A 57,671-nucleotide genomic window follows, 5' to 3' on the forward strand; every position below is an offset into this window, starting at 1 on the left:
CATTACCATCAACAGCCTAGAAAAAATGCCAGGATGCAATATGCTTGTAAAATGGACTGGCAGCAGTTTTAAGGGGAAAGTGGAAACTGGCAAACAGTGTATAGTTATTCATGATGGCAAAAAGACATATCTCGATAGTGAGTTCGAAATTGACGCAGAAAAATTTGTCAGCCTTGATAGAGGAAGGTATCTAGAAACAGATTTACATGCCTGGGGATCGATTGCTGGGGAATTTAAATTTGTACGTTGGAATAGTTTTGCTAATGAACTTGAAATCAGGTAAATCAATCAACATAGGCCCAAACATGGACACGATAAAAGCCACTTTTGCTCACAATTTAGAATTTTGGCTATTCATTAGTCATGATTAAGAAGGTCTTGCCTGTACATAACATACTCGAGAGCCCAACATCATGGGGTCATTTATGTAGCTGCAATGTGTATTTTGTATTAGTAGGAAAATTAATTAATTTACAAATATTATTGAATTAATCTGCTCAAAAAATGTAGGGCAACACCGCGGTTAATATACTTAAATCTATTTAAGTAGGGGCTCATCCAAGACAAATTATTGTAAATATCCTCTATTCTATCTACTCGATTAGAGCCAAAATAGCAATATGAGTCGCTAGTTTGGTGTAAGCTTTCTCGCAAACTACACTTGGTCTAATCAACCATAAATTTTCATTATTTTGCTCTTATATAAATTTACTATTTTTATCAGATTTCCATAAGACTTGTATTGCATCCCATTGATAAAGAATGCTAAATAAACTTGCTGAGGTGTTTTTAGAGAGTGGTTTTTCTTATAATTAAATAAAATTTAATTTGCCTTTTTTAGAAAAAATACTCCCTTACTTGCTTTAATATATTAGTCTCAAGTACTCTCTCCGAGACGCTTTTAAGTTTACCTTTGCTTTCTATTGTGCTAAGTTTTGATAGCGTTAAATAGGACATCAAGCTAAACCAATTCAGTAACACACCAAACCCAATCAAAAAAAACAGATGGTATTTGATTTATCTTTATGGTCAAAATATATTCCGATCTAGAGTAAATTCTAAAGTTTCCTTTAATTTATGCATCCAGTAATGAGTTTAAATAATTCATATCGAATGATAATTATAAGAGATAAATGTTGAGTAGCATTTGAAGTGGTTATAAACTCCCTATCATCTTTATAATTTTGCAATAGTTCTAATGTTCAAATATATTCTGGTACTGTAATAAATCTAGCTGAGTTATTGTTGGTAGGCACCGAAAACACTTTTGGGCAATCTCCCACCTTTCCTCTCTTTGCAGAATCACCTGTAATTTCTGTTGTATATTTACTAGATAACGGACATCACTTGCTGCATAATTTAATTGTACTTCTGTTAAGTTAGCTGAGTCTCCCCAATCAGAACTTTGGGCAGTTTTATCCATTTCTATACCTTCCAATTCTCTTACCAAATCTTTCAAACTATGGCGTGGGGAATAGGTTCTAGCCAACTTGCTAGCAATCTTAGTACAAAAAACAGGATTCACATTAATCCCTAAATGGTAATTTAAGACTGCCAAGTCAAAACGGGCAAAATGGAATACTTTTGAAATTTTTTCTGCCTCCATAAGCACTTTTAGATTGGGTGCACTCTTTTGACCATTATTTATCAGGACAACTGTAACTTTACCTTCAGAGTTACATAATTGTACTAAACACAGACGATCACGTTGTGGCAAAAGCCCCATAGTTTCTGTATCTACAGCAATTATGGTTGACTGGAGATATTCAGCCACAGTATCATCACTTAGGTCGCAATCGCAAACATGAAAATCTGGCAATATCATTCTTTATTATTTAGGATGGGACATAGTGCCTAGGGTAGGGAATAATAGTCCTTAGTAGACACTAATATAATAATATGCAAAAACTAAATTTACTTAGTACGCAGAAAAATTTGTGTAATATAAACTTGTCTACGATCATTAATAGCAACGCCAACACCAGTCAAATGAAAACTACCTTGAATATTCTCTAAATGTTTATGACTATTGAGCCAAGCCTCCACAGCCTGAGCTGCGGGGTCACTGTAGCCTTGGTTGTAAGCAACATTTTCTGATGCACTGTTGTAAGGTATGGGAATTACACTCACCCTTTGCTTAAATCCCTGATGGCTAAGAGGCACTTTTTTCAAAGCCATATTTTGACTATGATATCTTGCCTGCCGAGAGATTGTCCCATTCAAAGCAAGTTTTTTTAAACCTCGCCTAACACGATAGTGGTTAATTTTCTCAAAAACTGACTTCTCTATAAGACTGGCATGAAAACTGGTCAGTTTTGTCAATAAATTTGAGGTATTTAAGTTTGTTTGACCACCAGTAGTTTTTTTTGTAGAAGTATGACCTGGCACAGGAATAGTTGTTAACCCACTACCAAGGACAAGCAGACTCAAAGCAATGCCAAAAGCAGTTCGTCGGAACATTGAAATTTAAATAACGTACAATGTAATTGGACGTACACCCTAGTTTTAGGTTTCTTGGTACACAAGTATACTAATCGTAATAATATGGAAATATTGGCAGATTATTTCAACTATGTCTAGAGTAGTTTTACTGGTTCAATATGTGGAATTAAACATTAAAAATAAGTTTTACCTGAAAATAAACCACAATGACAACTAAGTAATTTACATGCTGCTCTGCCGATTTGCTCATAATTTCTGCGAGAATACACAACAGGTAAAACCTAATCTACCAACCTTGAATAATTAAAGATTTATAATGGCCATATCTGAAGAAGCACCAATAATTATTGCTGAAGATGTTCACAAATGGTACGGCGGATTCCATGTGCTCCGTGGTGTTAGTTTGACTGTTAATCGTGGTGAGGTATTAGTACTAATGGGGCCTTCTGGCTCTGGCAAGTCAACCTTTATTCGCACCTTCAATGCCCTAGAAACATATCAGCAAGGCATGATTGAAGTTGATGGTATTACCCTCAGCCACGATTTACGTAATATAGAGGCAATTCGTAAAGATGTGGGAATGGTTTTTCAGCAATTTAATTTATTCCCCCACTTAACTGTTCTGCAAAATATTACTTTGGCCCCCGTTTGGTCAGGTAAATTCTCTAAAACTAAAGCTCAAACGGTGGCCATGCAATTATTAGAAAGGGTGGGTATTCTTGAACAGGCTAATAAATATCCCGGACAACTATCTGGGGGACAACAACAACGAGTCGCCATAGCTCGTGCTTTAGCAATGCAACCTAAAATTATGTTGTTTGATGAACCAACCTCGGCCTTAGATCCAGAAATGGTAAGAGAAGTACTGGATGTAATGTTGACTTTGGCTAAAGATGGTATGACTATGGTGGTTGTTACACATGAGGTTGGATTTGCCCGGGAAGTAGCCGATCTCGTAGTTTTAATGGATGATGGTTTGTTAGTTGAAGCTGCAAAACCAAACGTTTTTTTCAACCATCCCCAGGAAGAGCGAACCCATCAGTTTCTGTCACAAATCCTCTAAATAAACCTGGTGGTTATAAAAAGACTGAAAAATTGTGTAATTTTAAGGGAAATAATTATTAAGACTATAGTCTTTATTATGAACTTGTAATTGCCAGTTTGTCACAGTATTCCTTGCATCTTATCTTGTCACTTTCAATTACTTGAAATTAGATAGTTTAAAAATAAGGGAGAATAAAAAGTGAGAAAGCGACGAAATAATAGTATCAAAGATTAAGTGATTCTTAAGCTCGGAATCAGTAATGTGATTAATAACCTGATTGTAAGGAAAACTCTTTTTATTGGAAGCTTTCTGTACTTTTTATAAGCAACAATTAGGTTCTACTTCACGTTAATATTTTTTTAACGATTACGCACTAATCAGTTACCCAATAAGCGGAACAAGTTATATTTCAAAACTTTTACCCAAAATTTGGGTGACCAGTACTTTTGTTTAATATGGAGTGTGCTCAAACTCATTGATGGATACTATAGATTACAGATGGATACTATAGATTACAGGAAATTTAAGGATATGCTTCAAATTAGGAAGATAACATGACCAGAAAACTAGTGAATAATTACATTTAATAGCATAGAAAAATTTGTTAGAGGCCTTGATTAAATTGAGCAATTTATTATTTATGGAGTTGAATATTCCATTAAAAATTCTCAATCTCTAGAGAGACAGCAATAGAATTTTTCCAACAGTATATGCTCACAAAAATTTATTAGGGTTAGGTTAAAGCAGGAGGACAATAGTCTATAATCAAGAATAAATTAGAAGAAGTTCACGACAAAAACTTTCCAATGATTAATATGTAAAAGTAAGGGTATCTAATCTAATGATATTCCCATTAAAATCGATTGGGAGTTTATTGCAACAAGAAGACAGTACAACAATATGCTTACACCTTACTGAGATATCCAAAAGTGATAAGTTATTCTAGAGGCAGAAAACTAAAAATTAAGATTTGAGTCAGTAGTATTTTGCTTGTGATAGTGATTTTTCTGAAGTGAGTGGGGTTTAAGATACTTGAATTAAGGGAAAGGACTTTGAAAGTGATTGTAATGACTGCTGGTGTTGGGTCGTGGGACTCTTAATTGAATGATGGTCTTAAATAAGTTTTATAAACAAATAAGGCTGTGTCATTTAAACTTAAACACCAAGTCATTTCTCAACAAATAGATGCTATACATTCGACTTCTCACTGGTTTGTTATGCTATATATAGCAAGAGCATGAGGCAAAGTACGATTTGTATGAATTAATGACTGACCCTCAAGAATTAGGCCTGTACTACCCCCACCATCAAGCATCATCGAACTTTTCACACCAAAATGTTTTAGTGTGGTGGACGCATCGATTTGACGGGTGTAATTGCCAGAGTAAAATACTATGGTTTCCGTTAGACCATCATTATCCTGGTCCATAACTCCAACAAAGGTACGAGGTAAATATTCCCGGGCTGATTTATTGGCAGTAATATCAAGTCCACCCACTACATTCTGAGATATCCTAAAAGTCTGTACCATATAAGTTTGAATAAAACTCACAGCAGTTTTATTATTCCAGGAAAGTGTGCGTATTTGCCCAATATATTCTTTACTAACACCATAGCCATATATTGGTCGTCTACCTGGTATTTTCAACCCAAAGGCAACACCTGTAGGGTTGTTCTTGGTGGAGAAATATGTGCCATTAGTAATAACCTTTAACTGTTGTGCATTATCATCAATTTTCTTTTCATCCTGCCAAAACTCTGTCAATGATTTCTTGTAGATTTTATTATGATTGCTTTTTGACAAGTTTCCAGTTAAATGTTTTACTTTGGCCTTATTTGTATTTACAACAGTTACAAATTCCAATTTATTATCTAAAGTTTTCCTTTTATATACTTTTAAACCAGATGATTTATATATAACGGTAAAATCGGGAGTCATTCTGATCGCTGTGGTGGAATTATCTTGATAATTTCCGCTCTCTCCAACAACAGCATAAAGTAATAAGAAATACTTGACAATAATTGTACTTATTCTGTATAGATGTGAAACCATAAAACTGAATGTTAGGATTTAAATGAACTACCTCAAAATAATTAGAGATTGAAATCTAAGCATCAAACAGAAGATTGGGGGCATTTAAGCTTTACTCATTTTTGGTTTAAGTAACTCAATACTAAAATAAAAAAGCATTATACCTACAAAGTTACCCATAGTAGCAAATCAAGATAATTTTCTATCAGATTGGTATAACATAAGTACAGAATTATTTTAAATTAATTCAATCAATATAGTGATTATTTCCTAGTAAGTTTATGACAATATTTAACTATTCTAAAGCCCAGATTTAGATTCTGGATATAAATGATTTCTAGTAAACCCTGGGATGGATAATAGACAACCCAAAAAAGCTTTTCCACTTCAAGGTTTACTGAATGTTTAATTTGCTAGTGATTTTATTTAATATTGACCTTACCCAAGCCCATTACTATTATATCTGGACTACATTTCTAATTTGGCTAATAAGATGGTATTACCAGAGAATATAGATTTAGACATCACAATATAGAATATTCCCTAAATAGCTGATTATTAGCTACTATATAGTTTTTTCCCTGAATTATTAGTCATCTCAACAAATTGCTTCATTACCAATAGGTTAATTTTTTACTGTTTAGTTATAGAAGCAGATTCTTCTTCAACACATGCGATATTCCCTGTGGAAAATTACTCTTTTAAATAAAAATTTAACCATCATCATAACAGTAGTATCTTAAACGTTTTGATAGTATTTAAATATTAATTTAAACCTGGATTTTTATAAAGTAGCTATATAATAAATCCCCTGCTTTATTTGTAATTTAGGATAAGATAAATAAATTTTGTATGTAATATCAAACTTGTTTAATAGAGTTTTTACATACTAAGTTAATTAGTTACTATAAAATATTCTTTGAGAACAAGCAGATTTTTATGATATGTGTGATTCTTGGTCATGCAAAAAAAATACTGGTTGTGAATTCACTTAGTTCTCTTATTGTAAGCTCCTTTGTCTTAAAGCTTCATATAACATCAAGGATCCAGCGACCCCTACATTTAAAGATTCCACTCGTGGATACAAAGGAATATTTACTTGGAAATCTGCTATTGCTGACAAATCAGGGGATAGCCCGGCACCTTCATTACCTAAAAGAATTAAACTTGGCTGTTGCCAATCCACGTCCCAGTAAATTAGGTTGGCATTGGGTAAACTTGCTATTACTTGTATTCCTGCCTGTTGTGCCTGTTTTACAGTTTTTCTTAAATCAGCAATTACTGTCATAGGCAAATGGAACCACTGCCCAGCAGAGGCCCGTAATACTTTGGGATTATCTAAATCTACGCTATCCTTACTTACCCATAATCCTGCAGCACCCGCAGCCACAGACGTACGAATTATAGTCCCTAAATTACCGGGGTCTTGAATTGCCTCTAAAGCTATAATAATCCCATTAAGGGGAATATTAATCGAATCACTTCTCCTCACAGCTGTGGCAATAATTCCATTAGGCCTTATTGTAGTTGCAATCAGGTTTAATACTTCTTGACTAACAATATCAGCGTAATTACATCGACTGCAAACATCATTCCATAAAACCTGATTATTTTTCTGCCATTGTATAGTACAACAAACATTAACCAGGGGATATCCTACGTCACAAGCTTCTTTAATTAAATGGGTCCCCTCAATTAAAAATAATCCCTGTTTATCTCTTTCTTTAGTGGAGTGTAATTTACGAATTTTTTTGACAAGATTATTTTGAGTACTAGTCAACATAAAAACATATCTTCCTTGAAGATTGAGGACGAGACCTTAAAATTAGCCCTGCCACTTTTAAACTCCATACACTGGTACGTACGTAGGGCGTAATAGTATCTAGAATGTAATATAAATTCATAAAAAAAGAAGCAAAACAATTAACTTGAATTAGTCCTTAAGTATTAATAATGCGGAGTCCGGGACTTGAACCCGGACATCCATAAGGAAACTAGAACCTGAATCTAGCGCGTCTACCAATTCCGCCAACCCCGCGTATTGCACTATATATTGCCGTATACTATTGTGTTACATGGATTGATTTGTATACTCATAACTATATTTATCAGTTTAATATTATCACTTATTTATTTGGTGGTGTCAAAAATCTGGCAATTAGAACTCCTTTATTACCTAAAGTTTGCCAATATTTTTAACTAGAAAAGCATCTGGCTATGTAGAATGGATTATGTAATACTATGGGAAAATTAAATCTTTAATGTAAAATCGGAATCAACTTTCAATTAAATAATATTACTTACTTTTCATGGAGGGTAGGCTTATTAATCTTCCCAGTGGCTTACCAGGTGCCAAAGTTTCAGCACTTACAGATTCCTCGGTGCTGCAAATATCAGGTGGGCATAGTTTGCATGGTCATGTGGAAATCAGTGGAGCAAAAAATTCGGCACTAGTGATTATGGCTGGGGCCTTATTATGTTCAGAAGATTGCCGTATTCGTAATGTTCCTCTCTTGGCTGATGTGGAAAAGATGGGGCAAGTATTATCGGCTTTGGGTATTAGTTTAAAGCGTCATGGTGATGTTTTAGATATCAATGCAAGTGAAATCAAAACCTCAAAAGCACCATATGAATTAGTTACTCAGTTACGAGCTAGTTTCTTTGCAATCGGTGCAATTTTGGCAAGATTAGGTGTTGCGCAAATGCCCTTACCTGGTGGTTGTGCTATTGGTGCTCGTCCAGTAGATCTACATGTCCGAGGACTTCAAGCTATGGGAGCTGAAGTACAAATAGAGCATGGTATTTGTAATGCCTATATTCCCAAGAGCAGGCGAAGGCTTAAAGGGGCTAAAATTTATTTAGATTCCCCTAGTGTAGGAGCTACAGAAACTTTGATGATGGCGGCAACTCTAGCTGAAGGTGAAACCATTATCGGAAATGCTGCTCGTGAGCCAGAAGTGTTTGACCTAGCTAATTTCTGTATCTCTATGGGAGCAAAAATCAAAGGTGCTGGCACTAGTACAATTATTATTGATGGTGTTACTAAGCTGTATTCTACCGAGCATACAATTATTCCTGACCGCATTGAAGCCGGAACATTTCTAATTGCTGGAGCTATCACTCATTCTGAATTATTACTTTCTCCCGTAGTTACGGAACATTTATTACCAGTAATTGCTAAGCTTAGAGAGATGGGTGTACATTTAATAGAAGAGCCACCCAACTGTTTGCGAGTCTTACCAGCAAAAGCCTTGCGGGCCACGGATATTGAGACTCTACCCCATCCGGGTTTTCCTACAGATATGCAAGCACCTTTTATGTCTCTGCTCACCCTAGCAGAGGGTGATAGCTTAATTAATGAATCTGTATTTGAAAACCGTTTACGCCATGCTTCAGAGTTGAACCGGCTAGGGGCAGATATTCGTGTGAAAGGTAATACTGCTTTTGTTCGGGGAGTACCAATGTTATCCGGAGCACCAGTATTATGTACAGATTTGCGGGCAGCAGCAGCCTTGGTTTTAGCAGGGTTGGCAGCTCAAGGAAAAACAGTAATTCACGGACTACATCATCTTGATCGCGGTTACGACCAATTAGATGTAAAGCTACAAAACCTCGGAGCTAAAATACGGCGGTTGACATCAACAGGAAGAGATCAGGAATTTATGAGTAACGTTAATACTACCCCAGCAAAGATTACCAGGAAATAATCAGTAAGTAATAACTATGGAGATGGGCAGGTTCACACTGAAGTTTCTCAAGTATTTATTTTACTAACCTAGTATAGATTTGGTTTTATGACCATCTCCTACTAATATAACTGAATGTTCCTCATAACCTCAAAATATGTCATCATCCAAAATATCTCTAATTGGTCTAAAGGCAGATGCTTTTCGTCATCCCCTGGACTTGAAAGCAACGCAAGCTCTTAAAAAAATCCCCGGGACAGATCTTATAATACGTAATTTCCTCGGTCCAGTTGTAGAACAGGTATTTCATGTGGAAAATATTTCTTCTAGTGTTCTTCTAGGAGAGAAGCAGTTGCCACAGATATATGAATTATTAGTATCTGCTTGTAAAATATTGGATATTCAAATACCCAGGTTGTATATCCGTTCTTCCCCAACTCCCAATGCCTATACCTTTGCTATGCGAGGGAAACAACCATTTATAGTAGTACATACTGCTTTAATCGATATGCTCACGTTGGAAGAAATTCAAGCAGTAATTGCCCATGAACTTGGACACCTCAAGTGTGACCATAGTGTTTACCTGACTCCTGTGAACTTATTGATGCTGGCTGTAACTTCAATACCAAATATTGGAGAAGTAATAGCTCAAGTAATTCAGAACCAACTTCTAGAATGGTTACGTTGTGCAGAATTTACTTGTGATCGTGCGGCATTATTGGTGTCCCAAGATCCAAGAGTGGTTATGTCCGCACTAATGAAGTTAGCTGGTGGTTCCCCGTATATTGCTCCACAACTAAATGTAGATGCTTTTATTGCACAAGCCTGTGATTATGAAGAACTTAGTAATAATAAATTAGGAGAAATGATTAAAACATTAATTAATGCACAATTAACCCATCCAGTTCCTGTAATAAGAGCAAAAGAAATAGAACTCTGGGCAAATAGTCAAGAATATCAGAGATTATTACAAAATCATAAAATGTGTTATCATAACAAGTAAATATTCATGGGCGGGTGGCGAAATTGGTAGACGCACCACACTCAAAATGTGGCGACCTTACGGTCATAGGAGTTCGATTCTCCTCCTGCCCATTGACAGGTCTGTAATTGTATGATGTTAATACATATGAAACATAATTACGTATATGTTAACTATATTATTAAGATATGAAATACAGCCCATGAGTTTAGGGCTTGGAAAATATGGTTAGAGGTTAGGGAGTTTTCATACTCTATGATGAAAATAAACAGAACTGAGTAAATAAAGCCTTATTATAGGAGAATCCTGTTGATAGTTAAGACAGTTATTTCCAGGACCTAACAGCTGTCTAATTATCTTTCATAACAATGCAGAAGAAAACACAGAATAAGTAACTGTATTATTATTAAATTAACAGGTTAATTTTAGTTTGAGTCGTTTGCAAGTTTCTAGCAAAGATATAGCTAGTCAAGGACAATAATCTCATCGCAGATGTGGAATGTAATTCGTAGTTTAAATTGAAGGAATACAACCCATTTTGGCTTTCAAACGAATTTTATATCACTATCAATTCAAAATATAATAGGTCTGTAGTAGGTTTTGGATTTTCACTGGAGCCCTAAATTCATTTATAATAAACTGCATCCACGATACCTTAGTTTTTTCTCAAAGAAATTATCTCTTCTACAGGCCAACCCATATATACTAACTAATTCAAACCCAAATGTTAATTCTCTTGTCCTGGGGAAAATTCAGTAATTTTGTTTTTTTGTTGGGATTGTAATATCAATACATCATTAAGTCTCTCTGTTGGAATATCATTGCACTTACAACTATGTCTTTAGATTCATGCATTTATACTATCAGGATAAACTTTTTAACTGATATAATCTCTTACCTACAGAATATATTTAGTTAAATAGGAAAAATACCATGATTCTCTCAGGTTGCCAATATATTATAATTTTTCACTAGGCTATACACTAAAGTTATTTCCACTATTTTTTAATGGCACGCACGGGTTATACTCTTCCAGTTTTTGCAGTTGCTGCAGCAAAAGCAGCCTTGATTCACCTACAAAAAATTATACAAAGCCCATCCTTTGTCACTTTGGATTTACTGAATGAAAATGCAGATATACCAATTGAACAAGTAGCAATTATAAATAGTGTTACAGCTTTGGCAATTACTATCAGCGATCCAGGAGACAATCTAGACTTAACCAGGAATACTCCTATATGGTCTTGGGTAAAACTTTCACCACGACAAGTTCAAAATCAAGCTCTGATCGTTGAAGGTGGTCAAGGTATTGGAAAAACTGCTGCAGGGGAACCAGCTATTTATCGCTATGCTCATTGCTTATTTTCAACTAACTTATCACCACTGATTCCTGAAAATAAAACTGCTACTGTACGGATTATTCTTCCTGAAGGTATTCAATTAGCACAACGGACATCTAACGAAGCCTTTGGTATTTTAGAAGGCCTATCCTTATTGGGAACAAGTGGGATTTCCCAACCATTAAGCGCTGAACATCACTTACTTGAGCTACGTAAAACATTGCAAGAAAAGGCACAAATTTATCCGCATTTGGTCTTTTGCCTTGGTAGTAATGGTTATTCTGTAGCCCAACAACTAAAAATTCCAGAAGATTTAATTGTACAAACAGGAAACTGGTTAGGCACTTTGTTGGTAGAGGCAGCCTTAAATAAGGCAAAGTCTATTTTACTGTTGGGATATCAAGGAAAATTAATAAAATTAGCAGGTGGAATTTTTAATACATCAAGTCATCTAGCAGATGGAAAGTTAGAAATTATCGCTGCTGCGGTTGCAGAGGTAGGAGGTAATATGAATGCATTATCTGCAGTTTTACAAAGTAAAACTGCAGATAATGCTTACAGAATCCTAGTTGAACTAGGATTAGCAAGTTCAGTATTTAGCTATCTATCACTAAAAATTAGTGATAGATCCAAAAAATATGTAAAAAAATATACAAATATGGACTTAACTATTAGAGTTATTTTGGTTGATAGGAAAAGAGGAATTATTACTCAAAGTATTACTAATGAAGAGATTATAGAATATTTTTCGTACTCTAATATAGAATAGATTTATATCATGCAGAAAATTTAATGAGAAGTTTATCTTTGATTATTTAGCCTAAGATCAGCTTATCAAAGGATATTTATAGAAGTTTATCAGAGTCAATGAATTAACATTTTCCTTAGTTGAATATAGTCGCAATGGCATATAGAAAATTATTAATATTAGGTGGCACTAATGAGGCTAATCAGTTAGTGAGACAAGTTGTTAACTTACCAAATTTAAAAGTAATCTTATCTTTAGCTGGTTGTACTCATAATTATGGAAGTATACCTATTACCCTGATAAAAGGTGGTTTTGGTGGTACTGATGGGTTAATCAAATATTTACATAATGAGGCTATTGATTTTCTAATTGATGCAACTCATCCATTCAGTATACAGATATCTTCAAATGTAGCTAATGCTGCCCAGAAGTTGGGATTATCCAGATTAATGTTAGTTAGACCTCAATGGGAAAATATTACCAATAATTGGATTGAAGTAGATAGTTTTGAAATTGCAGCTATTAATTTAGTAAAAGAACGATCAAAGCGAGTTTTTTTGGCTATTGGTAAGCAGCAATTAGAAGTATTTTCTTGTCTACCACATATATGGTTTTTAATGCGAGTAGTTGAGGGAGTTGCAAAAGACACAGTTATACCAATGGGTAAATTACTTGTATCGAAAGGTCCCTTTGACATGTTATCAGAAAAACAACTCTTAATCGACTATCAAATCGACACAATAGTGAGTAAAAATAGTGGTGGTAATGCCACTTATAGCAAGATTTTATCCGCTGCAAAATTAGGAATTAAAGTTATAATGATACGGCGTCCTCAAATGCCAAAAGGGGAAAAGGTTACAGATGTAGGGGGTGCAATGGCATGGTTATCCAACAAATTATGAGCTGACAATTGAATATATAATACAGTTTAAATACTTAGATATAGCCTTTGGGAGTTTAAATATAAACAGAGAGCATGCACAACAGATTTAATGATTGCCATAGTAAGATAAACTTACAAATAATGTTAGATATACTATTGGAATATTAAGCTTGTTAATAATGACTTTTTCGCTACTTGTAATTTAGTGCTATACATAAGAGATCCTTGATTCAGATAAGTCTGTATAGTTGCTATGAGTACATTGACAGTAAATTTCGTCTACATGTTAAAATCTGCCTGTATATTAAAAATACATATGATTGAGTTTCTGTATTTTGACTACTAAATCTAAATATACGCTAAATTATTATTATATAATACATCTTCCTCGGGCTGAGCAAACACTTCTGTCACTGAAAGTTTATACATAGAAATCCAAGGGTGATACCAGCTTCTCCACAGCTTTATCAGGCTATAAACGAGTATAATAATCTAATTTGAGTTAAGAATTCGGCACCCAATTCCAAAACACTATGTAGTTTTGGAGTTATTTGGAAAATAGAATAGTATTGGAAATATCCTACCTATCAAACTGGAAAGACTCTACCCAATATCCCAACTATTAAAGCTGAGGGCTTAATAGTTGGGATATTATAGATACCAGAATCATCTGCACTTTTGTATAGATTCATTAATTCGGCTTAACTACTACCCATTGGGTTATAGGGGCTATGGCTTTCCATCCCCAAAAATTACCTATGGGTTCTGCCTTTTGAACAGCTATTCTAGTTAAATTACCGCCCAATTGTTTATACCAATCAAATATTTTCATTTCCCCTTCTACTGTTACTACATTGGTGACTAGCTTCCCACCAGGAGGTAAGGCTTGCCAACAAGTTTCTAGTAACCCCTTATTGGTTATACCACCACCAATAAATATCACATTTGGAGTCAGTAAATTTTGTAGTGCTAGGGGTGCTTTGCCAAATATAATTCTTAATTGGGGAGTTCCTAAAGAAGAAGCATTGTCTGCTATATATTTTAATCTAGATGCATCTTGTTCAATTGCAATGGTTCGACAATGATCGTGGGTTCGCATCCACTCAATACCAACAGAGCCACATCCCGCACCCACATCCCATAATAATTGTCCGGGTAATGGTGCTAATGCAGCCAAGGTAATAGATCGAATTTCTTTTTTAGTGATTTGTCCATCATGGTGGTAAGCGTTATCAGGTAGACTAGACACTCGGGACAAAGCTGTAATTCCTTTGTCAGCAACACATTCCACTGCAATGGTGTTTAAATCTGCAATTTCCGTGTGATTCCAGGAATTCGCCATACTTGTAATTATTCTTTCTTGGTTCCCACCCATGCGTTCAAGAATGATTAACTTACTTTTACCATACCCTGATGATTGCAGAATCGCGGCAACTTGAGAGGGGGTATTTTTATCAGCACTGAGGATAAGTAATTTTGCATGATTGTAAACATAAGCAGATAATAATTCTACTGGACGACCACACAAACTAAGGGTTTCGACTTCCTGGAATGACCAACCCACTCTGGCACAAGCCAAACTAAGAGTACCAAGTGTAGGTATAATAGTCATCTCCTCCAAAGGGATTTTCCGTCTCAGAGTAACTCCAACACCATAAAACATGGGATCACCACTGGCTAACACACAAACTGACTGTCCCCGCATGCTCATAATAGTTGCTATGGTTTCTCCAATTGGAGAAGCCCAAACAAGTTTTGGACGAACATCAGTTTTTGGAAGCATCTCCAAGTGACGTTCTCCACCTACTAATACTTTTGCTTGGTTCACCAAAGCAATAGCAATAGGAGTTAAACTAGAGAACCCATCCTCACCAATTCCGACTACCGAAAGCCATTTGCCCATCAAGATACCTATTTTTCAACTCTTTATCTCCTGTGCATATGCACACTTAAACCCATATTAGTGGTTAGTTGAATGGACCTCAATCTTATCCTATTTTAAATTTACTAAAACCTACTCAACTATCAAATGAAGGGATAAAAATCAAATAATGGGATCTCTTTGCTAATAGATATAGTAAAGCCTCTTACCTAGGGATAAAAACTAAAACAAACCGTTTCTCAAACCCTATATAAATCATTCCATTTTAGGGAAATACTTGGAACCTACAAAATATTTCTAATTACTATGTTTGCTTTCCAATTTGATAAAAGAATTCTTACTAATCAATTAGGCTGATGTAGTTTTTTTTATATTTACTTGATAATCTTTTTCAAAAGATTATCAAGTAAATATACCATTATTTGAGCTATCGTAGAAAAACCAAAATAGTACAACACAATCCTTTACAGACAAGGATGATTTTCCCCATTTTTTGTCAGTGAGTTTGCTACATAGAAAAACTTCAACGATAGAGACCATTTCTTCTCTTGAGCATGTGTTTCAAAATGCCAAGAAAATTGTCAAGTATCATTTTTATCAATAAATCTAATTTCTGGAAGTTTTGATAATTTTCTAAAAGCCATATGTTACTTGTTTAATGTCTTTAGTTACGAATAACTGCCAGTCTGGTATAATTCCAACGAGGATTACACTAAACGTAAAATACGGTTACAATTCCCAAGCCAGAATGAATTATATTCATGACAGTAGTGACATATACAGGCGCTCTTTTGAAATTATTAAATCGGAGATGAATTTAGATCATTTACGACCGGATCTAGTGGTGTTGGTCATGCGTCTAATTCATGCTTGCGGTATGACAGATATTGTTGCTGATATTTCTGCTCATGAAAACTTGGTTGCAGTGGGTAGGGAAGTACTAGCAGCAGGGAAACCCATTTTATGTGACACTCAAATGGTTGCAGCAGGAATATCAAGAACAAAATTACATGCCAAGAATCCGATTATCTGCACCCTCAATGAACCAGAAGTAAAAGATATTGCTAAACAAATAGGTAATACTCGCACAGCAGCAGCTCTAAGCTTATGGATACCCTACATAGAAGGAGCTGTGGTTGCTATTGGTAATGCCCCTACAGCACTGTTTCGTCTACTAGAAATGCTGGATCAAGGAATGCCGAAACCATCTATAATCCTTGGTTTCCCTGTGGGTTTTGTGGGTGCAGCCAACTCTAAAGCTGCTCTTGCAGCCAGCACCCACAATATTCCATTTATTACATTACATGGTCGTCGGGGAGGAAGCGCAATTACAGTAGCAGCTATCAACGCACTTGCAAAGGGAGAAGACATATAAATGTCATATAGAACAGGTCATCTATATGGTTTAGGCATTGGTCCTGGAGATCCGGAACTACTTACCCTTAAGGCGCTGCGTATACTAAAATCTGTTCCGGTTATCGCCTACCCGATTTCAGCAGAAAAACGATCCCTAGCTTATTCAATTGTAGAACAATACTTAAGGGGCAATCAAATTGAAGTACCCATACTATTACCTTTTAAGTTGACAGAATCTTCTCAACCTTATTATGACAAAGCCGCAAATAAACTTGTGGCTTACTTATCTCAAGGCAAAAGTGTGGCCATTCTGTGTGAGGGAAATCCATTTTTTTTCGGGACTTTCATCTATTTATATATTAGGCTGGCAGATAAATTTCCCACAACTGTAGTGCCGGGAGTTTCTTCTATAATGGCGAGTGCATCAGCATTGGGTATACCTTTGTCTTGTAGCAATGACATATTTTTGGTGTTATCAGCAATTCTACCACCGGAAGTTCTGGCATCCAGATTAGCATTAGCAGATGCAGCAGTGATTATCAAAATAGGTAGACACTTTTGTAAGGTATGTAATGTATTGCAGCAATTGAGATTAATGGAAAAGGCAAAATTCATTGAATATGCCACAATGTCCAGTCAAAAGATAATACCCATAAAAGAAGTAAACCCTGATAATGTTCCCTACTTCTCAATGATTTTAATACCTAGCCATACTGTTTTTAGTTGAATGATAATAATATAGTTATATTTGCTAAGGATTGATTTCGAGCCATATGATTATTCATAGTTTGGAAGCATGTTGTCGTTGTTTGAGGAGATATTTAAAATATTTAACCGTTGAGCAAAATTATTATCCAACTAGATGTCACTATATGTTATAGCATTTCATTTAGTATCATCTAATATGTTTATCAGTATTTTCAACTTCTTGTTTAGATTTTATTCTACATCCTTTCCAAAACAGGAATACCTAGCAAAGACAATCCTAACTTTAACACCCGTGCAGTAACATCACACAACGCCAACCGAGAATTGCGTATGGTTGCTTCTGATTTCAATACTGGACAATTCTCATAGAATTTATTGAATTTATCGCTTAGTTGATACAAATAATCACATAAACGATGGGGTAATAATTCTGTTTCCACTACATTAATAACCTCACCTAGCTGTAATAAATGCTTTGCCAGAGCTAATTCTAAGTCCTCCTTCAATATGATTTTAGTATCTCCCAACTGAGTGAAATTAATCTTGCCAGAACGGGCAATTCCTCGGATTCGTACATATGCATAAAGCATATAAGGAGCAGTATTTCCCTTTAGGGAAAGCATATTGTCAAAACTAAACTTATAACTGCTAGTTCGGTTTTGGCTTAAATCTGCATACTTCACTGCACTTATACCTACTACTAGGGAGACATTAATTACAAATTCCGCACTTTCTTCCCTCTGTTCTTCTTTTAGTCTGGCATCCAAGTCTTCCCGAGCATGATTTACAGCCTCATCAATTAAATCCCGCAACCTCACTGTATCACCAGAACGGGTTTTAAGCTTTTTGCCGTCTTTTCCTAATACCAAACCAAAGGGAACATGAACTAACTCTACATCATCAGGAACCCATCCTGCTCTACGTGCTACCTGAAATACCCCGGCAAAATGATTTGCCTGTCCTGAGTCTGTAACATAAATAATACGTTTAGCTTTATCTAATTGAATGCGGTAACGCACAGCAGCTAGATCAGTAGTTGCATAGTTATAACCACCATCAGATTTCTGAATAATTAATGGCAAAGGTTCCCCCTGCCGATTAGTAAAACCTTCTAAAAAGACAACATTTGCTCCTTGGTTTAATTCTAATAACTGAGACGCTTCCAAATCTAATACTACCGCTGGCAGAAATGAATTATAGAAGGATTCTCCTCTTTCTTGAAGTTGAATATCTAGTAAATTATAAATAACTTTAAACTCCTGACGAGACTGCTCGCAAAGTAATTTCCAAGCATGATTTGTATTTTTTTCTCCTGCTTGTAACTTTAATACTTCATGGCGTGCTGATTTCTGGAAGTCTTCGTCAGTATCAAAACGCTGTTTGGCTTTTTTATAAAAAGATACTAAATCGCCTATATCTAATGCATTTTCAGTAGTGAGGGCTTCTGGATATTTTTCCCTTAAATAGGTAATTAACATACCAAATTGTGTACCCCAATCACCTACATGGTTTAGCCTTAAGACATTATGACCACGAAATTCTAAAACCCTAGCAATACAATCGCCAATTATAGTTGAACGCAAATGTCCGACATGCATTTCCTTAGCTATATTGGGACTAGAAAAATCTACTATTTCCAATTGAGGTTTATTTGTTAGGGGAACCCCCAAACGAGAATCAGCTTGCATAATATTAATTTGCTGTTCTACATATGCTGTTTTCAAGCGCAAATTAATAAAACCAGAACCAGCTATTTCTGGTGATTCACAGATATCAGATACATTTAGGCTTTCTATAATAGCAGTAGCAATCGCCCTTGGTTGTTGCCCAATTTTTTTTGCCAGTGATAAGGAAATATTGGACTGATAATCGCCAAATTTTGGGTTACTAGCAGCAACCAAAATTGGATCAATGCCATCATAGTCTTGACCAAAAGCCGCAGCTAAAGCCTGTTGAAATTTATCCTGTAATATTGATTGTGTGGGGTTCATATATAAAATTAGCAACTGCTAGATAGAGAGAGAAATCATTATGTCTGTTGTTCCAGTCATAATCTGTAAAATTAACCTTACTACAGGATTGGAAATGATATAAAGTAACTGCAATATGACTTCATCAGCTCGTACTTTCTAGAAATTAGGACAAGACAAATTAGGTATTTAAGGCAGCAAATATAAAACCTCAAATTGCATGGCAGAAAATAAAAATCAAAACAATAGTAAATCTATTCCCTCCGGCTTCATCATCCGTATTGTCAAACTTATCTGGACAACCATATGGCAAATTATGATGTCTAACCTTGCACCCCGAAGCGAATCGGGAAAATACATTCGTCCCACAACACAGTTTCATAATTTTATTGGTACAGAGCCAGACAATCCATATACACCAGCACCTGGGCGTTACGATCTTTACGTTGGATTTGCATGTCCTTGGGCACACCGGACTTTAGTTGTAAGGTCACTTAAGGGTTTACAAGATGTAATCTCTATTATTATTTGTTCTCCCCTAGGGGATAAAGGAATATGGGTAATGAATCAAGAATCAGAAGGTTGTCGGACCCTCCCAGAACTTTATAGTTTATCAAAACCTGGATATAGAGGGCGTTGCACGGTCCCAGTTTTGTGGGATAGGCAAACCCATACGATTGTTAATAATGAAAGTGCAGAAATAATTGTTATTTTAAATTCCCAATTCAATAAATTTGCTGCCAATCCCAAATTAGATTTGTACCCGGAAGAACTCAGATATGAAATAAATATATGGAATAAGACAATATACAGTGCAGTGAATAATGGGGTATATAATTGTGGTTTTGCTCAAACTCAGTCGTCTTACGATAAAGCTTGTCAGGATTTATTTGCAGTATTAGATAAAATTGATGCAGTTTTAGAGAATAATCAATATCTCTGCGGAGAAAAATTAACTTTGGCAGATGTGCGTTTGTTTACTACCTTGTTTCGTTTTGATATGGTTTATTATGGCTTATTCAAATGTAACCGTCGCCGTATTCAAGATTACAAAAATTTGAGTGTTTACCTGCGGGATTTATACCAATTACCTGGAGTAGCCAATACCTGTGATTTAGAAAGTATCAAGCGGGACTATTACGGCAATTTATTTCCACTCAACCCTGGTGGAATTATTCCCTCTGGACCAGATATTAAGTATTATTGGAAATCTCATGAATGGGGTATGGAGTGAATAGACAATATTGTGTGTTCACGCAAATTGGAAAATTGCCCACATGAAAGTAATTCTCTAATTAGATCAATGCAGCTATTCTAGATAAAACAGGAATGCTGTACCATTAAGAATTATTTCCTGCTCCCATTTAGCTTTGTCAATATGTCAGAACCCAAGCTAGTCTCACCCTTCAGTAAAGACATATCTCACTTCCACGACAATCAAAATAAGATTTGTATTCGGGGAGCGAGGCAGCATAATCTTAAGAATATTGATTTAGAATTACCTCGTGATAACTTGATTGTATTTACTGGAGTGTCTGGTTCCGGTAAGTCTTCTCTTGCATTTGACACGATTTTTGCAGAAGGGCAACGGCGCTATGTAGAATCATTGAGTGCCTATGCAAGACAGTTTTTAGGACAAATGGATAAACCAGATGTAGAGGCCATTGAGGGTTTAAGTCCTGCAATTTCTATTGATCAGAAGTCCACTTCCCATAACCCCCGTTCCACAGTAGGTACAGTAACGGAAGTTTATGACTATTTGCGTTTATTATTTGGACGTGCAGGGGAACCACATTGTCCCATATGTGATCACCCTATTACACCTCAAACTATTGATCAAATGTGTGATCGTATTTTGGACTTACCGGATAATACCCGGTTTCAAATTCTTGCACCAGTAGTAAGAGGAAAGAAGGGAACTCATAAAAAATTATTGTCTAGTTTATCTTCTCAAGGTTTTGTCAGAGTACGTATTGATGGAGAAATACGGGAATTATCTGATTCCATTAAACTGGATAAAAATGTTAAACACTCTATTGAAGTAGTAATTGACCGGTTGGTTAAAAAAGATGGGATTCAGGAGCGGTTGGTAGATTCTCTTACCACCTGTTTAAAGCAATCAGGTGGTATTGCTTTGATTGATTTTGTCACTGGTAATAAGGATAAAGAGGCACACCCAGAGTTGGTATTTTCGGAGAATTTTGCCTGTCCTGAACATGGGGCAGTAATGGAAGAATTATCACCACGATTATTTTCTTTCAATTCTCCCTATGGTGCCTGCCAAAATTGTCATGGTATTGGTTTGTTACGTAGATTTTCTCCGGAATTAGTCATACCAGATCCAGACTTACCTGTATATGCTTCAATTGCTCCTTGGTCAGAAAAAGAAAACACCTACTACTTAGAGTTATTTTATGCCTTGGGTCAAACTTATAAATTTGAGTTACAGACGCAGTGGAAGCATTTAACTCCTGAGCAGAAACAAGTTATTTTATATGGCGAAAATGATACTCCAAAAGAGGGAAAACAATTATTCAAAGGGGTATTACCAATACTACAAAAGCAATACGATTCTGGTTCGGAGTTGATTAGGCAAAAACTGGAACAATATCTAATCGATCAACCTTGCCCAGCATGTCATGGCAAACGTTTAAAACCAGAAGCTTTAGCAGTAAGGGTAGGAAAACATAGAATTTCAGATTTGACAGGGGTACCCATTCGGGATTGTCAAAAAATGATTAATAATTTGGAACTTAGTCCCCGGCAAATGCAGATTGCCGATTTGATATTAAGAGAAATTGGTGCCCGTTTGCAATTTCTCCTAGATGTTGGTTTAGACTACCTGACTTTAGGCCGTCCAGCAATGACCCTTTCTGGGGGAGAAGCCCAGCGCATTCGTTTAGCTACCCAAATTGGTTCTGGTTTAACAGGGGTATTGTATGTGTTAGATGAGCCCAGCATCGGTTTGCATCAACGAGATAATGGAAAATTATTGCAAACTCTCACTAGGTTGAAAAACTTAGGTAATACCTTAATTGTGGTAGAGCATGATGAAGAAACTATCCGTGCTGCTGATTATATAGTAGATATTGGCCCACGTGCAGGAGTATATGGGGGAAATGTTGTGGCTGCAGGAAATATACAGACATTACTAAGAGCAGAAAATTCCCTGACAGGTGCTTATCTTTCTGGACGTAGGATGATAACTACTCCTACTCATAGGAGAGAAGGAAATGGCATTAATTTAATTATTGAAAATGCTCATCGTAACAACCTAAAAAATATTAATGTCAGTATTCCCTTAGGTAAATTTGTTACCGTTACTGGAGTATCTGGCTCAGGTAAGTCTACATTAATTAATGAGCTACTCTACCCAGCTTTACAACACCACTTACTGAAAAGAATTCCCTCACCTAAAGAAGTTGATCGCATTCAAGGATTAGGCGCAGTGGACAAAGCAATCGTAATAGATCAATCTCCTATTGGTAGAACTCCACGTTCTAATCCTGCAACTTACACAGGAGTATTTGAGGCGATAAGGGAAGTTTTTGCCCAAACCATAGAAGCAAAAGCGCGAGGTTATAAGCAAGGGCAGTTTTCCTTTAATGTTAAAGGTGGACGTTGTGAAGCCTGTAGTGGTCAGGGGGTGAATATAATTGAGATGAATTTCCTGCCCAATATTTATATTCAGTGCGAGGTCTGTAAGGGTGCTAGATATAACCGGGAAACTTTACAAGTTAAATATAAGGGTAAATCTATTGCTGATGTACTACATATGACAGTGGAAGAGGCTTTAGAATTTTGCAAAAATATCCCTAAAGCGGTGAAAAAACTACAAACTCTAGTTGATGTCGGTTTAGGTTATGTTGAGTTAGGACAACCAGCAACCCTTCTATCCGGTGGTGAGGCACAGCGGGTAAAACTAGCCACGGAATTATCCCGTCGTGCGACAGGAAAGACCCTATATTTAATTGATGAACCTACCACCGGATTATCATTTTACGATACACATAAACTATTAGATATTTTGCAGAAACTAGTTGATAAGGGTAACTCTATTTTGGTAATTGAACACAATTTAGATGTTATTCGTTGTGCTGACTGGATAATTGATTTGGGGCCTGAAGGTGGAGACAGAGGAGGTAAAGTAGTAGCTGTGGGTACACCAGAAGAGGTGGCTGCACATCCTCAATCTTATACAGGTAAGTACTTAAAACAAATATTACAGCAATATTCAGCAGGTAAAAGAGGTTAGATATTTTTCTAATCTGCCCACACAAAATAGGGAATAGTATCTCAGTGAATGAAATAATAAAAGAACTTTATTTCCTCTTGTCAATTAGTAAGTAAATAGCCCATTACAAAATTTGTAAAAATTACGAGTAACTTACTTAGTGTAAAGCCACTACAAATAATTAGGCAAGATACCAAATATTAACTTTTAGGCTTTAGGGATTAGAGAAGAAAAACCTGTAAAGTAATTAGACCATAAAAGCATATGAAAGCTTCCTATGTAGTCGATTACAGCAGAGAAATAGTACATTCTAGCCTCTTAAACTTATGTCTTATCATCTGTGTATACTAGAATTATCATATTAGCTATGATTTTTTTTACTCTTAGCTCAAAGAACTTGCGTATAATTGCACTTCAACCCTGAATAGATTCCAGTTTTGTGTGATGTGATTAACATCATTTTTAAACTAATTGAAATTTGTACTAGTAAAAATTCACAAGTATTACTTTTTCCTTTTAATTAACTGGATTGATTTATATGCAGGATGACTGAGTCTAATAAGTTAAATCGACATTAGCATTATTATTTACTAATGCTAATGTTTCCAGGCTAATTCACACACCACCTATTTTTTATAATGGCGATTATTGCTTGGAAGATAAATTTTCATAGTTTATATATTCACCCCACTAAGGCTTTAAGTATTACTCCCGGTAGTGTTTTCGTTAACAATCTACATTTTTCTTCCCACAGTCTGAGTAAGTAATAAGTAAACTGACAGTCCACAATTTCTGTTGTCACCGCAAACGTACTACATACTATGTTTTAATTTTTATCAATTCGTAAGTCAATTCATTTTGCCTACAAGACTTATGTATTTTCGGTATTAATATATTTCAAATTTATCTATTTTGATACAGCTCATCTAGTTTTTTCGGGTACATTTATTATTGTAACAGCCACTATTTTAGTGTTTTACCTTATTCTATTTCTTATTAGTTCTTACCCTTACTATGTTTATTGTATCTCCTAATAATTACCCTGATAATATCTTACCTATACATATATTCACTTTCATTAAGTTTATCTATTTCTTCCATGGCATTTTAAATACTTAACCTTTTAATTTATAGATAGTCTCCTTTTACCCAATAATCACCTGTGCTGGTCAATTTATCATTAACTGTTTGAATTTCCCACTGTCGAGCTTTAGATTCAACTGTTACTCCATACATATTAATGTTAATCTCCAATAGAGGTCTTCACTCTTGTCAATATCCGAACATGTAAGTTTTAATATTTAATCTAAATGTCAGTTAAAAGTACATGTATTTTAATAAAAAATATGCCAAACTGGCAACATTGAATGATTCTATTTGTTATTTATGTATTACCGGGGAAATTTTCTGTATGTATATATTTCAACTAATGGACTTCTGGTAATATCAGAAGCAGATGTATTGTTAGGATTATTTGGTAGCCCCATTTTTGCAAGATAATAATCAAATTTCAAAGAATTTTTATAAAAATCAGGGGTTAATTGGGGTATACAGGGAAGCGTAAAAGTAATTTAATTTTTTATATCACCATCAACATATGATCGGTCAGTTACTAGCAGGACACTACAAAGTCCTTAAAGTTTTGGGTGAGGGAGGTTTTGGACAAACCTACATTGTAGAAGATATTCATCTTCCTGGTAAGCCTAAGTGTGTACTAAAACATCTCAAACCTACTAGTACCGACCTGCAGGTTTTAGAAGCAGCAAGAAATTTATTCTGTAAAGAGGCAGAAACCTTACAAAAGTTGGGTAGTCATGATCAAATCCCTAGGTTGTTGGCTTATTTCGAAGAAAATCACGAATTTTATTTGGTACAAGAGTTTATTCATGGTCATTCTCTAAGTAAAGAATTACCCCCAGGGAAAAAATGGACTGAAACCCAAGTTGTCCAGATGTTAATTGAAGTATTAAAAGTTTTGCAATTTGTTCATTCCCAAGGAGTAATTCATCGAGATATCAAACCGGATAATTTAATTAGAAATACCTTAGATCATAGATTGACGTTGATTGATTTTGGCTCAATCAAACAAATACATAGTCAGACCACAATGTTAACTAGGGGGGCTAGTCAAAAAATTATACTTCCCTCTTCCAAAAATCATAACGTAACAATAACAGTTGGAACTCCTGGTTATATGCCATCTGAACATATCTGCAGGTTTCCCCGTCCTAGTAGTGATATTTATGCTGTGGGAATGATGGCGATTCAGTCCTTAACAGGTGTTCAACCTCATAAGCTCCAGGATGATCCACACACAGGGGAAATTTTATGGCAACATTTAGTTTTTATCAGTTCGGAGTTTGCCGATATTCTTACCAAGATGACGCGCTACCATTTTAAAGATCGCTATCAAACTACCGCGGAAGTACTAGAAGCACTAGAAAAACTAGTACAAACTTCTAAAATGGGCCTACCAATTCTTCAATCAACCTTAGAAACAAATTCCCTGCACGAGTTAACTTTAGAGTGGGAACAGGATGAGGAAATCAAAATACGAAAGATATTAGAACACCAACATAGTAAGAACCCCGGGAGAATTCGTATTGGTAGAGACCCAGAACAATGTGATATAGTGCTCTTAGATGCAACCATATCTGGATTGCATGTTGAGATTTTCTTTCATCCTCAAAAACAAAGATTTTACTTACGAAATCTCCGGCAGCAAAATCCCCCTATAGTGGATGGGCAATTGCTCTTAGCAGGGGAAATGCCCCTGACACGCGGTAGTTATCTGAGGTTAGGGCAACAAGTATTTACTATTACTAATATTACTTGTAAGGATTACCCTGCTGGATATACACCTATGGAGTACATGAGTAGCCATGAGACTAAATTCCAGGAACCAATACTAAAGACAATGAGGTGGCAGCAACCAGCAAGACAGTCAAAGCAAATAACACCGGCATCTGCGCTTCAGAAAGAAACTATGCCTAAACTTCAGGAAGAAACTATACCTAAACTTCAGGAAGAAACTATACCTAAATCAGTTCCATTTATACCAACTACCATTACTCCTACATTCTCACTGAATAGCAGGTTATGCTTAACTATTGGAGTTGGAATAGTTGGCTTTTTCACTACAATCACAGGCTTACTTTTATTTAAACCTGAAAATCGAGTTGCAGCTAATCTAGAACAAAATAATTATATTTCCCAAACATCCTTATACTGTCGTGAAGTAGCACCTACACGTGGCCGGGATTCTGCTGAATTACATGTTCAACCCCAAAGAAACTCTCATGCTTTTCAACACTTAAATAAGGGAGAAGTTGTTGTCTTTATAAAAATAGAAGGCGATTTTGTTAAGGTTAGATTGAATAATGGAACTCAAGGCTGGGTTGTATGGAATCAAATCAAACCTTGTAGTATTTCCAGTAGATTTGGTAGGGAATAGGAAGTTACAGAAATTCGTTTATCACAATGGGACATACTAAATTATTGAGCCAGTAATTAACCAATCGCTAAATAGTATAAGCAATATACCAATTGAATAGGAAAATCAATGATTTATTAGCAACAAGTAAATTTTATTTTATAAAATTTACTTGTTGCTAATAGATGATCTTAACTAAATACCATTAAATGAGGAATATGATTTTGTATTTTTTTGTAACTAAATGATTTAAAACAAAATCAAATTATTTAAATAATTAAAGTAAATTTGCATCAAAGATACTGAGATAAAATAAAGAATAAATAACACTATTTTATTAGGATATAAATCAAGACTTAAATTGAATTGCTATAAGCTCATTGACTTATAAAGCTTATTTCAAAGTTTCATTAAATAAATCAATTTACTACAGTAGTAAATATTAAGATAATTATCAATATCTCGATCTAATTGTGAAAAATTATACTGAACCAAGCAAGAGAATTTACTTTATAAAAATACTTCTCAGTCAATAAAATTTATTATATTAATAGTAAGGTTTGATTTTTACTCTTAGGTGACTCACAAATTTTAAAATTTCTGTGATCTTGGATAATTCTATTGTAATGTTTTCGAATTCCAGAAAAACTTAGATATGTTTATATCCTGTTTCACTCTATATGAAATGAGTTTATATCCTATCTCATGAAAACTTATTATTTAGGTCTTATACACTAATTAAAAGACATATTGGGATAGAAAAACTTGCTTTTTAGTACAAACTAAAAGATAGTGAATACCAGGGTTTTAATAAAAGTATTTCAAAATATTTATTGGCTAAATTAGAGAATTGATACGCAGATATCTATTTTTTTTAAAGCAGCTCAGTCTTTTCCATTGATACCTAATTGTTGATTAATTTTCTATTCTCTGTAATTCCCTAAGATTTTAAATTACTTGGCTATGGCAAAAGTATGATTAATAATATTGATAGAGATAATAAAAGCAATATTTGCTAATATATTTTTTATAATTGGCTTTAATTTATAGAATTATAATAACCATGTTATGTAACATACAATAGTAATCATATATTACATAAGTAATTTATACTCAAATAGTTATTGAGTATAAATTTATTAATGAATTTATCTAATTTACTAATTATAATTGTCTGATTTATAGACTGTTATTATAACTCTAAAACTAAAATATTAATACTCAAAGTTATGTTGTAATTTCTATTGTTAGCATCAAATGAACAAGAAACTTTATGGTAGTAGTAAAAATGTAAATTGCTAGCTATTTTTTACTATTTTTAGTAGATACATATCGTATATTTTTTTGCTAGTTGAGCTAATATGAAATTTTGAATTAATTAATTCTATTTTTTGTAGAGCATAAAAATTGGAGATAAAACTTAAGCTATAAAATATAATCAACTGTATTTTGGACAACTTTATAAGAGTGATATCAGACATACTTTAATTATTGACAGTGGCAAAGTTTCTAGCTATACTCCGACGCAGGTTATTTGAATAATATAAGACTAATATAGTGATATGTTTAGCAAACATAGGGGATAATTTATAGTATGGTGAACCAATCTAAATTAAATCGTGGATTAACTCAGGGATTTAGGATATTCTTGGGAATTGCGATTGCAGTTTATATTTTACGAGGTATATCAATCTTGACTTTTATTCCTGGTGGAGTGATTAGTTTATTATTTTTTATGGCAGGTTTTTTCGGTTTTCTTCGCTATATCCAAAGAAGATGGTGGCGGTTGTAATATTCAAGGAATATACAGGAATATAAAGACAAAAGTAAATAGATAATCTTTTTGAAAATATGGAATGTTCAGGATTATTAATAAATATTTTCTTGGATCTTTTCTCCGCTTTGAGTCGTTTAGTGTTAAAAAGCAAATATTCAAGATTAGAGTAAAACTATTTAATAAATTCTTTTGGAAGATGAACACTACATGCTTTTAGTAAGCCTATATTAGTTCTTGTAGGTTATTGAATTAATTAAAAAATATTTATCTATTAGTTTATAGCAATACAGAATTTTACTTGTAAAGCAAAATTGAATATTTTAGTCAACACATTGTCATTCATGTCATCATTGGCTACTGTATTGACCTCAACTGATAGGGATATTTATAATAATTGTAGATGTAGTGATATTAATTAATTTGGAGAAATATTCTTTGCAATACAAATATTTTGGTTAATATCTTAAATTATTTTTACTCGTAATATATTGATTTAATAATGTTTAATAGTTAAGCTTTAATCAGCATTGCTTTCTTATTATCTACTTTCTCTAATCTCAGCTTAGTCCAATTAAAAATAAATAATTATAAACTATTAACAGTTTATGTTGACATTTAAAATTTCATTCTGCTAGGATTAAAAATTAACTCGCATCATCGTTGTAAACTCTATCTTTTTAAGATAATTTGTCAATTTGTATTTAGGTTAACCATATAATATTGTCTGATAAATAACATTTGAAGCTAAAGTAATAAGTTTAACGTTCTCAAGTACTACTAAAATAATATGGGTTTCTTTAATTTCTAGCTTGTGAGCTGTGAAAATCACTGAAAAGCTTGTAGCATATTGCAAACTTCTAGTTTGTGTTTTACTTGCATATTCAGAAAATACTATCGATGGGGTAAATACACCTGGATTTTGATAGATCTAAGTGTAACTGCAAGGTGAAATGTACCAGTCAAGTTTACCTTATTGAAGGATAGTTACAGACTTTGAACAAAAATAAAAGAGTTTATTTTCTGATACTGTTTCATGAGCTATATATATTTTTATATACTAGTTAATAGTATATAAATCACCCGTTGGTGATAGAAAACTTCTATAGAGAATATTTAATTTAAAATCAAAAATTGTTTTAATATAAGCTTATCACTTATAGACATTTACCCTCAAGTAAGACAACCTTAACGTTATAAGGTTCAAATTATTCTAACTTTGATTGCATAGTGTCTTAGTATCCTGAATTTGTTACAAGTCTTTTCAATTTCCATATTCCCCAAATAATTAGTTGGCACCGGCAAGATCTAAATATAGGAGAAATGCAGAGAAATTATAACTAAGGGGTAAGATTAGAAATACTTTTAACCACTTACTATTAATTTTCAGCTTATAATCAACCACTGTAATATATTCATGCAAATTTAGTTTTAGTAAGATGAGCTGCCAAACCAATTGAAAATAATTTACACTACTTTCATGCCTTTATATTGATTTTTCAACAATGAAGCGCACTAATGACTTGAATGAATCTCGGTTCCTAGTAATTTCTTAAACATTACTAGGAGTAAGGATAATTCTAAACCTAACAAAGTTGGTAACACCATTCATAAAGGAAAATTACACCCATGGGCAGTGAAATTTTTAATGTGGGAATATTAGCCTTCAGTTTGATCTTTGCTGGTTGGACTGTGGGTACATTATTACTCAAAATTCAAGGCAAATAAGGCAAATAGAGAAACCAATAAATAGCCCATTCCTACTGAGTGGGCTTTTAATTTAGTTAAAATACAAGAACATGACTGGCTTATTTATGAACTGAGTGTTTACAGGTACTATTATAATAGTAAGATTTTTCATAAAAGTTTACTAGTTGTTACATAATCCCATGACAATATTAATCGTCGGTGCTACTGGCACCTTGGGAAGACAAGTAGCTCGTCATGCTATTGATGAGGGATATAAAGTACGCTGTTTAGTTAGAAATTCAAAAAAAGCAGCTTTTCTGAAAGAATGGGGAGCTGAACTGGTATGGGGAGATTTATGTCGAAAAGAAACACTGCCTTTTGCTTTGGAAGGTGTAACTGCCGTCGTGGATTCTTCCACAGCCCGTCCAACAGATTCTTTAAGTGTTAAACAGGTTGACTGGGAGGGTAAAGTTGCCCTGATAAATGCAGCTAAGGCTGCTCATGTAGACCATTTTATTTTTTTGTCCATATTAAATGCTGATAAATATCCAGAAGTACCTTTAATGGAGATAAAGCACTGTACAGAGCTTTTTTTAGCCGAGTCAAGCTTAAATTACACTATCCTACGTTTAGCTGGCTTCATGCAGGGTTTGATTAGCCAATATGGAATTCCAATTTTAGAAGAACAGCCAGTATGGGTAACTGGGGAATCTTCCCCCATCGCTTATATGAATACTCAAGACATTGCAAAGTTGGTTATTAGGGCTTTATCAGTGGAGGAAACCAAGAATAAAATATTCCCTATAGTGGGGACTTATGCTTGGAGTGCAGAAGAAATAATTGGTGTTTGCAAAAAATTATCAGGAAAAGAGGTAAAAATTACCAGAATGCCTATTGGCCTACTTCGGGCTGTACGCAATAGTTTACGCTTTTTCCAATGGAGTTGGAATGTAGCAGATAGGTTGGCATTTGCGGAGGTGATTGCTAATGGAAAGCCCCTTGATGCCTCCATGGAGGATGTGTATAAAGTATTTGGTTTAGATGCAAAAGAAACCACAACCTTGGAAGGCTATTTGCAAGATTATTTTAACCGAATTATGAAAAAGCTGAAGGAATTAGATTACAACAAAGCCAAAACAGGAATAAGAAAACCGAAAAAGTCTCCCTTTAAGAATGTCAATAATTAATAATTCGGTATTTTAACTTTAAGTTAATCTCCTTTTTCCCCCTTGGCGCAAATCCTATAAACAAGTATGAAAAATATTTGTTAATACTATCAACTCTCAACTATTTCCAAATGATTACTACAAAAATCACTAAATTTAAATTTGGACTAGATTGTCTGAAATTTATCAGGATAAAATAATGTGGAGCATTGCCTAGATAATTTGGATATTTGAGTGTGCCAAAAGCAGGCATTATTTACAACAACGCAAAACCAGTAGCGAGTCGCATCGCTATGGAACTTCAAGGGAAATTCCATACTGTTGGTTGGGATGTATTTCTCTCAACTGGTATAAATGGTATTCTGGGCTGTTCCAGTCCGGAAACTCCTGTATGCTATACTCCAATCCAAGGTTTAGCACCACCCGGTTTTGATACTGACATGCAATTCGCTGTTGTATTAGGGGGAGATGGAACTGTTTTGGCTGCATCCCGTCAAGTTGCCCCTTGTGGCATCCCCATTTTGACTGTAAATACTGGTCATATGGGGTTTTTAACTGAATTGTATGTGAGTCAGTTGCCCCATGCAATTGAACATTTACTGACTGGGGATTATGAAGTTGAAGAAAGAACAATGGTAAATGTACAAGTCCTTCGAGAAAATGAAGTTCTTTGGGAGGCTCTTTGCTTAAATGAAATGGTTTTGCACCGGGAACCATTAGCTTCCATGTGTCATTTTGAAATAGCTGTGGGCAATCATGCTCCAATTGATATTGCTGCGGATGGTGTAATTATTTGTACACCTACTGGATCAACCGCTTATTCTTTAAGTGCAGGGGGACCGGTGTTATTGCCTGGTGTACCTGCATTGCAGTTAATACCTATTTGCCCCCATTCCCTGGCTTCTAGGACATTAGTATTCCCCAATGAGGAACCTGTGAATATTGTTCCTGTAAATACATCGAGGTTAGTAATGACAGTTGATGGTAGTGGAGGTTGCTATGTAATACCTAAAGATAGGGTATATTTAGAGCGGTCGCAATATATAACCCGTTTTATCCGTCTCCAGTCACCAGAGTTTTTCCATATTTTACGAGAAAAGTTAGGTTGGGGTGTACCACACATAGCTAAACCAACATCTATGGAATCACCTTAGTTTTAGGTGACTATTAGAAGTATTTTCTCTGTATTCTACTTCAATTATAAATCTAATACCGGATATCATAGGTTTCATATCCGGGTTTTGTATGTGTGGGAACCTTGCTAGCCTAGCATTTAGGCTCAGCCAACATTTTGTCATCAACAGTCAAAAATTGATATGACCCTTGCTCAGATTCCCTATGTTCTAGTGATTGAAAGTGATGAAAACTTGGCACACAAATTAGCTTATGACTTGAAAAAAGTTGGTTATAATCCAGTAGAAGCTCATAGTGCCATAATTGGCCTGCAATATAGCCAAGAGTATGAACCAGCTTTAATCATTGTTGATCGTTTGCTTACAGGAGGTTCAGGAATCTCTCTATGTAAGAAGATCCGTCATCATGGTAATACATCTCCTATACTAATTTTAATGTCAAGGGATGAGGTAGAAGACAGAGTAGCTTGTTTAGAAGCTGGAGCTGATGATTATTGTCTTAAACCATATTGTTCTGAAGATTTTTTGCAATTAGTGAAATTATATTTACAACCTAGTACTAATACTTCTGAACAATTGTGCTTTGGGAATTTGTTACTAAATACTAGTACCCGACGCGCTAGTGTCAACAAGCGGACTATAGATTTGACGATGAAGGAGTTTGAGTTACTTAAGTATTTTATGGAACATCCCCATGAAGTTTTGACAAGAGGGCAAATCCTAGAACATGTTTGGGGTTACGATTTTATGGGGGAATCTAATGTTATTGAAGTTTATATTCGCTATTTACGCCTAAAAATAGAAAATGGGGGAGGAAGACGTTTAATTCAAACTGTACGTCGTGTAGGATATGTTTTGAGGGATTCTTAGTGTGTTTATGATTATAATCACCTAATTAATCAAAACTTATGGTAAAAAAACGGGGATATTATCTTGCCTTGTGTTGTTTTTAGTTATCACTACTCAGAATACTACAATAACAGGTTTTCTATTTAGCAGGGACAAAAAACATATTGGTAGGTAAAATACCACAAGTAGAAATAAAAAACTACCAGTAAATTCTGAAGACTTACCAGCAGATCATGATGTAAAGTCCATATAGTATATATAGTGATTAACACAAATCTTGTATTAATCATCGAACAATATTATTTAACTATAGTGACTCCTGTAGTATGTATCTTGGATAACATGGTTATTGTCAGTGATGCTTGTTTTCCATCATAAACTTCTTGTCATGGCTCCCATTTTTTACTCTGCTCCAAATTGTGGCAGCTTGAAACTGGTTTGACTGTCGATTCTTAACAATTTTTATAGTTTTCTTAATTACTCCGAGTATATGTGTAGGGCTTTACTTCCTCTCTTCAATTTTTCATTGTGGAAATATTTTTTATCCCCATATTTTAGAGTTTGCGTATAACTATAGTAACGCTTAAATTTCAAGTCTGAAAAAGATAACCATGTTTAAATCCTTAAACTTCCTACTTTATGGAGGATAATTGAATCAATATAGAAAACTGTGTCTGAGGGACAGGGGGAAAAGCTATCCTTCGCTTAAACTTATTTGTGAAAATCACTCTACTTGATATTTCCTTATGGACGCTAAGGCACTTTGGCAAAGATACCAGCAATGGTTATATTTCCACGAAGGATTAGGTTTGTATTTGGATGTAAGCCGGATGCGCTTTGATGATGCCTTTGTGGAGGCATGCAGTCTGAAGTTTAAGCATGCTTTTACCCAGATGACAGAATTAGAGAACGGGGCACTGGCTAATCCGGATGAAAATCGTATGGTGGGCCACTACTGGCTACGAAACCCTGATTTAGCACCAACTCCAGAACTTACCCAAGAAATTGCCAATTGCATCGAGAAAATTGAAGCATTTGCCGAACAAGTCCACACCGGTGAAATACATCCACCCAAAGCACCTCTTTTTACCAATATTCTCTCTATTGGAATTGGTGGTTCAGCCCTCGGTCCACAATTTGTGTCTGAAGCCTTAGTTCCCAATAAGCCACCCTTAGCAATTCACTTTATTGATAATACTGATCCCACAGGTATAGATCGTACCCTTAGTTCTTTAGACGAAGACCTACATAGGACTTTAGTACTAGTGATTTCTAAATCAGGGGGAACTCCCGAACCCCGCAATGGAATGATGGAAGTTAAAAGGGTATTTGCTGAAAAAGATTTGGATTTTGCAAACAATGCTGTTGCCATTACGATGGCTGGTAGTAAATTAGACGATATTGCTACTAGAGAAAATTGGTTGGCCAAGTTCCCCATGTATGATTGGGTAGGTGGACGTACTTCAGAATTATCAACTGTTGGTTTAGTTCCTGCAGCTCTTCAGGGTATTGACATCCGTGCGATGCTCCGAGGGGCAAAGGATATGGATGAGGCAAACCGTATTCCGGAATTACATAATAATCCAGCAGCTTTACTGGCTTTATCTTGGTACTATGCAAGTAATGGCAAAGGCGAAAAGGACATGGTTATTCTGCCCTATAAGGATAGCTTGCTTCTATTCAGTCGGTATTTGCAACAGCTTGTTATGGAATCCTTAGGCAAAGAAAAAGATCTAGATGGAAATACCGTTTGTCAAGGTATTGCTGTTTATGGTAACAAGGGTTCCACGGACCAACATGCCTATGTTCAGCAATTACGGGAAGGTGTACCTAACTTCTTTGCTACTATAGTTGAAGTGTTAGAAGACCGTTGTGGAAAGTCTATGGAAGTTGAACCAGGAATTACTTCTGGAGATTATCTATCTGGCTTTCTTCAAGGAACTAGACAGGCTTTGTACGAAAACAATCGTGACTCGATTACACTGACGATTGCACAGGTAAGTCCTCGTACAGTAGGGGCCTTAATTGCCCTATACGAACGTGCAGTGGGCTTATATGCAAACTTAGTAAATATTAATGCTTATCATCAGCCAGGCGTAGAAGCAGGGAAAAAAGCAGCCGCGGCTATCCTAGAGTTGCAATCAAGTATAATGAAAGTACTGGAGAAGGAGAAGGTACCTATCTCGCTAGAACTATTAGCCCAAAAAGTTGGCATGCCAGAAAAAATTGAGTCCATGTATATGATTGTTCGCCATCTTCATGCTAATCAACGTGGAGTTGTACTAGAAGGAAATCTTGGTAAACCCTCTAGTTTGAAGGTTGCTATAAATTTTTAATCAGGCGCAGATTAGCAAACATTACACCTACACCTACTACCAAGAGAATATAATAGTCCCCAATTGGATTTAATACAGTCAGCTTATTACCCCAGTTAAAACATTCCCTCTCCTTAATGAGGAGAAGGGAAATGGGGAATAAAGCAATACTAGTAATAACCTCTCTGACAGTTCCTAAATGTATTTTTTGTTTTACCTTTTAAGATTTTTGAGAAATATTATTAATAGGATAGTACCGAAAACTGCAGGCATATTACTGCAAGTATTATTAAGATTAATTAGAAAAATCATAAAATTTTTTAGGTCTTTGATATTCTACCTGTTGTTAATTTCTTCCTATATCTCTAATTATTTTTCAAAACTCCACCAAGATATTTATATATACTTTATTTGGAAAGCCTGAAGTAGAAAAACTGCCCTATAAACAAGTGGTAGACTGTCATATCAATGAAAAGAATGAAAAGGTCGATTTATATCCTCAGTGCAATGTTTACTTACAAACTAATTCTCAGCCTTTAATTAAATCCCCTTTTGAAAAGGCACTAACTTCCCTTTCCGTCTATCCAATAGGTTTATGCCTAATCACTACGTTTTATCCCACCTATAACAGGTCTTACTTCTGAAGGAGCAAAAGGATTAGTTCCTCCATTCCAATTGAAGTCACTAACCCGAAAATTAACTGCACCTAGTCCTAGGACAGGATTATAACGAATAGTAACCCCATAAGTCCGCCGACTATATTCCAGGATGTAGTCAGTAGTGCTGCTTTCTCCAGTATTCAAGTTAATAGCAGTTTCAAAGCCAATACGTAAAGGGCCATATATCTGTTGAGTAACACCTAAACCTAATACTTTTTTATCAATATCGCGATCGAATAAAAATGGTGATACTCCACTATTTATACCTTGAGAAAAACTGATATTAAAACCTGTATAGTCAGAGAATAGTTTAGAGGAATAGCCAAACTGGCCTTGCAAGCCAATAGTTCCATTTATAGTGCTTTGCTTGTGACCATTACTGTATAAATTAGCAGTGGCAGTCACCCCTGTATATAATCTTATAAAGGGAACTACTGGATTCCGTGTATATTGTAATCCCTCTTTTGCCGTTGGTGGTAGTCCTTTCCCTTGCCATAATAATAGTCCTCCACTAAGAGCTGCACTACCTTGAAAATTTATCAGGGAAACTAGATTATTATTCCTGATTGTATTTAACAACTCTTGGCGATCAGTATCAGCTGTAACATATTGGGCTCCAGTTTGATAGCTTAAATTAAGACCTTTGCCTAAATGTATTACTGGGGACATTACTGTACTACCAATGCTACTTTGGATTGTTTGAAATCCCAAATTACTGTTAAAAATCCGTTCACGATAGTTGAATCCCATAGACAACTTATGGGGCTTTTGAAGGTTCCCAAACTTTCGCTGAAGACGGATATTAGCTCTTAATTTCTCCTGAATTTCTCCTGAATCAAAACTTGTAAGGGAACCATAACCTTCCAATATTGATCTTTGATCAAACTGAATATTTAGTTTACTTTTTAGCCCAAAGACAGAAGCAATACTGCTTGTTTTTTTTATAGCTTCTTGGGTGAAAAATTGTGGGGTTATATTCCACTGAGATGTTTCTTTATTCAGGATCTCAAATCGACGTTCTAAAAATAAGCCTCCCCTTTCATCTTCATCAAAACCGAAAGAAACTAAAATTGGTGTTACATTTCTTTCCCGATAGTCAATAGTTTGGGAGCTCTTAGGGATAGGCAAGCTCAAACCTTGATCGAAGACTAATTTTTGTCCCTGGGTCTTAATCTTGTTTTTCAAAGGAGACTTACGTGTGAGGGTAATTTTTTTTGCCCGCAATTCCAACTCTGGAGGTGAGAAAGGATCATTGGTTAGTTTTACATCTCTGGCATTCCAACCATGGGGATAGAAATCAATCCATGCAGCCTCAAATCGTATTTTATTAACTGTTCCCCCTTGTTTATATTTGGGCAAGTTACTAACATTATTTACACCGCCAATATTGAAATTAATAGCTCCAGGACTACTGGCTTTTAGGGGTTGTCTAACACGAATGCGATCACTAATTGGTTCGACAATTCTCCCTGTTGTTACATCAGTAGCCAAAAAGGAAAAATCCTTACCAACTGTGGGTATAAATATTTCCCCCCTACCATTTTGCAGTTTTCCTCGGTCTTGAATAAATTTATAGGTAAACTTATCTGCCCTAAGTAACTGATTACCCCTTGCCAAAGACACATTCCCTTCTCCCGTGGCGATGAAATCACCCAAGTTTACTTGTAGGTGATCAGCAGCCAGTATTGATCCATTAAATCGGACAATTACCTTACCTTTGGCAGTGATTATACGTCTTGGCTCATCATACTCCTGACGATCAGAAGTCACTTCTATAAACAGTCTGGTGGGCAGAGACAAATTCCCTGATTTTCCTTTTTGTGGATTATTTAGTGAATTATATGTAGTTTTCCGGGTATGTGAAGTTTTTGATTGATTTGCTCGAGATATTGGCTGTCGGGATTTAAAATTTATAGTGCCTAGTCGTCCTTCAGCCATAGAGTTAAAGTTAATTCTTATAGGATTTTTGGTTGTAAGTGAATTTTTGAGATTGACAGTTATTGGTGGTGATTCCATAATTCTCGTATCTTCTAATGGCAGCATTTTCTTACTTTTGCTGAAACAGCCACAAGTAGTTACGAGGCTATAATCTACACATAAATGATTCCTTAAATTTTCTGCTTTTCCTAGCCTTATTGAAGAAGGAATCCCAGGTGTAAATATTTTCCGGGTGCTACTAGAAGTCGATAAACTTTTGTAGTTAGTAACCCCATTTATAGGAATATTGTCAGAAACCTGAAGAGACAAGGGACAATTATTTTTATTTCTATTTTTTGTATCAGTTGAAGAGTATTGGTTGTGATGGCCAATAATTTTATACCGATTAAGAGCTAGGTTTTGGCTGCCATTTGAAGTCCCCAGAACAAGGGGTACTAAGTATGGCAGAAACGCGTTGAGCATATTTCAGTACAATTAGTCAAGAGCATATAGCCAGACGAGCAGTCGGAAGGTAGAATAAATGAGATTTTGTTTTGCCTTCCGACAAGTTATTTCCCTAAGACGGTGATAGCTAATCCGTAGTTTTTCACTGTGTATCTATTTCTTCATTCCCAAGGCACTTATACCAGTAAATACTAGCCTGGTGGTAGCTGAGGGCTGAAAATATTATTGCCAATTACTCCAGGTCCTGGCGCCCAGGGTTGCGTGATGGATCACTAGACAAAAAACCAAAAATGAAAATACTGATAAAGAAGGCAACGACGATATAAACTACTACCTTTAAAGTCAACATGGGAATACTCCAGTTGTATGTATAATAATGACTTCCATCTTTACAATACAAGAAAAAGAGAACTTGTCTGACTTTACTTAATATTGTTAATTTTTTGATACCCTATGTTAGCAGTTTAGTATTGACCTTTAGCATTAGCTATCATTAATGACTTAGAAATATTCCTGGTTAGAAATAATTTAGCTATTTACCCCTTAAAAATTATAAATGAGTAAATGCTTGATAAGCATAAGGCTAGAAAAGTTAAATATTCCTATCCCAAATATTTTCAAGGATGGCAGTTTCAATGAAAAATAATTATCACTAAAATAATTTTCTAAAAGTCAAGGTTTTCTTTTCCCTGCCCAATATCAGGCAACTATAAGCCAGAAAACTACCTCATATCTAACTAATTACAGGATAATACTTCCTGATTTTTCCTACTCTTAATAACTTTTGCAGGAACTCCCACAGCAATGGAAAAAGCAGGGACACTTTTTGTTACTACTGCTCCCGCACCAATAATACTTCCTCTACCAATTGTTACACCATCTAATACAGTAACTCCATGACCTAACCAGCAATCATCTTCAATTACAATTCCCTTACGAGTAACACCTTGGTCTTTGATAGCTATAGACAAATTATCAAATTTGTGATTGTTAGCAATGATGCCTGTATGGGCAGCGATTAAACAACGTTCACCAATTTTTATGTCTCCAGGACCACCAATACAAACATTAGGACCGATGAAGGTTTCCTGGCCAATATGTATATTGGTATTATCCAGAAAACCAATTTCTACATTACGTTCAATCGCGACCTTATTTCCCAAACACAGGCGATTATTTCTGTGCCCACGTGCATCTAAACGTGCCCCCTTGAAAATATATACACCATTACCGATTTCTATGGAGTGAGTACCAAATAAATCAACATTATGCTCAATAAATACTTTATGGGGAAATCGAGGAAAAAGTAAGCGGTATGTTAATTTTCTAACCTTTGGTCCACAAAGAATGGATGGCATCCATCCAAATAAATTAGTTAACAAAAATTCTGGTAATCGCTCTAGCTTTTTCAAAAATAGTTGCTGATTCATGCAGAAATGCTTCTCACTTAAAAATGAGCCTGATCTGATTCCTTTTGTTATGTGATATGTTATTATGCCCTGCTGATAACTTTGAGTTTATATGTAAACTATTTCATAACAAAAATATGAAATAGTTCTGCTAATTTGGAAGTAGATCTTTTACAATCAAAAGCATAAATTTATAGCCTACTAGTTAATAGGCTCTATTCAATTCAATTAATTTGTTCTATCAAATAAGAAATCTATAGTAACATCAAACAATTATCCAACTCCTAAAATGATACTAGCCTAAGATAGTTTAACAATAAATAAAAGTGCATTATGAGTAAGATAACCTTCCAGAAAATTATGGTATTAGACGTTTCTTATCTAATATTTCAATTGTTCAAACTTGTATGCTCAAGAGTATGTGCATTTGTAAAAACAAACTGTCACTATATTTACTAGATAAACAACTAAGTTAGAATTAATTTATTCTGGGCCCAGAATAATTGTCGATGCAACGGAATAAAAAAATCCATAATGGAAGAAAAGCATTGATTATAATCAAACGCACCAGGTGACCTGCTGTTATAATATCCACGTTATGATTTAATCCTAAGGCAACTAAGATTATCTCTGCTGATCCCCCTGGTGCGGTTACTAGCAGACAGGTTAGCCAATCCCAGGATGTCAGGTACATTGCCAATAAACTAGAGACAATCCCTGCGCTTAGAGTCAAAATAACGCAGATGAAGGCATAAGTGATGTTCTTTCTACCAAATTGAAAATTATGTCCCCAGTATTCGCCAATATTAATTCCTAGTAGCAATTGGCTAATCAACTGGATGAAGCTAGGTGGAGTGAATTCAATATAATCTACAAACGGTAATGAATTAAGAGTAGTATTAAATAAGATTGCAACTAGTAAAGGTCCAAAGAAATCACTTGCTGGTATTTTAAATAAACGTGCTACATATGCACAAATTACCGCTACTATCAGCAGTAATCCTAACAGCCCTAAGTTATCAGCCTGTATACTATAATAGTTAATATTTTGTGGAATTGGCAAGTCAAGAAAACTGCTACTATAGACTCGGGCAAGCAAGGGAATTAAGATTATTACAGATGTAACTCGAACTGTTTGTGTAAAGGTAACCAGACCTACATTCCTATTATAATCTGCAGCTATTGCAGCCATTAATCCCACTCCACCAGGTACAGTGGCAAGTATTGCTGTCAGGATATTGATTTTGCTCAGACGAGAATAGATGTAACCAATTGCAGTACTGCATAGTAGCAAGAATACAGTTAAAAATACAAAAATAGGTATGCTGGTGTATATATTTTTTGACAGGTCACCATGAATACTCGCAAAACCAGTTGTAATACCCACTAAAACCAAGCCAATTTTCCTAGAAAGGTGATTTGGCTGTGGATTATGAAACAATAGGTGGCTAAACTGTAATACCACATTACCAGACACAGCACCACCGATAAACCAAGCCATACGTCCTATATAGAAGTGATATAGAATAACACCTAAGGGAATTGCTATTATGAGCTCTAAAGAAAGAAGGAAAACAAGTTTGCTAAAAGCAGAGTATTGACAAAGCCTATTCCTTATTAGTAAATAACCAATGATGCTGGAAAGCATTTATGCAAACTTATGAATTTTATTTAACAATGCGTATAATCTATTACATAACTATCCTAAACAGATTGTGAATAGCCTGAGCATACTTCATTCAGCGAAAAAATGCTTAGGCAAAATTCACTGGTTTAAAGTACAATAATTATATTGTGAAATTTTAAACTAGTAGTTAGGACTTTTTATGATTTTCTGCATCCTCATTTAATTTCTGAGTCCAAATCACAAATCTTCAATTTAATTAAAGCCGGGATATTTTTCAGGAATGTTTGACTCTAAACATAACCTCTTTGAAGATTTTAAGCGATTAATTAGGAATATCAAAGAATAATATCATCAATCATATTACTGAAATACTGCTCCATTTAAGTCTCAAATCAACATCTATCATAATACCCTTCAAAATAATTAGGGTAGTCAAATCCTGAATTTTTCAGCGTATTTTTCAGAATTGGCACTATAAAATAATTGTCCTATTTATTCCAAGGTCATTTACCATGATGACAGTCTCCGTATCAATTTATGATTTTTTGTATTTTCCCATTCCTTGATTCCCTGCATAGAATATTACACCACACATACATATATAAACTCTCTATATCTTACTTCTTCGTTAATTACCCATAATGGAAAAAGTAATTTTATTACATTGCAAAAAACAAGTTTTTGATTTTGGAGTCTTTCTCTAAAATCGCTAGGAACCCAACAATAAAAAAATGTTTTTATTGGACAAAATATACATTTAGTGTTTAGATAGGTAAAGGGTGTTTATAAACTAAAAAAATAATACATTCCTATTTATTTTACCTGGGGGTGTGGCGGAATGGTAGACGCTACGGACTTAATTTATTTGAGCCTTAGAGGAGAAATCCTGTAAGTGTAAGCTCTCAAACTCAGGGAAACCTAAATCTGGCGTCAGACAGGGCAATCCTGAGCCAAGTCTTGTTGACTACTTGTAGAACTTTGCCTTCTAATTGCGATAATTCAGATGGTAAATAACAGAAGAGTTAACAAGAAAGGTGCAGAGACTCGACGGGAGCCGCCCTAACGTAAAGCCGAGGGTGAAGAGAGAGTCCAATTCTCAAAACCTAATGTCTATAAAAGACATAATTAGGTAGCAGTGAAAGCTGTAAGGGAATGAAAATCCGTTGACCTTAAACGGTCGTGAGGGTTCAAGTCCCTCTACCCCCATTCGTTACTGTACTTGTTTAATGTATGGTCAGTATGTAATCCCAATTTAAGTTTGTTTATGTTTAGAAGCTCATTATGTTTAACCTCAGTGACAGCTTCTTAGCTCCACTGCTACACTAATATTTTAGTTAGTGCAAAAGCTATAGTCGCAGTACCCAAGGGTACAGTTAGGTTATCGATGCCTAAGAACGAGAGGCTTTCTAGTGCAGTAGCTATTAATGCTACTACCACAGATATCATCCAAATCTGCCATAAATTACCCTGTACTGTAATTAATATCAGTGAAGCAACTATCCAACTAGTAAGACACATAGCGAGAGAACCCTCCCAACTTTTTTCTCTCCCTAGTGTTTTGTACTTATGTTTACCGAAACGTTGGCCAACTAAGGCTGCCAACCCATCCCCCCATGTCATCACCATGACTCCTAAAACTGCGTATTGGGGCTCATGTAAATGCCAAAAATAAGTAATTAGGATGCCAATACTAGCAGCATAAAAAAAAGTACCTAAACTTTTTCTTCCTACACTGTTAATCCCTGGAATAATGGGTAACTTATAAGATAACAAAGTCACAATGCAGGCACAAATTGATGCTGTTATACCCACACCAGAAGGGATATTTAACCACCAGGCAATTAGAATAACATGACCTGTACCAATATGAACTATTTTGCGAATAACTTCTGAGTTAGCAGAAGTGAAATAGCTTACACACCATGCGACTAAGATGACAAGTAACATCCATAACCCAATGCTACAAGTTTGCAACCACAATGACAGGAGAGATCCCAATTGAGGAAATAGACTCAGCAATTACCATTCCATATTACTAAACTTTCCTACACTTTATCCGATTTGGTTGATAGCAATGAAATTATTATTAATTTGGTTAATTCAATTTTACCGAACCTTTATTTCTCCTTTATTCCCACCAAGTTGTCGCTTTGAACCAACTTGCTCCATGTATGCAATCCAAGCTATTGAAAAATTAGGTATATGCCATGGTGGATGGCTAGCCATATGTCGTATTTCTCGATGTCATCCTTTTCATCCTGGTGGCTATGACCCGGTTCCACTAGCCCCAAGGAAAACTGATAAATGAATGGCCTACATTCATTTATCAGTTTTCTTGATATTAAAAAGCCCACCTTATTAGTGGGCCTTTTAGATTCTAACAAGTTCTCAAACTAAAACTTGAGTGTTGTACGAACAGTACCTACATATATGGTATTGTTCTCATTGCTATGTTCGGGATTGAAGATTACAACCATACCAGGAGTCACAACAACGCTATTGGAAATCTTCATTTTATACAAACCTTCTAAGTGGAAGGAAGTATCATTATCTTCACGAGTGGCAATGGAGTTATCATTAACTTTGGGTGACTGACCAACAATCACACCTAAAACATTACCTGTTCCTCCAATATCTTTAATACCCACGTTGGCAGACCAGTAAAAAATATCAGCATCTGCACCCTTCTTGTCTACCCCACCAGATTCTGCCTCAGCATCAGTTAGACCAGCCCAACCACTCACAATAACTTTATCAGTAGCCCTGAAGGATGCCTGAAGACCATAGTTGTTAGAAGTGGTAGCAACATCATCAAATGGCTTAGAAGCAAATCCACTACCAACACCACCTGTCAAGTCTACTTGATCTCCACTCTGATAGGCACGCGAGTATACAAGACCTATACCTAGTTTTCGATCAGGCTTGAATGAAAGCTGGGCTAAGGAAGTATTAGAACCATCGAACATACCTTTACCATCAGCAGGGTTGGAGCTATTATTTCCAGGTACCATATAGGCAGCATCAAAGCTAATATTACCCTTAGGGTTAAAGTTAACGGTAACACCAGCACCCCCACTATTAGGAAGATAAACGGGACTGAAACGCCCGAAGCGAGAAATAGCGCCAGAACTTCCGCTACTCCAAAGAGGATTAAAGACGTTGACATTATCGGCAACTGATGCACCTGTAGCTTCAAGCTTGATACGAATACTGTCACTCATGTTAAAAGCGTAATTAAACTTATCAAGCTCAACATTATTATTATCATTGCTGTCAAAGCCTAAACGTGTCATGCTTGTGCCAGTTGCACTAGGCCCAAACTTAGTTATGTTACCCGTATTCAAACGGGTTTCCAAGCGATCTGTACCATTGAAACTGGTTAATAACTTTAGGCGCAACCGATTAGAAAAAGCAACATTATCTTCTAATTTAGGATTATTAGTAGGATCATTATCAGTATCAGCCCCACCATCGCCAAATGCACTAGATAAAGCGAAAATTGCTTCCCCTTTTAGCTTTGTAGTAGTGGAAAAACGGTTTGCTTCTAACTCAGCAGTACGCGCCTCTAAAGAGGCCACTCGGCCGCGTATAGTTGCTAGCTCAGCGGAAAACTCCTCTTGTAATCTTTGTAGGGTGGCTAAGTCCTCCTTAGTAACAAGGTCAGCAGTAGTAGTGGCAATTAGCTCATTAACCCTATCCAGACAGGCATTTAAACCAGCAGCAAACTCGTAACGGTTTAAGGTATCTTCTCCACGGTACCTGCTGTTGGGATAACCAGAAATGCACCCATAACGTTCAACTAAAGACTGAAGTGCCTGGAATGCCCAATCTGTAGGCTCCACATCTGAAAACTGTGATACTGAGGTAACTTGACCTATCCCTGTAGAAAATTCCTGGGATAGTTGGGATGTTGAGTCAATTTCCCCAGCGACAGCAGGATTAGTTGTCCCGAAGACAGCTGCTAGAACAATAGGGCTGACTCTCAATGCGTTCAATACTAATTTAGTTATTAATAGTTGAGCCATTTTCTAATCTCACTCACACCAGTTTGTGTATATTTCAAATTCTACCACTTATTGCCTAATTTCTTAGTCAGAGTAACTACTGATTAGATTTGGGGAGAAACCTGCTAAAAAACCAAGCTACCAGTACATAATTTCATGCTAATTTTGCAGACTATGATTCAGATATTTAGGTGTTTATAACTTAATTAACTGACATACACGACAAGGCATAATAAGGAAATCATCTTGGTATACAACTAATGCAATAAAATATTGTATCTGGACTCTAAATTTGGGAGTTGCTTAAGTCAAAAGCCAAATGTGTTATTACCACCCTAAATTAGAGCCTGTATCACCTATTATTTTTATTCATTTCATATTCCATAGACTAATATCAGTGGATGGAAAACTGATAAATTCTTTCCTTGTTTATAAGGTAAGATGTGGCAATAGAGATATTTTCAGACCACCCATAAATATGAGAGATGACAATAATGTGACTGAACCAAATTTATATTACACTGCCATGAAAGAGAAAGAAAAGTTGTGTTTGAACTTCATCCAATTCATTTTACTCAATGATTATTTTCCTCTTATCAAGGGTTTTTACAGCCGAAGAATTCAAAGTTTATATACTTTATATCCCTTCATCACCATCAACTTCATTGCCATCAATCAATAGTAAAAAAATCACTGCATTTTACGCTTATGAGTTTTATCTCCTAACATAAACTCAATCCACCAGAAAGGCTAAAATATAACATATCTCCAGGGCATATTCGCTCCATACAAATATGAGTTTTAGTCTCAGAAGTTTAAGAAAACTATAGTTAAGTATATTAATTAATTGAAGGGTCTCTATTTATGTATACTTAAAATTAAGTCAAACTTGATAATTTTTTTAACAGACAAAAAATATATGGTATTCGTAGCCACATTGTTACCAGGATACCAGTCCAAAATACATAGGGGTTTATGTTGCATTAATTTGTATAAAAATGCCTATCAAAAAAACACTTATTTTGTAAAACCACAGAAAAACATTCACTAATACGGGCAAGGTGTAATTTGTCTGTTTTTAATTTATCCTACGATAGATGTCCTAGCAACTTTTAAAATAATTGATGCTTAAAGTTAACTAAACCGAGGCAATATAATTTCTTCCCTAGCTATTACACTTTTACCTTATTCCGAAGAAGTTTGGATACCAGGTTTACCATATTAATGCAATTTACCACAAATATCCTAACACGTAACTATAGATACTACTCTTTCAACTATATTGGCTGCATGGTCTGCCATTTTTTCTAAACAGCGAATTGCTAACCCTAACAACAAAATCAGTTCCCCCACTCCTTGCACATTTTTCCGGGAAGCAATGTCATAATTGAAGCATAATCAAACTCTATTTATAAAAGCCATCTATTTAGTTGTTCAGCTGCTTGCAGATAACGGTCACAAAAAGCCCTATGAGGTGAAATGAGCATTTTACTAATGCTCCCATCCGTAAAATTTCTTGCTCTATAGCTTGAATTTTTCTGGTTAACTGTGGCATGCTACTTTTATAAAGTTTTTATAAAGTAATGATTTTAAATCATCTGTTTCAAACATAAATCATTAAATATATTTCTAGGTCTCAGGATTTGCTATCCTTGCAGGAAGGATAAGTTGTAACCTGGCACCTCCGGTATGAGTGTCATTTAGAGCTTTAATAGAACCTCCATGAGCCATGATAATCTGTTGTACAATTGCTAGCCCCAGACCACTACCCTCTATTAATTCAACCCTAGTCTCATCTTCTGAGCAGTAACGAATTCGTGATTGATCCCCCCTAAAAAATCTGTCGAAAACATTAGGTAAATCTGTTTCTGCAAATCCTCTTCCAGCATCAATAATATTGATGCTTAGCCATCGCCCTTCATCTGTGATTATAGTCTCTGTTTTCAATTTAATAGTTCCTCCATCAGGGCTATATTTAATAGCATTATCCAGTAAATTGAGAAATACTTGATACATTCGAGACTTATCTGCATGGATTAGCATATTATCCCCACCAGTCTCGGATATTTGTATGTGTCGTCCCTGTGCTATTGCTTCTAGAGTTTCCCAAACTTCTAAGACTAGAGAACGCAATTCTATAGGTTGACAATTCAAGTCCATACTAGGTTTGGTTTCCAACTGGGACAAATCTAAGCATCGTTGTACTAAGTGAATCAGGCGATCTACTTCTCGTAATAATCGATTTACTAAACCACTAAGTGGTGATTCCAGACGATTTTGCAACGTTTCCACAACCAAACGGATAGAAGTCAGAGGAGTTCTCAACTCATGGGCTAAATCTGAAAAAACGCGATCACGCTCTTTGCTTATATCTAAAAGTGATTGTCGATTTTCAATAAAAACAACCACTTCTCCATTCGCCAAGGGAAAACTCGACGCTCTTACCAGCAAAGATTTTACTTTGGAGATAGTTAGGGCACAATCAAGGGATGGATAATATACCCATTCACTAACTTGTGGTTGTTGATAGCTACGGGTTTGCTCAATGAGCTGATCTAGTTCATAGGAATTTACCAACTTCTTAAGTAATAACTTTACTTGTCCTGGTTGCCATCTTTGTAAACTGAGGAGTTGCCTGGCTTGTTGATTGCACCACTTCAGTTGATTGTCCCTATTTACATGCAAAAATGCCGTGGGTGCTAAATCTAATAGCTCTTGTTGATCGCGCAATTTTGCATGTAACTCTAATTTTTCCTGTTCTAGTAACTCAATATGACCTTGTAATTGTGGAATTATAGGCAGATCGGACTTAGAATAACCATGTGATATGTCCTGCGGCATTTTTCCAAAAAAATACTCTGTACAAAACTTTTGCCACATCCATAATCCCAGACCTATGGCCAACCCAGTTAAAAATAAAATTAGCTGCATTACAGTAGCTAGTTACTATCCAACAAGTAACATACTGACAACTATCCAAATCTATAACCAAACCCACGTATAGTCACTATATATTCTGGATGACTGGGGTCTAATTCTAACTTCTCTCGCAGCCAGCGAATATGAACATCAACAGTTTTACTATCTCCTACAAAATCAGGTCCCCATACTTGATCTAATAATTGTTCTCGTGACCACACTCTGCGGGTATAACTCATGAACAATTCCAATAAACGAAACTCTTTAGGCGATAAATTTACTTCTTTACTCCGCACTAATACTCGGCATTCACGAGGATACATGATAATGTCTTTATATTCCAGGGCTGGCTCCGGTGAAGTAGCAAAACGTTGGCGACGGATTAAAGCACGGCATCTTGCGACTAATTCTCTCATACTAAAAGGTTTAGTTAGATAGTCATCAGCCCCTACCTCTAATCCCAATACCCTATCAGTTTCACTACCCTTAGCACTTAAAATCAAAATTGGGATGGAATTACCTTGATACCGCAACAGACGACAAATATCTAAACCATTAATTTGCGGCAACATCAAATCAAGAACTAGCAGGTCAAATGTAGTTTCTCCCGAATTTGATCCCGAACTGGTTAGATATTCTAAAACTGTGCAACCATCAGTAACTGCGGTTGCTTCATAGCCTTCCTCTTCCAAAGCCAGGACAATCATATCCTTGATGAGTTCCTCATCTTCTACTACCATAATTCGATTAGTAACTTTGATATTACCTTTAGCACTATAATGAAATGCCTCACTGGTATGCATTTGGTGTGGGGATGACATTGTGATTTCTTGTATAAAAACAATTCTCTAACTGTCTCATACCATATCTAAGACGTTTCCCAAGGAAAATTTCGCTAGTATTTTAAGATAAAGAACTCAGGGTAAAAAATGTTTGAGATTAAGGCTCGTAACAAGTTAACACAATTATCGTTTTCCTAGGTTGACCAAGCTTTGCTCGTAATCACGATCTTTTACTAAAAATTGAGACTATTGGTAGTTTCTAAAAACCAGAACCTTGGGAAAACATGAATGCTGACCAAGAAGTATGTTGATATAACATACTTCTTGTAATATTTAGGAGCTAGATACCCCCAAGATAATTATTTAAGCACCTAAAACTCAGAAAAAAGACTGCTAATTATAATTTGTCAGTCAATAGAAATAGATTGTGGGTTGCCAGCCTTGCCACTATATTTAGTATTACTAGAAGAATTACTACTGTTTGTACAAGTCTGTTGGGTAAGCCAACTGTGAATAGGATCATCAGTTAACTTGAGTTTTAATGCACCGGAAACAAAACCACCCATAAAAGAAACGGGGTTATTGGCCAATTCCCTAAATATTGGTGTTAGTTCATTGATAAACATCAGCTATTTCCTGCCACTTCAAAAATGATAAATTATTATTTGATCGTAACCCTTTTAGCAATATATGAATCCTAAATTTCACCAGTATTAAGTATTAAGTCTCAAAATTTTCAACCTCTTAGCTGATTGCATAATTACCTATGCAATTTATATAGCTTTACCTTCTCTTTAAATTGATTGTTTAACATCGTTAACATATATTAACACTCAAAATTTAATACCTTATTTGATTGTCAAAGGGAGTTTTTATGTTATTGGATAAGAGTCCAGATCGTAATACTGTATCCTTCCCATTAGTTTTAACCGGTACTCTTGGTTAGAACTGGCTGGAAATTGACTTCCCCGTAACAATAGTAATGGTGATATTTCTATCACTGAGGTTTGCGAATAAAGCCCGAGATCTTATGCTGCAATCCATTGGCATAGACCCATCAGAAGTTATATATAATGGGAATCAAATCACCAATGCATCAGATAAAACGCTAGGATACATTGAAGCTAATGGATTAGACCCATTTCGTCGTATAATATCAAATATCATTCGTGTTTGTTGGAGAGCCCCAAATAGAGGATGGTGATGCTAATTTTTTCCCAAAGGCAGAACATATTAAAACAAGTGTTAACTATAGCATCTTGTCTGCTAGATTCTATCTCTCCTTACGCTTAGTTGTATATATCTAGTACCTGTATTGACGCAAAACTAAAAAATAAGGGTTTATGGTCTACTGATATCAGTACATCTGGAATTATAATTCCAGATCCGAGCAATGTAAGTTCAATTACAGATAAATATTATATTTATGCAAAATTATTTCGTCTATTGATCACTCGCTTCAGTTAAAATAGACAAATGAGAAACTTCAAAGGCTTTATCTACGAAAAGTCGGCATTTTCGTAGATAATTAATAATTGTAAAATCACAAATTTCAGCCGTTTTATACAAGTCAAAAAAGAAGGGTCTAAAGTATGTCTACAAATATTAACAGAGAGGTTACTTTTTGTACCTAATTAACTAGAAAATATTAATAACTACTATAGTTTAGACATACTATAAAACTAACATTTTGTACCGGCTCCAATGGATTGCAATTATCCTAATACAGAATATAGAGACATTAAGAATCTCTTAATAGAATATAAAATAACCCTACAATTGGTTAGCAGGAAGAAATAACAGGAATAGTCCAGAGTAGTGTTGAAGCAAAATATGATTTACATGTTAATTATGGCCAGCAATTTAATAAAACAGATCATTGCTAATACCTATTTCCTATAGTCCAATACCAATTGGATGTTCTTCATTATCTCCACTAACTAAGTCACTAATAGATGATTACCTACTAATAAATTTAATATGGTTATTTATCTATCTAGAAGTATCTAAAGTAAAATATAGTAATCATACAAAAGTTAAGTTAAGTAGTAATATGGGTTGCCTATTTTTTATCCCCTTATTGAATAACAACTTGCTGCAAGGTACTGACAAAATCTGGATAAGAAATATTAGTAGCTTCTGCCCGATGTATAGTAGTCCTCCCCTTGGCATTAAGGGCAGCAACTGCCAGACTCATAGTAATGCGATGGTCTGTGTAACTGTCTAAATCTGCTCCCCTTAAGGGGATACCACCAGTAATTTCCATTCCATCGTCTAATTCAGTAATTTTTGCTCCCATTTGCTTTAGTTCCTTGACCATTACCATAATACGGTCACTTTCTTTTACACGTAATTCATAAGCATCCTTAATTACAGTCTTCCCCTTTGCAAATACTGCTGCAACAGCTAGCACTGGAATCTCATCAATTAGCCTAGGTATCATATCTCCAGCAATTACACAGCCTTTTAGGTGGCTATGGAATACTCTTAAGTCAGCAACTGGCTCCTCTCCGACCTCTCGCTCATTTTCTCTAGTAATCTTTGCTTCCATCATTTCTAGAGCTTCTAAAACTCCAGTGCGAGTAGGGTTAACACCAACATTCTTAATTAGGATATCTGAACCAGGTACAATTGAACCTGCTACTAACCAGAATGCAGCAGAACTAATATCCCCAGGCACAATCACTTTTTGCCCATATAGTCTAGTTCTACCGTTTAGAGTAACACTCCTAGCTTCAGGATCAACAGTGAGTTCGGCCCCAAATGCCTTTAACATCCTTTCACTATGATCCCGAGATAGTGCCGGTTCAGTCACAATTGTTTTACCTTCTGTCATCAGACTTGCTAGAAGAATACAAGATTTAACCTGTGCTGATGCAATTGGGGAATGGTAGCAGATGGATGTCAGGGATTTGCCACGAACTGCTAAAGGTGCCAGAGAATTTTCCCCACGCCCCCAAATTTCTGCCCCCATCTGTTGCAAGGGTTGGATAACTCGGGACATGGGGCGAGCTCTGAGGGAAGTGTCCCCTGTAACTGTAAAAAACTTATCTGAATGGGATGCTAATAATCCCAATATTAATCGTAGGGTAGTACCAGAATTTCCAGCATTTAATACGTCTACTGGTTCTCGCAAATTACCCAATCCAATACCTTTTATCCTAACTGATATTGTATTCAATTCGGAAATTTTAGCTCCCATAGCTTGGAAGCAACTAGCAGTGCTATAGGGGTCTTCTCCCAATAACAGCCCTTGTATCTCTGTTTCCCCATAAGCAATTGATCCTAGTATTAAAGCACGATGGGATATAGATTTATCTCCCGGTATTTGAATTACTCCTTGCAAGGAAATACCTGAAGGAGGTTTTTGAATAATTAGGTCTTGAGAAAAGTTTTCTTTCGTTTCTAAAGTAATAAAGGAAAGAGACATTATAAACAACTCACTGGTAAATATAGCGATAATCCCAGAGTTTTAATAGCTATACAAGTCAATGAGCAGAAAAATATAACTTCGGCTACTTCAAAACTTGCTGACAATAGTTTTTATTTCTTGTATTACTTCTAATGTCACATATAAATATAAACTTAAATGTACTGTGTCTATAGTTTCTTCTGATAGACTGATGTGATTGATTATAGAAATAGCTAAAGTAAGAGAGTAATTATTTCAAGCTTAGCAGACTAGCAAAAAGTTTTACAACTCTAAAATATAGGATTAAGTATGTCTGAAAGTATTCCAATGACAATATATGCGGGATTATCTAGAGTCCAAGAGATCAAAGTCTTTATCCCCTAATAAAATGGCAGAGGTGTTAGATTTACTTAAAAGCAAAAGAATAAAAAAAGGAAAAAGAATAAAGCTTAAGAGTTTAGTTAGTCATAATATGGTTTTTGAGAGTACTATTTCCTGAGTAAAACCATATGTTTCAGTGATTACAGTTTATAGGAATGCAAATTTATAAATTATTTGAAAAATGTCTTTTTTTGATGAAATCCATTTAGGCAGTGCTTTAATTGTTGGTGCAGGTCAAGGTATTGGTCTAGGCTTCGTACAGAGACTACTACTAGAACCAAAAATTCTAAGAGTCTATGCTACATATCATCAAAAGGAACATGCAACTAGTTTGATTTCTCTTGCTCAACTTCATCCCAATCAACTGATTTGTTTTTATATGGATGTAACTGATGAAGCCCAGATAGAAAAATGTGCAAAAAAAATCAGTCAATATACGAAAGAACTCCACTTAGTTATCAATTGTGTGGGAGTTCTCCATGATACACAGTTGAAGCCAGAGAAGAGTTTAAGGCAGGCTAAACAAGAAAACTTACTGAAGTACTTCCAAATTAATAGTATTACTTCTATACTACTAGCTAAACACTTTTTACCCTTATTTATACACCAAGATTCCAGTATATTTGCCTGTATCTCTGCCAAGATAGGAAGTATAGGAGATAACAAACTGGGAGGATGGTATGGATATCGTGCTTCTAAGGCTGCACTGAATATGTTTATCAGGACTATAGCCATTGAGTATAGAAGGAAAAGCCCTAAAACTATTGTGGTATCATTACACCCAGGTACAACTAACACCCAGTTGTCCCTACCATTTCAAAAAAATGTGCTACCAGGCAAACTATTCTCCGTAGAATTCACAGTCACCCAATTAATTAATGTAATTGCACACTTAAAAGATGTTGACAGTGGGTGTTTTTTCTCTTGGGATGGAAGTAGATTGCCATGGTAGGACGAGAATTGATGAGAAATACCAATCCCCATTCCCATTAATTATATTTATGCAGGAACAAGCTGAAGAATTAGAGTTCTCTTGTCAAAAGACTGAACCTTACCAACTTCGCTGAGGTCTTTAATTACTCTTTCCAACAACTCGGTAGCGCGATCTCGATGTTGATGTTCTCTACCACGCAAGCGTACTTGAAACTTCACTGAATCACCCTTACCTAGCCATTCTAAAGCTCTATTGATACGCACACTATAATCAGAATCACCAACATTTGGGCGAAGTTTAACTTCCTTCATTGTCGGCTTTGAGGTTTGACGCTGACGTTTTTTCTGCTGATACAAATGTTTACCATAGTCTAAGATTTTGACTACTGGTATCTCCTTATTATCTGACACCACCACTAGGTCTAGACCAACTTCTTCAGCCAGTTTTAGAGCCTCACGGGTATCTGTCATACCACGATTATTATTTTCATGGTCGATGAGTAGCACCTTGGCAGACTTGATGCGATGGTTGATTAGTTGTTTAGTGGCTTGTTTAGTAACGATAACCGTTTCCTCTTTAAATTAAACTCAAGTAATACTAGGATAGCGTAAACGCTCAATAACCAGCTCTATCCGTATGGTTAAATTTGTATATACACATTATCTATACCCTATAAAATAGGGATAGATAATGGAACAGAAGTTCTAATTACCTTTACTAGATGCATATATTACAGCATATAAAGTTTGCTAGATGTACTATTGATTGTTCTGTTCATCATCATTGTAATATAGGTAAAGTTAAAAGATGAGTCTTACATTATAATTTCATAGCAATTCCATAAAAATATTTTGCCTGGACTATGTATATAATAACCTCATAGATACGTACACATTATTTATGAATTCACTAGCGATTATATTTTCAATTCAATATCATATATGAATTACATATGTTTTAATATTCTTAAGCTTTAGATTTATATGCATCAAATTGAAAAGCATGTGAAAAAATATTGAGTAGTTTTTGTTTTATCATCGATTAATTTTTATAAAAAAACATGGTATCAGCCTGAAATTTATCTTTTCTATATATTACGACATCTAGCAGATATTGAATAGAAATAATACATATATCTGCTTTTCGAGTGGCCTGAATTATCATGATTCTTTTATTTAGCAGACTCTCTTACTAATAGTCTACCCCTAAACCAAATACTTTAGATTAGTTATGAGGATTGCTTCTATATTACCATTACTTAATTTTTAGGTTTGAAAAAATTTACTGTATTTTCATGGCATTTGAAATCGAATTAGGATAAAGTTGGTGCTCACAAATATCAGCAATCATCATTTATCAATATCATAAATCAGTATTTCTATCACCCTACTATTTGATTTTATGATTAGTGGCACTAGTAGTAATGATTATGATGACTTTAGTCTTAGAATATTAAAAATTAGGAAAAAGTATTAATTACCCGATCTAAAATCCAAAATAATATAAGCTGTTTATCTATAGTGTTTGTAACAGCTTAATATGGCAACTATTAATGATAACTACCTAAAACTCAAAGCAGGCTACTTGTTTCCGGAAATTGCTCGTAGAGTTAATACTTTTACTCAATTGAACCCCAATGCCCCCATCATTAAACTTGGTATTGGTGATGTGACTGAACCGTTGCCAGAAGCTTGTCGTATAGCAATGATTCAGGCAGTGGAAGAGATGGGCAATCACTCCTCTTTCAGAGGTTATGGTCCAGAGCAAGGCTATACTTGGCTAAGAGAGAAGGTCGCTGCTCAGGATTTTCAACTACGGGGATGTGATATTGATGCATCAGAAATTTTTGTATCTGATGGTTCTAAATGCGATACAGGTAATATTCTTGATATTTTTGGTAAAAATAATACGGTTGCAGTAACGAACCCAGTTTATCCTGTGTATGTAGATACAAACGTTATGGCAGGCAATACTGGAGTTGGTAATGACGATGGTAGCTATGAGGGTCTAGTATATATACCAATAAGCACAGAAAATAACTTTACGCCAGCCATTCCTGCACAAAAAGTTGATTTAATTTATCTATGTTTCCCTAATAATCCGACAGGGGCAGTTGCAACTAAAGAAAACTTACAAGTCTGGGTAGATTATGCCAGGGCAAACGAATCAATTATATTTTTTGATGCTGCCTATGAGGCCTTTATTACTAATCCCACTATACCTCATTCTATATATGAAATTCCTGGAGCAAAGAATTGTGCTATTGAATTCCGTTCTTTTTCCAAGAATGCAGGGTTCACAGGAACTCGTTGTGCACTAACAATTGTACCTAAAGCCCTAAAAGTTAAGGCTGCTGATGATTCTTATGTGGAGTTATGGAAGCTGTGGAATCGCCGTCAATCAACTAAATTTAACGGTGTTTCCTACATTGTTCAAAGAGGTGCAGAAGCAGTTTATTCGGAAGCTGGAAAGGAACAAATTAAATTATTGGTTAACTTTTATCTAGAAAATGCTAGAATTATCCGGGAGAAACTTACTACTGCAGGGTTACAAGTATATGGGGGCATAAATGCACCTTATGTATGGGTTAAAACTCCTCATGGTTTATCTAGCTGGGATTTCTTTGATGAGCTGCTGCAAAATGTTAATGTGGTGGGCACACCCGGTTCTGGTTTTGGTTCCGCAGGTGAAGGTTATTTTCGTATTTCTGCATTCAATAGTAGAAGAAATGTAGAAGAGGCTATGAAACGGATTACTAATAAGTTTAAAGTTTAAGAGTTTGGGGTGGTTTTCCCACCCTTAAGACTAAGGTTAGGAAAACTCTTCTATGTCTTCATATCATTGTTGGTTAATAAAAGTTAAATTGGAATGTTGGTTTAAATATTTGTTATTAGTCAGGTTGGTTTTATAAAACTTTATAAAACCAACCTGACTAATAACAAATATGGCTTTATGCTTTCTATCATGAAAGTTTATAAAGTATTTACTATTCTTGTAATTATATCAATTATAAAAACCTTCTCATGTAAATGCCTTCTAACGAAAGTATTTACTGCAACGAAGATAGTGTTAAATTTACTGGGAATTCATGGAAACCAGAAGTTTGGTAAACATAAAATGGAAATGATATTAAATACGAGATATTCATTAAACTGAAAGAAATTCATGTAGGCAATAATCATAGTTGAGTATGAATACTTTTGATATTTCATTCCTAACAGTATCAACTAATGCATGAATCATGATTAAGTTTTGTTAAAAATTGTAAAAGCCATAAATACTTTAATATTTTAAAATTTTAGAAAAATCAAACCTAATATCTTGATTTAAACCTTGCAAAAAAAATTTTTAGGTTCAATAATTAGATTTCTAACTTTAATATCCATAGTAAAAAATCTATGAGGCACTGATAACTTTTGGAAATATCATGGCTTGAATAGTTGATACACTTACCTGAGAAAAATACTGTTGTTGAAATTGCTCTTCATGGATTGC

General features: G+C 35.3%; 38 protein-coding genes, 2 tRNA genes and 2 pseudogenes (2 of these 42 only partly in view). 22 read left to right on the top strand and 20 right to left on the bottom strand.

What is annotated here, in order from left to right; translation table 11 throughout:
• Positions 1-283: the final stretch of a chromophore lyase CpcT/CpeT gene (locus RINTHH_RS02735; protein ID WP_044304438.1), read on the top strand. It extends 311 nt beyond the left edge of the window; the window shows 283 of its 594 coding nt (coding positions 312-594); its start codon lies beyond the left edge, outside the window; its stop codon occupies positions 281-283.
• A gap of 912 nt (positions 284-1,195) precedes the next feature.
• Here the strand turns inward: RINTHH_RS02735 and RINTHH_RS02740 are convergent.
• Positions 1,196-1,825, bottom strand: coding sequence for a ribonuclease H-like domain-containing protein (locus RINTHH_RS02740; RefSeq protein ID WP_008232593.1), 630 nt, complete (start codon positions 1,823-1,825; stop codon positions 1,196-1,198).
• An 89-nt stretch (positions 1,826-1,914) separates the two neighbouring features.
• The gene (locus RINTHH_RS02745; protein WP_008232595.1) at positions 1,915-2,460 is read right to left on the bottom strand and encodes a CAP domain-containing protein; all 546 of its coding nucleotides are present in this window, start codon (positions 2,458-2,460) and stop codon (positions 1,915-1,917) included.
• Between the two features lie 298 nt (positions 2,461-2,758).
• Here RINTHH_RS02745 and RINTHH_RS02750 point away from each other — a divergent pair, with 298 nt between their 5' ends.
• Positions 2,759-3,505: an amino acid ABC transporter ATP-binding protein gene (locus RINTHH_RS02750; RefSeq protein ID WP_008232603.1), complete on the top strand. Its 747-nt coding sequence runs from the start codon at positions 2,759-2,761 to the stop codon at positions 3,503-3,505.
• Positions 3,506-4,691: 1,186 nt separating this feature from the next.
• On the opposite strand, the gene RINTHH_RS02755 is transcribed toward RINTHH_RS02750, so the two are convergent.
• The 3 genes from RINTHH_RS02755 to RINTHH_RS02765 form a co-directional block, all read right to left on the bottom strand.
• Entirely contained in the window at positions 4,692-5,540 is an 849-nt protein-coding gene (locus RINTHH_RS02755) for a phosphodiester glycosidase family protein (RefSeq protein WP_008232605.1), read from the bottom strand.
• Between the two features lie 979 nt (positions 5,541-6,519).
• Positions 6,520-7,302 (bottom strand): TrmH family RNA methyltransferase, encoded by a 783-nt coding sequence (locus RINTHH_RS02760; protein WP_008232607.1) that lies wholly within the window; start codon positions 7,300-7,302, stop codon positions 6,520-6,522.
• 171 nt (positions 7,303-7,473) lie between these two features.
• A tRNA-Leu gene (locus RINTHH_RS02765) sits at positions 7,474-7,557 on the bottom strand.
• A 271-nt stretch (positions 7,558-7,828) separates the two neighbouring features.
• On the opposite strand from RINTHH_RS02765, the gene murA reads away from it, so the two are divergent.
• From murA to RINTHH_RS02790, 5 genes are all read left to right on the top strand, one after another.
• Positions 7,829-9,226: a UDP-N-acetylglucosamine 1-carboxyvinyltransferase gene (gene murA / locus RINTHH_RS02770; RefSeq protein WP_008232617.1), complete on the top strand. Its 1,398-nt coding sequence runs from the start codon at positions 7,829-7,831 to the stop codon at positions 9,224-9,226.
• 136 nt (positions 9,227-9,362) lie between these two features.
• Positions 9,363-10,208 (top strand): M48 family metallopeptidase, encoded by an 846-nt coding sequence (locus RINTHH_RS02775; RefSeq protein ID WP_008232619.1) that lies wholly within the window; start codon positions 9,363-9,365, stop codon positions 10,206-10,208.
• A gap of 8 nt (positions 10,209-10,216) precedes the next feature.
• Positions 10,217-10,300, top strand: a tRNA-Leu gene (locus RINTHH_RS02780).
• A gap of 895 nt (positions 10,301-11,195) precedes the next feature.
• Positions 11,196-12,296, top strand: a complete 1,101-nt coding sequence (gene cbiD / locus RINTHH_RS02785) for a cobalt-precorrin-5B (C(1))-methyltransferase CbiD (RefSeq protein WP_044304439.1) — start codon at positions 11,196-11,198, stop codon at positions 12,294-12,296.
• Between the two features lie 134 nt (positions 12,297-12,430).
• Positions 12,431-13,177 (top strand): cobalt-precorrin-6A reductase, encoded by a 747-nt coding sequence (locus RINTHH_RS02790; protein WP_008232622.1) that lies wholly within the window; start codon positions 12,431-12,433, stop codon positions 13,175-13,177.
• Between the two features lie 672 nt (positions 13,178-13,849).
• On the opposite strand, the gene cbiE is transcribed toward RINTHH_RS02790, so the two are convergent.
• The gene (gene cbiE, locus RINTHH_RS02795; RefSeq protein ID WP_008232624.1) at positions 13,850-15,061 is read right to left on the bottom strand and encodes a precorrin-6y C5,15-methyltransferase (decarboxylating) subunit CbiE; all 1,212 of its coding nucleotides are present in this window, start codon (positions 15,059-15,061) and stop codon (positions 13,850-13,852) included.
• A 727-nt stretch (positions 15,062-15,788) separates the two neighbouring features.
• Between cbiE and RINTHH_RS02800 the strand changes: the two genes are divergently transcribed.
• Positions 15,789-16,415, top strand: a complete 627-nt coding sequence (locus RINTHH_RS02800; RefSeq protein ID WP_044304440.1) for a precorrin-8X methylmutase — start codon at positions 15,789-15,791, stop codon at positions 16,413-16,415.
• Positions 16,416-17,123: a precorrin-2 C(20)-methyltransferase gene (gene cobI / locus RINTHH_RS02805; RefSeq protein WP_008232628.1), complete on the top strand. Its 708-nt coding sequence runs from the start codon at positions 16,416-16,418 to the stop codon at positions 17,121-17,123.
• A 217-nt stretch (positions 17,124-17,340) separates the two neighbouring features.
• Here the strand turns inward: cobI and argS are convergent, their stop codons facing one another.
• Positions 17,341-19,095, bottom strand: a complete 1,755-nt coding sequence (gene argS, locus RINTHH_RS02810) for an arginine--tRNA ligase (RefSeq protein ID WP_044304441.1) — start codon at positions 19,093-19,095, stop codon at positions 17,341-17,343.
• Positions 19,096-19,294: 199 nt separating this feature from the next.
• Between argS and RINTHH_RS02815 the strand changes: the two genes are divergently transcribed.
• The 9 genes from RINTHH_RS02815 to RINTHH_RS02855 all read left to right on the top strand — a co-directional run bounded on the left by RINTHH_RS02815 (position 19,295) and on the right by RINTHH_RS02855 (position 35,688).
• On the top strand, positions 19,295-20,308 hold the full coding sequence (locus RINTHH_RS02815; RefSeq protein WP_044304443.1) for a glutathione S-transferase family protein: 1,014 nt from the start codon (positions 19,295-19,297) through the stop codon (positions 20,306-20,308).
• A 144-nt stretch (positions 20,309-20,452) separates the two neighbouring features.
• Positions 20,453-23,329, top strand: coding sequence for an excinuclease ABC subunit UvrA (gene uvrA, locus RINTHH_RS02820; protein ID WP_008232631.1), 2,877 nt, complete (start codon positions 20,453-20,455; stop codon positions 23,327-23,329).
• A 1,576-nt stretch (positions 23,330-24,905) separates the two neighbouring features.
• Positions 24,906-26,762 carry an FHA domain-containing serine/threonine-protein kinase gene (locus tag RINTHH_RS02825; RefSeq protein ID WP_008232636.1) on the top strand — a complete coding sequence of 619 codons (1,857 nt, stop codon included), beginning with the start codon at positions 24,906-24,908 and terminating at the stop codon, positions 26,760-26,762.
• Between the two features lie 1,573 nt (positions 26,763-28,335).
• Positions 28,336-28,533 (top strand): hypothetical protein, encoded by a 198-nt coding sequence (locus RINTHH_RS02830; protein ID WP_008232638.1) that lies wholly within the window; start codon positions 28,336-28,338, stop codon positions 28,531-28,533.
• A gap of 1,611 nt (positions 28,534-30,144) precedes the next feature.
• Complete coding sequence (petM, locus tag RINTHH_RS02835; RefSeq protein ID WP_044304445.1) at positions 30,145-30,243, top strand: cytochrome b6-f complex subunit PetM; 99 nt, start codon at positions 30,145-30,147, stop codon at positions 30,241-30,243.
• Between the two features lie 161 nt (positions 30,244-30,404).
• Complete coding sequence (locus tag RINTHH_RS02840) at positions 30,405-31,391, top strand: SDR family oxidoreductase (RefSeq protein WP_008232642.1); 987 nt, start codon at positions 30,405-30,407, stop codon at positions 31,389-31,391.
• Between the two features lie 215 nt (positions 31,392-31,606).
• Positions 31,607-32,524: an NAD(+) kinase gene (locus RINTHH_RS02845; protein WP_044304446.1), complete on the top strand. Its 918-nt coding sequence runs from the start codon at positions 31,607-31,609 to the stop codon at positions 32,522-32,524.
• Between the two features lie 162 nt (positions 32,525-32,686).
• On the top strand, positions 32,687-33,373 hold the full coding sequence (gene nblR, locus RINTHH_RS02850) for a response regulator transcription factor NblR (protein ID WP_008232647.1): 687 nt from the start codon (positions 32,687-32,689) through the stop codon (positions 33,371-33,373).
• Positions 33,374-34,098: 725 nt separating this feature from the next.
• On the top strand, positions 34,099-35,688 hold the full coding sequence (locus RINTHH_RS02855) for a glucose-6-phosphate isomerase (protein WP_008232649.1): 1,590 nt from the start codon (positions 34,099-34,101) through the stop codon (positions 35,686-35,688).
• Positions 35,689-36,266: 578 nt separating this feature from the next.
• On the opposite strand, the gene RINTHH_RS02860 is transcribed toward RINTHH_RS02855, so the two are convergent.
• The 5 genes from RINTHH_RS02860 to RINTHH_RS02875 form a co-directional block, all read right to left on the bottom strand.
• Positions 36,267-38,726 carry a DUF3769 domain-containing protein gene (locus tag RINTHH_RS02860; protein WP_044304447.1) on the bottom strand — a complete coding sequence of 820 codons (2,460 nt, stop codon included), beginning with the start codon at positions 38,724-38,726 and terminating at the stop codon, positions 36,267-36,269.
• A gap of 214 nt (positions 38,727-38,940) precedes the next feature.
• Positions 38,941-39,057, bottom strand: a complete 117-nt coding sequence (locus RINTHH_RS10340) for a photosystem II reaction center protein I (protein WP_008228778.1) — start codon at positions 39,055-39,057, stop codon at positions 38,941-38,943.
• A 388-nt stretch (positions 39,058-39,445) separates the two neighbouring features.
• Positions 39,446-40,138: an acyltransferase gene (locus RINTHH_RS02865; protein WP_008232658.1), complete on the bottom strand. Its 693-nt coding sequence runs from the start codon at positions 40,136-40,138 to the stop codon at positions 39,446-39,448.
• Positions 40,139-40,595: 457 nt separating this feature from the next.
• Entirely contained in the window at positions 40,596-41,618 is a 1,023-nt protein-coding gene (locus RINTHH_RS02870; RefSeq protein WP_196794872.1) for an AbrB family transcriptional regulator, read from the bottom strand.
• Positions 41,619-43,061: 1,443 nt separating this feature from the next.
• Positions 43,062-43,763: a diacylglycerol/polyprenol kinase family protein gene (locus RINTHH_RS02875; protein WP_044304448.1), complete on the bottom strand. Its 702-nt coding sequence runs from the start codon at positions 43,761-43,763 to the stop codon at positions 43,062-43,064.
• Between the two features lie 55 nt (positions 43,764-43,818).
• On the opposite strand from RINTHH_RS02875, the gene yidD reads away from it, so the two are divergent.
• Positions 43,819-44,052: a membrane protein insertion efficiency factor YidD gene (gene yidD, locus RINTHH_RS02880; RefSeq protein ID WP_008232670.1), complete on the top strand. Its 234-nt coding sequence runs from the start codon at positions 43,819-43,821 to the stop codon at positions 44,050-44,052.
• 85 nt (positions 44,053-44,137) lie between these two features.
• Here the strand turns inward: yidD and RINTHH_RS02885 are convergent, their stop codons facing one another.
• From RINTHH_RS02885 to RINTHH_RS02900, 5 genes and pseudogenes are all read right to left on the bottom strand, one after another.
• Positions 44,138-45,769: an iron uptake porin gene (locus tag RINTHH_RS02885; protein ID WP_008232672.1), complete on the bottom strand. Its 1,632-nt coding sequence runs from the start codon at positions 45,767-45,769 to the stop codon at positions 44,138-44,140.
• A 1,224-nt stretch (positions 45,770-46,993) separates the two neighbouring features.
• Positions 46,994-47,113: pseudogene (locus RINTHH_RS10655) on the bottom strand (phosphate signaling complex protein PhoU); the annotation flags it as partial.
• A 264-nt stretch (positions 47,114-47,377) separates the two neighbouring features.
• The gene (locus tag RINTHH_RS02890) at positions 47,378-48,679 is read right to left on the bottom strand and encodes a sensor histidine kinase (RefSeq protein ID WP_008232676.1); all 1,302 of its coding nucleotides are present in this window, start codon (positions 48,677-48,679) and stop codon (positions 47,378-47,380) included.
• A 41-nt stretch (positions 48,680-48,720) separates the two neighbouring features.
• Complete coding sequence (locus RINTHH_RS02895; RefSeq protein WP_044259059.1) at positions 48,721-49,470, bottom strand: winged helix-turn-helix domain-containing protein; 750 nt, start codon at positions 49,468-49,470, stop codon at positions 48,721-48,723.
• Between the two features lie 386 nt (positions 49,471-49,856).
• Positions 49,857-50,075 carry a hypothetical protein gene (locus tag RINTHH_RS02900; RefSeq protein ID WP_008232679.1) on the bottom strand — a complete coding sequence of 73 codons (219 nt, stop codon included), beginning with the start codon at positions 50,073-50,075 and terminating at the stop codon, positions 49,857-49,859.
• A 404-nt stretch (positions 50,076-50,479) separates the two neighbouring features.
• On the opposite strand from RINTHH_RS02900, the gene RINTHH_RS02905 reads away from it, so the two are divergent.
• Positions 50,480-50,653: a hypothetical protein gene (locus RINTHH_RS02905; protein ID WP_008232681.1), complete on the top strand. Its 174-nt coding sequence runs from the start codon at positions 50,480-50,482 to the stop codon at positions 50,651-50,653.
• Between the two features lie 873 nt (positions 50,654-51,526).
• On the opposite strand, the gene aroA is transcribed toward RINTHH_RS02905, so the two are convergent.
• Complete coding sequence (gene aroA / locus RINTHH_RS02910; RefSeq protein ID WP_008232683.1) at positions 51,527-52,879, bottom strand: 3-phosphoshikimate 1-carboxyvinyltransferase; 1,353 nt, start codon at positions 52,877-52,879, stop codon at positions 51,527-51,529.
• Positions 52,880-53,423: 544 nt separating this feature from the next.
• Between aroA and RINTHH_RS02915 the strand changes: the two genes are divergently transcribed.
• Positions 53,424-54,194: an SDR family NAD(P)-dependent oxidoreductase gene (locus RINTHH_RS02915; RefSeq protein WP_008232688.1), complete on the top strand. Its 771-nt coding sequence runs from the start codon at positions 53,424-53,426 to the stop codon at positions 54,192-54,194.
• 47 nt (positions 54,195-54,241) lie between these two features.
• Here the strand turns inward: RINTHH_RS02915 and infC are convergent, their stop codons facing one another.
• A complete protein-coding gene (gene infC / locus RINTHH_RS02920) occupies positions 54,242-54,739 on the bottom strand; it encodes a translation initiation factor IF-3 (RefSeq protein WP_081606216.1) in 498 nt (165 codons plus the stop codon).
• Positions 54,740-55,715: 976 nt separating this feature from the next.
• Between infC and RINTHH_RS02925 the strand changes: the two genes are divergently transcribed.
• Positions 55,716-56,951, top strand: a complete 1,236-nt coding sequence (locus RINTHH_RS02925; protein ID WP_008232691.1) for an LL-diaminopimelate aminotransferase — start codon at positions 55,716-55,718, stop codon at positions 56,949-56,951.
• Between the two features lie 621 nt (positions 56,952-57,572).
• Here the strand turns inward: RINTHH_RS02925 and recJ are convergent.
• Positions 57,573-57,671, bottom strand: a pseudogene (gene recJ, locus RINTHH_RS10345) (single-stranded-DNA-specific exonuclease RecJ) (it continues 2,225 nt past the right edge of the window).

The organism is Richelia intracellularis HH01 (genome assembly GCF_000350105.1).
Lineage (GTDB): Bacteria > Cyanobacteriota > Cyanobacteriia > Cyanobacteriales > Nostocaceae > Richelia > Richelia intracellularis.

Bases quoted from the DNA above. Each gene is read 5' to 3' on its own strand.
- RINTHH_RS02800 (WP_044304440.1), top strand. From the start codon at position 15,789: ATGAATTATATTCATGACAGTAGTGACATATACAGGCGCTCTTTTGAA.
- cobI (WP_008232628.1), top strand. From the start codon at position 16,416: ATGTCATATAGAACAGGTCATCTATATGGTTTAGGCATTGGTCCTGGA.
- RINTHH_RS02760 (WP_008232607.1), bottom strand. From the start codon at position 7,302: ATGTTGACTAGTACTCAAAATAATCTTGTCAAAAAAATTCGTAAATTA.
- RINTHH_RS02860 (WP_044304447.1), bottom strand. From the start codon at position 38,726: ATGCTCAACGCGTTTCTGCCATACTTAGTACCCCTTGTTCTGGGGACT.
- RINTHH_RS02885 (WP_008232672.1), bottom strand. From the start codon at position 45,769: ATGGCTCAACTATTAATAACTAAATTAGTATTGAACGCATTGAGAGTC.
- uvrA (WP_008232631.1), top strand. From the start codon at position 20,453: ATGTCAGAACCCAAGCTAGTCTCACCCTTCAGTAAAGACATATCTCAC.
- RINTHH_RS02870 (WP_196794872.1), bottom strand. From the start codon at position 41,618: ATGGCTTGGTTTATCGGTGGTGCTGTGTCTGGTAATGTGGTATTACAG.
- RINTHH_RS02745 (WP_008232595.1), bottom strand. From the start codon at position 2,460: ATGTTCCGACGAACTGCTTTTGGCATTGCTTTGAGTCTGCTTGTCCTT.
- RINTHH_RS02825 (WP_008232636.1), top strand. From the start codon at position 24,906: ATGATCGGTCAGTTACTAGCAGGACACTACAAAGTCCTTAAAGTTTTG.
- RINTHH_RS02790 (WP_008232622.1), top strand. From the start codon at position 12,431: ATGGCATATAGAAAATTATTAATATTAGGTGGCACTAATGAGGCTAAT.
- RINTHH_RS02915 (WP_008232688.1), top strand. From the start codon at position 53,424: ATGTCTTTTTTTGATGAAATCCATTTAGGCAGTGCTTTAATTGTTGGT.
- RINTHH_RS02815 (WP_044304443.1), top strand. From the start codon at position 19,295: ATGGCAGAAAATAAAAATCAAAACAATAGTAAATCTATTCCCTCCGGC.
- RINTHH_RS02905 (WP_008232681.1), top strand. From the start codon at position 50,480: ATGCTGCAATCCATTGGCATAGACCCATCAGAAGTTATATATAATGGG.
- RINTHH_RS02755 (WP_008232605.1), bottom strand. From the start codon at position 5,540: ATGGTTTCACATCTATACAGAATAAGTACAATTATTGTCAAGTATTTC.
- RINTHH_RS02750 (WP_008232603.1), top strand. From the start codon at position 2,759: ATGGCCATATCTGAAGAAGCACCAATAATTATTGCTGAAGATGTTCAC.
- argS (WP_044304441.1), bottom strand. From the start codon at position 19,095: ATGAACCCCACACAATCAATATTACAGGATAAATTTCAACAGGCTTTA.
- RINTHH_RS02840 (WP_008232642.1), top strand. From the start codon at position 30,405: ATGACAATATTAATCGTCGGTGCTACTGGCACCTTGGGAAGACAAGTA.
- petM (WP_044304445.1), top strand. From the start codon at position 30,145: ATGGGCAGTGAAATTTTTAATGTGGGAATATTAGCCTTCAGTTTGATC.
- cbiD (WP_044304439.1), top strand. From the start codon at position 11,196: ATGGCACGCACGGGTTATACTCTTCCAGTTTTTGCAGTTGCTGCAGCA.
- RINTHH_RS02925 (WP_008232691.1), top strand. From the start codon at position 55,716: ATGGCAACTATTAATGATAACTACCTAAAACTCAAAGCAGGCTACTTG.
- RINTHH_RS02865 (WP_008232658.1), bottom strand. From the start codon at position 40,138: ATGAATCAGCAACTATTTTTGAAAAAGCTAGAGCGATTACCAGAATTT.
- RINTHH_RS02900 (WP_008232679.1), bottom strand. From the start codon at position 50,075: ATGTTTATCAATGAACTAACACCAATATTTAGGGAATTGGCCAATAAC.
- yidD (WP_008232670.1), top strand. From the start codon at position 43,819: ATGAAATTATTATTAATTTGGTTAATTCAATTTTACCGAACCTTTATT.
- RINTHH_RS02890 (WP_008232676.1), bottom strand. From the start codon at position 48,679: ATGCAGCTAATTTTATTTTTAACTGGGTTGGCCATAGGTCTGGGATTA.
- nblR (WP_008232647.1), top strand. From the start codon at position 32,687: ATGACCCTTGCTCAGATTCCCTATGTTCTAGTGATTGAAAGTGATGAA.
- murA (WP_008232617.1), top strand. From the start codon at position 7,829: ATGGAGGGTAGGCTTATTAATCTTCCCAGTGGCTTACCAGGTGCCAAA.
- RINTHH_RS02740 (WP_008232593.1), bottom strand. From the start codon at position 1,825: ATGATATTGCCAGATTTTCATGTTTGCGATTGCGACCTAAGTGATGAT.
- RINTHH_RS02830 (WP_008232638.1), top strand. From the start codon at position 28,336: ATGGTGAACCAATCTAAATTAAATCGTGGATTAACTCAGGGATTTAGG.
- aroA (WP_008232683.1), bottom strand. From the start codon at position 52,879: ATGTCTCTTTCCTTTATTACTTTAGAAACGAAAGAAAACTTTTCTCAA.
- RINTHH_RS02855 (WP_008232649.1), top strand. From the start codon at position 34,099: ATGGACGCTAAGGCACTTTGGCAAAGATACCAGCAATGGTTATATTTC.
- RINTHH_RS02775 (WP_008232619.1), top strand. From the start codon at position 9,363: ATGTCATCATCCAAAATATCTCTAATTGGTCTAAAGGCAGATGCTTTT.
- RINTHH_RS02895 (WP_044259059.1), bottom strand. From the start codon at position 49,470: ATGCATACCAGTGAGGCATTTCATTATAGTGCTAAAGGTAATATCAAA.
- cbiE (WP_008232624.1), bottom strand. From the start codon at position 15,061: ATGGGCAAATGGCTTTCGGTAGTCGGAATTGGTGAGGATGGGTTCTCT.
- RINTHH_RS10340 (WP_008228778.1), bottom strand. From the start codon at position 39,057: ATGTTGACTTTAAAGGTAGTAGTTTATATCGTCGTTGCCTTCTTTATC.